The sequence below is a fragment of the Streptomyces sp. NPDC014864 genome (assembly GCF_043081525.1).
Classification (GTDB): domain Bacteria; phylum Actinomycetota; class Actinomycetes; order Streptomycetales; family Streptomycetaceae; genus Streptomyces.
This window is the reverse complement of record NZ_JBIBWT010000004.1, coordinates 286,030-343,700: the sequence shown is the minus strand read 5'-3', so window position 1 is coordinate 343,700 and position 57,671 is coordinate 286,030. Positions and strand designations below refer to the sequence as shown.

The following is a 57,671-nucleotide window of genomic DNA, read 5'->3' as shown; positions in this document are numbered from 1 at the left end:
GCGCCGTACGTGGGCAGGTCGAGCGCGCCGATGCGGCGCAGGGCGAGGGCGGCGTCCCGGTCGGCCTCGCGTTCGGAGGCGGCGAGGGCGTCGTGCGCGACGGCCAGCGAGCGGCGCACGCTCAGATCGTCGTACTCCAGATGGTGCAAGCGCTCTTCCGTTGCGGCCAGTTGCCCGGCGAGCACGTCGGGCGTGAGGGCCCGGCGGGCGGCCAGCCGGGCGGCGACGACGCGCAGGGCGAGCGGGAGGCGGCCGGTGAGTGCGACGAGTGGGTGCCCGGCGTCGAGCCCGTGCCGCCCGGAGACCGCGCGCAGCAGCGCCGCGCTGTCCTCGCCGGACAGCGGCGCGAGCGGGAAGCGGCGGGCGCCGTCGAGGGCGGTCAGCGGCGAACGGCTGGTGACGAGCACCGCGCACCCGGCCCCCGCCGGCAGCAACGGCCGTACCTGAGCGGCGCTCTCGGCGTCGTCCAGCACGAGCAGCGTACGCGTCGGAGCCAGCAGGGAGCGCAGCAACGCGGCGGCCGCGTCGGGGTGTTCGGGAATGTGCCGCGGCTCGGCGCCCAGGTCGCGGAGCAGGGCACGCAGCGCCTGGCGCGGGGTGAGCGGGGTCATACCGGGGGTGGCGCCGTGCAGGCTGACGTAGAGCTGACCGTCAGGGAAACGTTCCAGCAGCGTATGGGCGGCGTACAGCGCGAGGGCGCTCTTGCCGACGCCGGCCATGCCGCTGATGACGGCGACCGGGCTGCCGCCGCCCGAGGGCCCGGTCAGGGCCCGGCGCAGGGCCCGCAGGTCGTCGGCGCGACCGGTGAAGTGCGCGGGCCGCGGCGGGAGTTGCGCGGGCCGGGGCGGCTGGGGGCCGTCGGGGTCCGGTGCGGGATCGGTGGAGCCCGGGACGGATACGGGCGTCCTCGCGGGGCCCCGGAGCACCTCCAGGTGGGCCTCCTGCACGGCCGGGCCCGGCTCGACGCCGAGTTCTCCGACCAGGCGGGCGCGCAGGTCCCGGTGGACGGCCAGGGCCTCGGCCTGACGACCGGTGCGGTGCAGGGCGAGCATCAGCTGACGGTGGTACGCCTCCCGCAGCGGGTGCTCGGCGGCCAGCGCCGCGAGTTCCGGTACGAGACCGGCGAGCCGGGTGCCGCCGAGGGCCAGCTCGGCGTCGTAGCGCCACTCCAGGAGCAGCAGCCGCGCCTCTCCCAGCCGCTGGACGACGGCGTACCCGCCCATGTCGTCGGGCAGCCCGCTCAGCGGCGCGCCCCGCCACAGCGCGAGCGCCGCCGTGCAGGCGCGCACCACCCGCGCCCAGTCCCGGCCGGCGTGCGCGGCGCGCGCCTCGGCGAGCCGCGCCTCGAAGACGTGGAGGTCCAACTCGCCCTGGCCGACCCGGAGCAGGTAGCCGGGCGGCACGGCCCGCAGCCGCTCAGGATCGTCGAGGAGGCGGCGCAGCCGGGCCACGTGGTTGTGCAGCGAGGCCTGCGCCGAGGCCGGCGGTGCGCCGCCCCACAGGACGTCCTTGAGCGCCTCGACGGACACCACCCGGCCGGCCTCCAGCAGCAGGGCGGCGAGCAGGGCACGGACCTTGGGGCTGCCGATGGGACGGACGGCGGGGAGGGGCAGGTCCTTCGGGACGAACTCCCCGGGGCCGATCGGGCGGCACGGGACCGGCTCGTACAGCACGGGCGGCCCCAGCAGTCCGAAACGCAGCTCGCACCGCATCACCCCGTCCACTGCCTTCCCGCGCGCCCCCCGCATCCCCGTCCGGCCGCGACCGGCCGCACCGCGCGGCGGGCGCCCGCCGTCCTGGCGGATTTCCGCCCTCTGCACAGCGGTTTCCCGCCGCCTTTCACCGACCGGCCCGGGCAGTTTTCCGCTACGGTTCAGGCCGTCTGTCGGCGCACCCCGGCGACTTCCAGCCAACTGGCCGACGACCATCGGGGGAACCGATGGCCATATGTTAGCGATCCGTTGGCGCGGCCTGATGTGATCACTGCATCGGATACGGGCCGACGGTGCGGGCGTACGCGCAACTCGGGGGAGTGTCGCCGCCGGCCGCATCCGGGGACGCGAGGGGTCCCGGTCGTCAGAGGTGAACGATCGGGGCCCTCGTCCGCTTTCCCGAGGCGCCGGGTCTTTCGCGAGCGGTTCAGATCTTCTGGGGTACGCCGGATCCTCCGCGACGGGTCAGACGACCGGTGGCCGCCCCAGCCGGGTGAGCCGCCAGACCGTGCGCCAGCGCATGGGACGCCGCTCGCCGGCGGGTTCGCGCAGCCCCTCCAGGAACCCGCCGCACCAGGCCCGCAGCCCCGCGAGCGAACGGGTCCGCAGCAGCGTGAGAAGCGTCCAGACCCCCAGATGCACCGGGACGAGCGCAAGCGGCAGCCGCCTGCGGACCAGCCACACCCGGTTGCGGGCGGTGACCCGGTGGTAGATCGCGTGCCGGGCGGGTGAGGTCTTCGGGTGCCGAAGGAGCAGCTCGGGCGCGTAGAGGATCTTCCATCCGGCGTCGGCGGCCCGCCAGGCCAGGTCGGTCTCCTCGTGCGCGAAGAAGAACTCGGCGGGCCAGTCCCCCGTCTCTTCGAGCATCCTCATGCTCAGGGCGTGCCCGCCGCCGAGGAACCCCGTGACGTATCCGCCGCGCATCGGGTCGGACGCGCCGACGCGAGGCACGTGCCGTCGCTGGGTCTCGCCCTGCTCGTCGGCGATGCGGAACCCCACGATGCCGAGCCGGGGATCGGCGACGTACAGGTCGCGTACGCGGCGCAGCACGTCCGCGTCGACCAGCAGCCCGTCGTCGTCCAGCTCCACGACCACGTCGGTGTCGCCGAACTCCCGGAGCCGGGCGAGGGCGACGTTCCGGCCGCCGGGGCAGCCGAGGTTCTCGTCGACGTCGACGGTGGTGACCTCGCCGGGGAGGGAGAGCCGGTGGGCGAACTCGGGCAGCCGGCAGCCGTTGCCGACGATCACGATGCGGGCGGGGGCGAGGTCCTGCTTGGCCACGGACTCCAGCAGGGCGTTGATCTCCGCGGGCCGGTTGCCCATGGTCACCACGGCGACGGCGATCCTCGGCTCCACCGGTTCCACCACGGCTCCCTCACTCCATCCGGCCGACGACGGCGCCCATGCTCCCACCGCACGGCGCCCCTCGTTCACCAAGATGTCGTCCCGGCTGCCCGGGTTGTCCGCCCACCGGCCTGCTTTGCGCCCTCTTTGCGACGGTTTTCCGCGCACCGGACGACACTGTCCGGTGTGGCCCACGACCGCGTCCTCCTGGGCTTTGTCGGCGACCTGCGTCACGGGGACGGCGGCATCGGCTTGTCCTCCGCAGGTGGAGCCGTCGGGTCAGACAGGGTCGGTGCCGACGGCGCCGGCCGAGCAGAGGGAACGTTGCTCCTCGGCGAGCGCCCCCGGCAGTGGATGGGGGGCGTTCCCAACTGGCTGCCCCCCATCCGTGCCGCGGTGATCGAGGGGAAGACCCCTACGTCCTTGAGTCGGGCGCCAAGCGACAGATCAGTGATCGTTCATGAAGTAGCCCGACCCCGACCAGTCGCCGCCGTCGCCGTCGAAGAGGAGGTCTATGCCGCGCTCGCTCAGGTTGTACGTGGCGCCGTCGCTGGCCCGATGAGTCTTGCAGCTGCCGACGCCACCACTGGCCGTCATCTCGTAGTCGTAGGGCCATACGTCGGTGGCGCGGACCTGGACCATGGCCGAGTGCCCGTTCGACTTTGTGTCGCACACCGAGATGATGTCGCCGTACTCCTTGACGTAGACCCGCACACCCGAGGCTTCGTATGTGTGGTCCCAGGTCATTCCGGGATCCGTCGTGGCGGAGGCGCTGCCTGCACTCACCATCAACGTGGCCGCCGCGGCCAACGCCATCGCCCCTGCGCCGACACGACCGAATCGTAGCTTCATATCATGCTCCCTTTCGTGCAGATGAGGGACAATAGGTCCCCGAAGACCGCCGATTTTGTGCGCGAGCTCGGGGGTTCTCATCTCAGGAGTCCCTCTTGCGTGGGTCAGGGCAAAGGGCGCCCCCTGGGGGCACGGTCGCCTGATCAGCTGGCGTCTGCGCATGCCAGAATCCCCCGTCATTGCGGCCATTGCGCCTGATTGCCCCGGCCGGAATCTGGTCTTCATCGGCTTCGGCACGCCAGCAATGGCCGAGTGACTTCATGCTGCGATCACTCGATCTTGATGACGAGCCTATCAACTCCCCTGAATCCCCGGGCAGTCACACTCACGACCGGTCTACGCCGACCCCGCCCGGCTCGACGACCCCGGACTCGTCCGACGGCGCCGCGGTCCGTGTCGGGGGGCACCAGAACCCGCTACGTCCACCGTCAGCCCGCCCCCGAAAGCTGATCGCGCCCAGCGAGCTGTGGCAGGAGTGCGACGCAGTGTTCACCCGCCCGGACGGGCGCCCCATCCCCCGGCGGGGCCGCCTGGGCGGAGTTCAAGGAGCCGCTGGCGGAAGCGGGCGTCGACGCCCGCCGATGCGCCGCATGGGAGACGCCTTCATGCCGCGCCGGAAGACCCCGACTGAGGCCAGAACTGAGACCGAGGACCGGCGAGCCGAGCGGGCACGACGCCGGCGCCGCGTCCGCTGAACGAGGAAGCCCAGCTCAGACGCTGTCTGAGCTGGGCTTTCGATGGAGCCGCTTTCGGGATTCGAACCCGAGACCTACGCATTACGAGTGCGTTGCTCTGGCCATCTGAGCTAAAGCGGCGCGCTGCCGGCACCATGGTGCGATCGGCAACGTCGGTAAGTCTACACAGTTTCCGGAGGTGCTTCGCACACGCCCCCGGACGCCGGGGACCCGGGGCCGGGGCCCCCGGGCAGGGGGTTACGAGCAGCGCATTCCGGCAGCCGGTGGGGTGCCGCGGAGCAGGTAGGCGTTGATCGCGGAGTCGATGCAGGCGCTGCCGCGACCGTAGGCGGTGTGGCCGTCGCCCTTGTAGGTGAGCAGGCGGGCCGAGGCGAGCTGGCGGGACAGGGACCGGGCCCACACGTAGGGGGTCGCCGGATCGCGAGTGGTGCCGACGACCACGATCGGGGCGGCGCCCCGGGCCTCGATTCGGTGCGGCGCGCCGGTGGGCGCGACCGGCCAGTACGCGCAGTTCAGGGAGGCCCAGGCCAGCCCCTCGCCGAAGACCGGGGACGCCTTCTCGAAGGCGGGCAGCGCCTCCTCGACCTGCGCGGGGGTGGAGAAGGCCGCGGGAAGGTCGAGGCAGTTCACGGCGGCGTTGGCGTACATCAGGTTGGCGTAGTGGCTGTTGGCGTCGCGTTCGTAGTAGCTGTCGGAGAGGATCAGCAGGCCGGCGCCGTCGTTCTGCTCCATCGCCGAGGTGAGGGCCTCCCGGAGCTGCGGCCACTCCGTCTGGTCGTACATCGCCGCGATCACCGCCGTGGTCGCGAGCGCCTCGCCGAGCAGGCGGCCGTTCGCATCGCCGGTGGGGAGGGGGTGGGCGTCCAGCCTGCGGAAGAACGTCTTGAGCTTCGCGCCGACCTGCTCGGGCGTCGCGCCCCGGCCGCCCAGCGGGCAGTCGGTCTGCCGCACGCAGTCCCGCGCGAACGACCGGAACGCCGTCTCGAACCCCGCCGTCTGCTCCAGGTTCAGCCGGCGCGCGGACAACGAGGGGTCCATCGCGCCGTCCAGGACGAGCCGGCCGACCCGGTCCGGGAACAGCCCCGCGTACGTCGCGCCCAGGAAGGTCCCGTACGAGGCCCCGACGTAGTTCAGCTTCCGGTCCCCCAGCACCGACCGCAGGATGTCCATGTCCCGCGCGGTCTCGACGGTGGAGACATGGCGCAGCAGGTTCGGCGCGTGGGCGCCGCAGCCCTCCGCGAACCTCCGGTACGCCCCGACGAGCGCGTCCGTCTCCTTCCGGCTGTCCGGGGTGATGTCGGTCTGGGTGTACGTGTCCATGGCGCGGTCGTCGAGACACGTGACGGGTTCGCTGCGGGCGACGCCGCGCGGGTCGATCGCCACCATGTCGTAGCGCGCGCGGACCGCAGCCGGGTAGCTGACGCCGGCGTACTGCTGCAGGTAGCCGACCGCCGAGCCGCCCGGGCCGCCCGGGTTCACCAGCAGCGAGCCCAGCGGCTTGCCCGGGCCCGTCGCCCTCTTGCGGGCGACCGCCAGCCGGACGTCGCCCGCGTCCGGCCGCGCGTAGTCGAGCGGCGCCTTCATCGTGGCGCACTGGAAGCCCGGCACCCCGCAGTCACGCCAGGTCAGCTTCTGGGCGTAGTACGGCGACAGGGTGGACGGCGTGGAGCGCGGCAGCGCGGCCAGGACCGCCTCCGCGGCGGAGGCGGTGTGCGTGGCCGAGTCCTGGGCGGAGCAGGCCGACGCGAGCAGCGCGGCGGCCGCGAGCAGCGCGCCGCCCGCGCGGACCGTGCGGAGTGCGCCGTCGGTACGCGGCGTGCGGGCAGTGCGCGTCATGCGCCCGGTGCGGGCGCTGCCGGCGGTTCGAGGGGTACGGGTCCGGGGACTCCGGCCGGTCGGACGAAGGGCGCGGCTGAGGTACATCGAACGAGCGTAACCCTCCGCGATCGGGCATGCGCGAACCGTGCGCAGCGTGCCCCGTACGAGTCATGCCGTGCCCCGTGCGAGGTACGGCGTGCCACATACGGGTCGTGCCGTGCCGCCGCGCGAGGTAGGGCGTCGGTGTCGGCCCGGGCCGCGTGAGCGACGGGGGCGCCGTCGTCAGCCGGAACGCAGCGCCATCGTCATCGCCTCCACCGCCAGCAGCGGGGCGACATTGCGGTCCAGGGCGTCGCGGCAGGCGGCGATCGCCTCGATACGGCGCAGGGTGGACTCCGGGGAGCCCCCGCGGGCCAGCCGCTCCAAGGTGTCCTCGACGTCCGCGTTGGCGATCGCGACCCGGGAGCCGAGCTGAAGGGCGAGGACGTCGCGGTAGAGCGCCGTGAGATCGGTCAGGGCGAGGTCCAGGCTGTCGCGCTGCGTACGGGTGCGCCGGCGCTTCTGCTTGTCCTCCAGGTCCTTCATCACTCCCGCCGTGCCCCGCGGCAGCCGGCCGCCCTGGGACGCGCCGAGCGCCGCCTTCAGCTCCTCCGTCTCCTTGACGTCCATCTCCTCGGCGAGCGCCCTGGCGTCCTCCGCCGCCGCGTCGACCAGTTCCTGGGCCGCCTTCAGACAGCCGCCGATGTCGTCCAGGCGGAGCGGGAGCTTGAGCACCGTCGCCCGGCGCTCGCGCGCGGCCGGGTCGGTGGCCAGTCGGCGGGCCCGGTCCACGTGGCCCTGCGTGGCGCGGGCGGCGGCGGCCGCCACGGCGGGTTCGACGCCCTCCCGGCGCACGAGCATGTCGGCCACCGCGTCCACCGACGGTGTGCTCAGGTTCAGATGGCGGCAGCGGGAGCGGATCGTGGGCAGGACGTCCTCGATCGAGGGCGCGCACAGCAGCCAGACCGTGCGCGGGGCGGGCTCCTCGACGGCCTTGAGGACCGCGTTGGCGGACTTCTCGTTCAGCCGCTCGGCGTCCTCGACGAGGATGACCTGCCAGCGGCCGTTCGCCGGTGAGGTGAACGACTTGCGGACGGTGTCCCGCATGTCCTCGGCGAGGATCTGGGTGCCCACGGCGGCGACCGTGGTGACGTCGGCGTGCGTCCCGACCAGTGCCGTGTGGCAGCCGTCGCAGAACCCGCAGCCGGGGGCTCCGCCCAGGGCGCGGTCGGGACTCACGCACTGCAGGGCGGCGGCGAAGGACCGCGCGGTCTGGGTGATCCCCGCGCCCGGCGGCCCCGTGAACAGCCAGGCGTGGGTCATCTTCGACGCCTCGGGCGGCGGGGCGCCGGTGGCGGCGCCGGTGACCAGGGCGTCGGCGTCCCGGGCGGCGGCGGTCAGTTGCTCGCTGACCCGCTCCTGCCCGACGAGGTCGTCCCACACGCTCATGGGTCACGCCGCCCTTTCGTCACGTTCGGTGGTGGCCAGTCCATTGTGCGGGCAGCCACTGACAATGCGGACGGCGCCTGCCGCCCACCCGGACGTGGGCGGGCGACAGGCGCCGTGCGTGTACGGCCCCGTACGGCTTCGAGGGGCGTGCGACCGACGGCCGCGCGCGCCCGGCCGTGGTGGGGGCTCAGCCTCGGCGGCCTCGGCCACGGCCACGCCCTCGGCCGCTGTCACGACCGCCGTCCTGGCCGCCCTCGTGCTCGTCGGCGTCCCCGTCGTTGCCGCGCGGGCCCAGCAGCTCGTCCGCCAGCGTCGGCAGATCGTCGAGCGGCGTCTGCTCGGCCCAGTCCGGCCGCTGCCGGCCCCGGCGCCCGCCGTCCCGCGCCTCGGCATGGGCCTCGGGGTCGAACTGCGGCAGCTCGCGCGTGCGGTCGTCGTCCCGACGCTCGGACCGGTCGGCGGTCTGCCGCTCGTCCCGGAAGAACCCCGGCGGAACCCGATCTTCCGAACCGTCGTCTCCTCCGACCGGAGGAAGGACCGCCGTCTCGTCCGCCGCGCCCTCCGGCGGCACCGGCGGCAGCACCGCGGTCTCGTCGGCGGCCCCGGCCGGATTCTCGGGCCGTACCAGCGGCTGCGGCAGCCTCGCCGTCACCTCGGACGCGGACTCGGGCCTGGACCCGGAGCGCCCGGTCTCCCAGGACGAACCGCCGTCGACCGCGCCTGCGGCCTCGGCCGCGTCGGCCCGCTCGTCGCGCTCCTCGGTCACCCGCGGCAGTACCGCCGTCTCGTCCACCGGTCCGCCCGAGGCGTTCGTCGGGGTCACCATCGGGGTCGACACGGTCGCCGCGTCCGGCGGGGACGCGGGAGCGGAAGCGGAGTCGGAGGGAGCGGTCGGCTTCCGGGGGCCCGCCTGCGCGGCGGCGGCCGCGCGCTCCGCCGCCCGCCGGGCCTCCTCGGCCCGCAACAGGGCCTCCTCGGCCTTGCGCTGCTTGTCCAGGCGGCGCGTCTCGGCCTCGGCCCGCAGCCGGGCCTCCTCCTCGGCCTCCTTGCGCCGGCGCTCCTCCTCGGCCTTGCGCCGCGCCTCCGCCTCGGCCCGTGCCTTCTCCTCCGCGAGGAGGCGGGCGCGCTCCTCCTCGGCACGCCGGCGCGCTTCCTCCGCCCGCTGCCGGGCCTCCTCGGCCTGCCGTTCGGCCTCGCGGCGCTGCGCCTCCTCCAGCTCGCGGCGCTTGCGCTCCTCCTCCTCGGCGCGCAGCCGGGCGAGCTGCTCCTGGCGCTCGCGCTCCAGGCGCTCCTCCTCCGCCTTGCGGGCGGCCTCCTCCTCCGCCTTGCGACGGGCCTCCTCCTCGGCCTTGCGGCGTGCCTCCTCCTGGGCCTTCACCTCGGCCTCGGACAGCGGCAGCATCTGGTCGAGGCGGTGCCGGACGACGGTCGTGACGGCCTCCGGCTCCTGGCCCGCGTCCACGACGAGGTAGCGCCCCGGGTCGGCGGCGGCCAGCGTCAGGAAACCGGCGCGCACGCGCGCGTGGAACTCGGCGGGCTCCGACTCCAGACGGTCGGGAGCCTCCGTGAACCGCTCGCGGGCCGTCTCCGGGGAGACGTCCAGCAGCACCGTCAGATGCGGGACCAGGCCGTTCGTCGCCCAGCGGGAGATGCGGGCGATCTCCGTCGGGGACAGGTCGCGGCCGGCGCCCTGGTAGGCCACGGACGAGTCGATGTACCGGTCCGAGATGACCACCGCGCCCCGCTCCAGCGCGGGACGGACGACCGTGTCGACGTGCTCGGCGCGGTCCGCCGCGTACAGCAGCGCCTCCGCGCGGTGCGACAGGCCCTGCGACGACACGTCCAGCAGGATCGAGCGCAGCCGCTTGCCCACGGGCGTCGCACCCGGCTCGCGGGTGAGGACGACCTCGTGGCCCTTGGACCGGATCCACTCGGCGAGCGCCTCGGCCTGGGTCGACTTGCCGGCCCCGTCGCCGCCCTCCAGGGCGATGAAGAAGCCGGAGGACGCGGGCACCGTCTCCGGTTCGTCGCCGCCGCGCAGCGCGTCCAGGAGGTCGTTGCGCAGCGGCACGCCGGAGCGGTCGTCGACCTTGGCCAGGACCAGCGCGGCCACCGGCAGCAGCAGCGCGCCGACCAGCATCAGCGTGAAGGCGGCGCCGCCGTGCGCGAACACGAACCTGCCGTTCTGCAGCCGGTGCGGTCCGATGGCCGCGGCGACCAGCGGGGCGATCACGGCGCCGAGGGCGACGAAGATCCGTACCACCGCGTGCAGGTGCTCCGTCATGCGCGGGCGGCGGTAGTCCTCGGCCTCCTGGTCGAGCAGCGCGTGCCCGGTGTTGGCGGCGACGCCCGCGCCGACCCCGGCCAGCGCCAGGAGCAGCAGCACGGTGGTCACGTCCGGGACGAGACCGGCGGCGAGCAGCGCGATGCCGGTGAAGGCGATCGCCAGCGACAGCATCCGGCGCCGGGACAGCGACACCAGCATCCTGGGGGCCGTACGGATGCCTACGACGGTCCCGCCGGTCAGGGCGAGCACCGCCAGCCCGTACAGCACCGGGCCGCCGCCGAGGTCCTTGGCGTGCAGCGCGCACACGGCGACCCCGGCGGCGATCGCGCCGGCCACGGCGGCGGACGCGGCCACGAGCAGCGGAACGGCCCCCGTGCGCCCCTTGTCGACGCCCGTGCCCGTCTTCGGGCGGCGCAGTCCCTCGAGCGGCGACCGCGCGCGCGGGGTGCGCGTGCCGGGCAGTTCCAGGGCGGTCAGCACGGAAAGGGACGCGGCGAACAGCCCGGCCGCGACATACGAGCCGAGGGCGGCCTGGTGCTGGTCGAACCAGTCGAGTGCGGTGCCCAGGAGGTTGTTGAGCAGCGCCGCGACGACGAGGGTGGCGGCGGCGAGGGGGATCGCCGCGAATCCGGTCCGCAGCGACAGGCGGCGCAGGGCTTCCATGTGGTCCGGCAGCGGGCGCACCGTGGCACCCTCGGGCGGCGGGACGGGCAGCAGCGCGGGCGCCGCACTCTCGCGGCACACCGTCCAGAAACGCTCGGCGACACCGACGACGAAGGCCGTGGCCAGCAGGAAGATCAGGGCGTCGCCGGGCGTCCAGTCGATCCACAGCGGCGCCACGATCAGCAGCGCGGCCCGCACACCGTCGGCACCGACCATGGTCCAGCGCCGGTCGAGCGGCCCCTCCGGGGCGGTGAGGGAGGTGAGCGGGCCGAGCAGGACGGCGCCGAAGAGCAGGGTGGCCAGGATGCGCACCCCGAAGACGCTCGCCACCGCCAACGCCACACCGCGGTAACCACCGCCGAAGGCGTCCTCGGCGATCGCGGCCTGGAGGGCGAGGAGGACGAGGACCAAAAGGGCGAGGGTGTCTCCGACACCCCCCACCAGCTGCGCGCTCCACAGCCGTTTCAGCTGCGGCTGTCGCAGCAGCGCGCGGACGGCGCGCTCGCGGGAATCCGCTACGAGGGCGGCGTCGGGGGCCGGATCATGGCCGGTTGGCTGCTCGGCTCGCGTCATGCTTTCAGCCTATCGGCACGCAGCGACAGCCCGTGGTGACCGTCCGAACGTGCGCACGCCCCGTCACCAAAGTGATGCCGAGGTGTTGGTTAGGCGAACCCGTTCCGGGGAAGCGAGGTCGCGACCGGCCGCTTCGAGGGCCGCCCGCCGCATCACCACCACCGCGTCATGTGCGCCGCATCACGCGCCACACCACGGGCGCCGCGACCGGGCGACACGCGCCCGGCCGCGGGCCGGCTCAGTCCGCCGTCGTCTTCGAAGCGGCCGCCTTCGAAGCCGCCGTCTTCGCGGCCGTCTTCTTGGTGGTCGTCTTCTTCGCCGTCGTCTTCTTCGCCGCGGTCTTCTTGGCGGCCGTCGCCGTCGTCTTCTTCGCCGCCGTCTTCTTGGCGGGCGCCTTCTTCGCCGGGCCCTTCGCCCGCTTCTCGGCGAGGAGCTCGAAACCGCGCTCGGGCGTGATCGTCTCGACGCTGTCGCCGGAGCGGAGGGTCGCGTTGGTCTCCCCGTCGGTGACGTACGGACCGAAGCGGCCGTCCTTGACGACCACGGGCTTGCCGCTCACCGGGTCCTCGCCCAGCTCCTTGAGCGGCGGCTTGGCGGCCGCGCGACCCCGCTGCTTGGGCTGGGCGTAGATCGCCAGCGCCTCTTCCAGCGTGATCGTGAAGAGCTGGTCCTCGGACTGCAGCGAGCGCGAGTCCGTGCCCTTCTTCAGGTACGGACCGTAGCGGCCGTTCTGCGCGGTGATCTCCTGGCCCTCGGCGTCGGTGCCGACGACGCGCGGCAGCGACATGAGCTTCAGCGCGTCCTCGAGCGTCACCGTGTCCAGGGACATCGACTTGAAGAGGGAGGCGGTGCGCGGCTTGACCGCGTTCTTGCCCGTCTTCGGGGTGCCCTCGGGGAGGACCTCCGTGACGTAGGGGCCGTACCGGCCGGCCTTGGCGACGATCTGGTGGCCGGTCTGCGGGTCCGTGCCCAGCTCGAAGTCGCCGCTCGGCTTGGCGAGCAGCTCCTCCGCGAGCTCGACGGACAGCTCGTCCGGTGCGAGGTCCGTGGGGATGTCCGCACGCTGGTGCTGCTCGGTGTCCTTCTCGCCGCGCTCGATGTAGGGGCCGTAGCGGCCGACCCGCAGCACGATGTCGTTGCCGACCGGGAACGAGGACACCTCGCGCGCGTCGATCGCGCCCAGGTCGGTCACCAGCTCCTTGAGGCCGCCGAGGTGGTCCCCGTCGCCGTTGCCGGCGTCGGCGGCCGCGCCCTCGACCGGGCCCTCGCCGAAGTAGAAACGCTTCAGCCACGGCACGGCCTGCGCCTCGCCGCGGGCGATGCGGTCGAGGTCGTCCTCCATCCTGGCGGTGAAGTCGTAGTCGACGAGCCGCCCGAAGTGCTTCTCCAGGAGGTTGACCACGGCGAAGGACAGGAAGGACGGCACGAGGGCCGTGCCCTTCTTGAAGACGTACCCGCGGTCGAGGATCGTGCCGATGATCGACGCGTACGTCGACGGGCGGCCGATCTCGCGCTCCTCGAGCTCCTTGACCAGGCTGGCCTCGGTGTAGCGGGCCGGGGGCTTGGTGGCGTGCCCGTCGACCGTGATCTCCTCGGCCGTGAGCGCGTCGCCCTCGGCGACCTGGGGCAGCCGGCGCTCGCGGTCGTCGAGCTCGGCGTTCGGGTCGTCGGCGCCCTCGACGTAGGCCTTCAGGAAGCCGTGGAAAGTGATCGTCTTGCCGGACGCGCTGAACTCGACGTCGCGGCCGTCGGCGGCCGTGCCACCGATCTTCACGGTCACGCTGTTGCCGGTCGCGTCCTTCATCTGGGAGGCGACCGTCCGCTTCCAGATCAGCTCGTACAGCTTGAACTGGTCGCCGGTCAGGCCGGTCTCGGCGGGCGTGCGGAAACGATCACCCGAGGGGCGGATCGCCTCGTGCGCCTCCTGCGCGTTCTTGACCTTCCCGGCGTAGGTACGCGGCTGCGCGGGCAGGTAGTCGGCGCCGTACAGCTGCGTGACCTGGGAGCGGGCGGCGGCGACGGCCGTGTCGCTCAGCGTCGTGGAGTCCGTACGCATGTACGTGATGTAGCCGTTCTCGTACAGCTTCTGGGCGACCTGCATGGTCGCCTTCGCGCCGAAGCCCAGCTTGCGGCTGGCCTCCTGCTGAAGCGTCGTCGTACGGAACGGGGCGTACGGCGAGCGGCGGTACGGCTTGGACTCGACCGACCGCACCGAGAACCGCGTGCTCTCCAGGGCGGCGGCCAGGGCGCGGGCATTGACCTCGTCGAGGTGGAGCGTGTTCGCGCTCTTCAGCTGCCCCAGGGAGTCGAAGTCGCGGCCCTGCGCGACACGCCGGCCGTCGACGCTCTGCAGGCGCGCGACCAGGGACGACGGGTCGCTCGGGTCCCCGGCGCGACCGGTCGCGAAGGTGCCCGTCAGGTCCCAGTACTCGGCGGAACGGAACGCGATGCGCTCACGCTCCCGCTCGACGACGAGACGGGTGGCGACGGACTGGACACGGCCGGCCGACAGGCGCGGCATGACCTTCTTCCACAGGACCGGCGAGACCTCGTAGCCGTAGAGGCGGTCGAGGATGCGGCGGGTCTCCTGGGCGTCGACGAGCCGCTGGTTCAGCTCCCGCGGATTGCGCACGGCCTGCTGGATCGCGTCCTTGGTGATCTCGTGGAACACCATGCGCTTGACCGGGACCTTGGGCTTGAGCACCTCCTGCAGGTGCCAGGCGATGGCCTCGCCCTCGCGGTCCTCATCGGTGGCGAGGAAGAGCTCGTCGGAGTCGCGCAGCAGATCCTTGAGCTTCTTGACCTGCGCCCTCTTGTCGGCGTTGACGACGTAGATGGGCTGGAAGTCGTGCTCGACGTCCACGCCGAGGCGGCGGACCTCTCCGGTGTACTTCTCGGGAACCTCCGCGGCGCCGTTGGGAAGATCGCGGATGTGCCCGACGCTCGCCTCGACGATGTAGCCGGGGCCGAGGTAGCCCTTGATCGTCTTCGCCTTGGCAGGCGACTCGACGATGACGAGTCGGCGGCCGCCCTGCGCGGTCTCGCTGGTCGGGGACAACTTCGCTCTTCTCTCCGGTCGACGCTGGGGGCTCCCCAGGCCTTGGTTTCCCGGGGTCGGATCGTGCTGACGCTGCGGAGTGTGACGGTACATCCCGCCCCCGTGTCAAACGGGAAAAGCCCGCAACGGCCACTCGAACGGTAACCCGACTACCGCCCTTCCTGCCGCCCGGAGTGCCGACCAGGCCTTCCCCCGCGATGCGGAGGGTGATCTTTCGGTTACGGAACCGGAGCGTTGCGACCGTGCTCACAGCCGGGTGAAGCACCACGCACCGAGGGCCAGGGCCGCCGCGGCGACCACTCCGGCGACGGTCGCGGAGACGGCTCGATGCGCGCCGAGCGCGACGGGCTCGCGGTGCCGGACCCGGACCACCGTCCACCCCAGCAGTGCCGCTCCGAACAGGGCGAACACCGCGCCGGTGAAGATCGCCGGCTCGCTCTCCATATACGTTCCCCCTCGTCCCGGATGCCCCGGTTGGGGAGGCTGACACGTCCGCGCGACGGCCCGGCCAACCCCCGGTGAACACCGGGCGGCCGCGCCGCGAGCGGGAGAACGGAAGGAGGGGGGATCACGAGGGAGCGGGGCTCCGAAATTTTTTTCCGGGCCGCGTTCGGGACGGCTGCGTGCCCGCGGCGTCCGGGCGGGGAAGAAGTCGACGCGATCTCACCGCCCGGCACCCGGCGCGGACCCCCGGCTCCGGGCGCCGACCCTGCACCCCTGGGCGCGGACCGGCGCGCGTTGCGCGCTCCCTCTCACTCCGGGGCGCCGACCCGGCACCGGCCCGGCACTCCGGGGCACCGCCCACACGCGGGTCACGGCCGCACTCGACGGGTCCCATTCGGCCAATCTCATGTGGCCCGTCTCAGTCGGCCGGTCGGCCGGTCCCGTTCGGTCGCTCTGGTGTGGCCCGTCCCAGTCGGCCGGTCCCGCCCGGCCGATCTCATACGACCGATCTCATACGACCGGTCTCATACGGCCGGATCGAGGAACCCCTGCTCCACCAGCAGCCGGATCTGGGCGGGGGTGCGGTCGCGCAGCAGCACCGGGTCCTCGCCCATCAGCTGGGCGATCGCGTCCAGGATGCGCCCGGCGCTGAGCGAGCCGTCGCAGACCCCGGCGAAGCCCGCGCCGACCGTGTCCACCGTGGTGGCCCGGCGCATCCCGCGGTGCTGGCGCAGCACCACGTGTTCCGGGTCCTCGGCTCCGGGCAGACCGACCTGCTCCTGGACGATCTCGGAGACGAGCCGGAAGTGCCCTTCGAGCAGCGCCGCGTCGTCGTGGTCCCGCAGATAGTCCAGACGCGCGAAGTGCGCCCGGATCGTCTCCCCCAGCGGCTGCTCGACCGGGTGCGGCCACTCCTCGACGGTGATCGAGGGCACGGCGGCGCCCGTCCTGCGCAGGGTGATCCAACCGAAGCCGACGGCCCTCACCTTGCGCGCCTCGAACTCGTCGAGCCAGGCGTCGTAGCGCGCCTGGTACTCCGCCGGGTCGCCGCGGTGGTCCCCCGCGTCCCGGAGCCACAGCTCGGCGTACTGCGTCACGTCCTGCACCTCGCGCTGCACGATCCAGGCGTCGCAGCCGCGGGGCACCCATGACCTGAGCCGGTCCTGCCAGTCCTCCCCCTCCACGTGCTGCCAGTTGGCGAGGAACTGCGCGAACCCGCCCTCCGTCAGCCGCTCCCCCGACTCCTGAACGAGCGTGCGGCACAGATCGTCCCCGCTCATCCCGCCGTCGCGGTAGGTGAGCCGGGCGCCCGGCGAGATGACGAAGGGCGGGTTCGAGACGATCAGGTCGTACGTCTCGTCGGCGCGGATCGGTTCGAACAGCGAGCCCTGGCGCAGATCCGCGGCCGGGGCGCCGGACAGGGCGAGGGTGAGCCCGGTGATGTGCAGCGCGCGCGGGTTGACGTCGGTCGCCGTCACGCGCGTGGCGTGCTGGGCGGCGTGCAGCGCCTGGATCCCGGAGCCGGTGCCGAGGTCGAGCGCGGAACCGACGGGCGTACGGACCGTGATGCCGGCCAGGGTCGTGGAGGCGCCGCCGACTCCCAGGACGACGCCCTCGTCCCGGCTGCCGATGCCTCCGGCGCCGCCGACCGCGCAGCCCAGGTCGGAGACGATGAACCAGTCCTCGCCGTCGAGCCCGCCGTAGGGCCGGATGTCCACGGTCGCGGCGACCTCGTCCGCGCCGACCCGCACCAGCCAGCCGCTCTCCAGGCACTCCTGGACGGGCAGGACGTCGGCCACGCGCGCGGGCGGCACGGGCTGCTGGAGCAGGAACAGCCGGACGAGCGTCTCCAGCGGCGTGTCCCCGCGGGTGGCCCGGAGGGCGGGCACGGTCTCGCTGCGCGCCAGGGCCGCGTAGGCGGGGGCGCCGAGGAGTTCGAGCAGTCCGTCGGCGGTGAAGGAGGCGGCGAGCAGGGCGTCCCGGAGGCGGGCGGCGACGTCCGGTCGGTCGGCGGCGGGCAGGGCGGGCAGGCTGGAGTCACTCACGCACCCCATTGTGTCGGCTCGCACCGACATCGCACGTGCGCGTACGGAACAGGGCGCACCACACGCGCGTGGTGCGCCCTGTTCCGGCCGACCGGACCGCGATCCGGCCGGCCACCGGATCGGCAGTCACCGGATACGGGACCGGAGCGGGTCGGCCCCGCATCACCGGAGCCCGGTCAGCCTGTGTCGGCGGAGCCGGGTCAGCCCTGCGTCGCCGGGGCCGACGCGGGTGCGGAGGCGGACTTGCAGCTCGGCTGCCGGGCCATCGCCCTGCCGACGTCGCCCTCCTCGAGGTTCTTCAGCGCGTCGTTGCCGGTCCTGCTCAGCTTGTCGAGCTGGGTGGCGACGTCCTTGAGGCCGTCCGCGAACTTGCCCTGGTCCTTGGTGTCGAGCCCGTCCACCTTCTTCTTCAGCGAGGCGTACGACGTCGCGAGGCCGTTGAGCTCCTTGACCGCGTCCTGCTGCTTCTTCTTGCCGTTGTCGACGTTGGGCGCGCCCGCTCTGTCGACGGCGCTGCCGATCGCCTTGTAGGCGTCGGACATGTCCTGGAAGGCCTGCGCGTCCGTCTTCTGCACCGCGGACGGTGTGCTGTTGTCCGAGGTCTGCTTCTGGATCGCGGCGTTGGCGGCCTCGATCTTCTTCGCCTGCGGCTGCACCGCGTTGCACACCTGCTTGGCCCAGGTGTCGAGCGCGTCGTTCTTGTCGTCGGCGCTGCTGCTGGAGCAGCCGGACAGTGCCAGTACCAGTACCGCACCGCCGGACAGCGCGGCCCCAAGCTTCTTGTTCACCGGATTGGTCCCTTCCATGGCTCTCGGCCCCGGAACATACACGGCGTACGGGTCACGACCGCAGGTCGGATGTCCTTTACATCACTCCTTGTAGCCATTTGCACCATGCGAGAGAAGGCTCACGGGCGGGAACGCACACAGACACGAAGCGGGTGGGCGGCGCGCAGATGCGCGTCGCCCACCCGCCTCCTGAGCTGGGCCTCGTGTGAGTGCCCGCCTACGAGACCACCGCGGGATCGGCCGGTTTCGACACCCGTTCCGCATTGTTTTCGTCACCCACGGCGATTCCGCGCCGCTTGGAGACGTAGACCGCGCAGACGATGACGAGCAAGGCGAGGACCGCGATCGTGATCCGTACGCCGATGCTCTTGTCCGCGCCGTAGCTGAACTTGATCACCGCGGGCGCGATGAGCAGCGACACCAGATTCATCACCTTCAGCAGCGGGTTGATCGCGGGACCCGCGGTGTCCTTGAAGGGATCGCCGACGGTGTCGCCGATCACGGTGGCGGCGTGGGCCTCGCTGCCCTTGCCGCCGTGGTGGCCGTCCTCGACGAGCTTCTTGGCGTTGTCCCAGGCGCCGCCGGAGTTGGCGAGGAACACGGCCATGAGCGTGCCCGCGCCGATCGCACCCGCGAGGTAGGCGCCGAGCGCGCCGACTCCGAGCGTGAACCCGATGAAGATCGGCGCCATGACGGCGAGCAGTCCGGGTGTGGCCAGCTCGCGCAGGGCGTCCTTGGTGCAGATGTCGACGACCTTGCCGTACTCCGGCTTCTCGCTGAAGTCCATGATTCCGGGCTTCTCGCGGAACTGCCGCCGCACCTCGAACACCACCGCACCCGCCGACCGCGACACCGCGTTGATCGCCAGCCCCGAGAAGAGGAAGACGACCGCCGCACCGGCGATGAGGCCGACGAGGTTGTTGGGCTGGGAGATGTCCATCATCAGGCTCAGCGGGGCGCCCGGGCCGGAGAGCTGCTGGCCCACCTCGCGCGCGCCGGTCGTGATCGCGTCTCGGTACGACCCGAACAGCGCCGACGCCGCCAGTACGGCGGTGGCGATGGCGATGCCCTTGGTGATGGCCTTGGTGGTGTTGCCGACCGCGTCCAGGTTGGTGAGCACCTGCGCTCCGGCGCCCTCGACGTCACCGGACATCTCGGCGATGCCCTGCGCGTTGTCGGAGACCGGACCGAAGGTGTCCATGGCGACGATCACGCCGACCGTGGTGAGCAGGCCGGTGCCAGCCAGCGCCACCGCGAACAGCGCCAGCATGATCGACGTACCGCCGAGCAGGAACGCCCCGTACACGCCGAGGCCGATCAGCAGGGCGGTGTAGACCGCCGACTCCAGACCGACCGAGATACCGGCGAGGACGACGGTGGCCGGCCCGGTGAGGGAGGTCTTGCCGATGTCCCTGACCGGGCGCCGGGTGGTCTCGGTGAAGTAGCCGGTCAGCTGCTGGATCACCGCGGCGAGCAGGATGCCGATCGCCACCGCGACCACGGCCAGGATGCGCGGGTCGCCGTGCTTGACCGAGATCGCCGTGTCGGTGACGCCTTCGAGGTCGGCGTACGACGACGGCAGATAGACGAACACGGCGGCCGCGACCAGGGCTAGCGAGATCACCGCGGAAATGAAGAAGCCCCGGTTGATCGCGCTCATCCCGCTGCGGTCGGCCCGGCGCGGGGCGACCGCGAAGATGCCGATCATCGCGGTGATCACACCGATCGCCGGCACGAGCAGCGGGAAGGCGAGTCCGGCGTTGCCGAAGGCCGCCTTGCCGAGGATCAGCGCGGCGACGAGGGTGACGGCGTACGACTCGAAGAGGTCGGCCGCCATACCGGCGCAGTCGCCGACGTTGTCGCCCACATTGTCGGCGATGGTCGCGGCATTGCGCGGATCGTCCTCCGGAATGCCCTGCTCGACCTTGCCGACCAGGTCGGCGCCGACGTCGGCGGCCTTGGTGAAGATGCCGCCTCCGACACGCATGAACATGGCGATCAGGGCCGCGCCGAGGCCGAAACCTTCCAGCACCTTCGGCGCGTCGGCCGCGTACACGAGCACCACACAGGAGGCGCCCAGCAGGCCGAGCCCCACCGTGAACATGCCGACGACGCCGCCCGTGCGGAAAGCGATCTTCATGGCTTTGTGCGAGACGGCGGTGAGATCCTTTTCCGGCTCTCCCGCCGCCGGGGTCGCTTCTCTGGCGGCCGCGGCGACGCGCACATTGCTGCGCACGGCGAGCCACATGCCGATATAACCGGTGGCCGCCGAGAACGCCGCTCCGATCAGGAAGAACACCGATCGTCCGGCGCGCTGATTCCAGTCGTCCGCGGGCAGCAGCATGAGCAGGAAGAACACGACGACGGCGAAAACGCCGAGCGTGCGCAGCTGCCGGCCCAGATAGGCGTTGGCGCCTTCCTGGACCGCCTCCGCGATCTTCTTCATGCTGTCCGTGCCCTCGCCCGCCGCGAGCACCTGGCGCACCAGGATTCCCGCGACCACGAGCGCGGCCAGCGCGACGGCCCCGATGACCGCCACGATGATCCGGTTGTCATCGGTGAGTACTGCGGCTGCGAAGGTTGTGGGGTGGCCCAACTGATGAGGGGTAGAAAGCCCCGCCATTCGTCCTCCTTGACGCTTGGGCTGAGCTCAAGATGTGGACGGATTGTAGGTACCGGAACCTGATCAAAACAGAGCCCGGTAAATGGAATCAGCCTTCACATGCTCCTCAGCAAATGATCGCCGGGCGTCCACGGGGCCCGAAAGTAGTAATGCCTCAAAAGCATTGACGCTTGATCCATTATCGGGCTATTGATCGTGAATGAATTCACGATATCGCTGCATCCCTACTGTAAGCCCGGGCGACGACATGCCGACACGCCGAAGGGCCCTACCGGAGTAGGGCCCTTCGGGACAGACGCTGTGTGCGGCCGGCTCAGGAAAACACCGCGGCCGGTGGTGTGGACGGCCAGGTCATCTTGATGGACCCGCCGTGCTCCCCGGCCGTGACCTCCACGTCGTCGACAAGGCCGCTGATGACCGCGAGGCCCATCTCGTCCTCCTCGGCCTCGGCCTCCTCCGGAGCGCCGGTGGCGCCCCCGGCGACGTGAGGTGCGTGCGGGGCCTCGTCGCCGACCTCGATGGAGAACTGTTTCTCCTCCTCGATCAGCATCACCTTGACCGGTGCCGAGATCCCGCCGTTCTGATGCAGCCCGACGGCACGGGTGCAGGCCTCGCCGACGGCGAGCCTGACCTCGTCGAGGACGGCCTCGTCCACTCCTGCCCTGCGCGCCACCGCTGCCGCCACCAACCGGGCGGTCCGGACGTGCTCGGGCAGCGCGCTGAAGCGGAGTTCGACGATGGCCATACGTCCCCCTCGGAGCTACGGGCGTGCTGTCGGGGGGCCGGGCCGCCGAAAAGCCCAGTCCCTCGCTGGTACTTCGTCGCCCCGGGCACCGGCCCGGGGCCGGTCGTCAGTCGGTGGCCGCCACCGCTTCCTCGACCGAGGTGTGAATCGGGAACACCTTGGTGAGGCCGGTGATACGGAAGATCTTCAGAATGCGCTCCTGGTTGCAGACCAGGCGCAGCGAGCCCTCATGGGCACGCACTCGCTTCAGGCCGCCGACCAGTACGCCGAGCCCGGTGGAGTCGAGGAAGTCCACGCCCTCCATGTCGACGACGAGGTGGAAATTCCCGTCGTTCACCAGCTCGACCAACTGCTCGCGCAGCTTGGGCGCGGTATATACGTCGATTTCGCCACCGACCTCGACGACCGTACGATCGCCGACGGTACGGGTCGACAGGGACAGGTCCACGGATCCTCCAGCACCTTGCTATCGAGCGGTCGCCCCTTGGGCACCTCGGCTTGAAGCCCCCAGGACGGTTCGCCAGCCGCGATGGCATTCAATCACTTACCGGCAGGCGTGCACGACGCCTTGGCTCCATTGTCCGTCACGCCGGTGACACACTCGGTGCCGATGGCCGAGAATCACCGATCCGATCGATCCCCGACGAACACCGCGTCCCGCCTGGCGCCGGACGCGGTCCTGCACCGGCTCGCCTCGGGGCCGAGCCGGGCTGCGCGCATCACTCATACGGAGCACTTGCCCCCGCGGGCGGGTCGCCATGCCGTTTGGCCTGACCGTATTCGTTCGGAGGTCGTCGCCGCGGTGCAGGCGTGCGGCATCGAGCATCCCTGGGCCCATCAGGCGCGCGCCGCCGAGCACGCCCTCGACGGCGACTCGGTCGTCGTCGCCACGGGCACGGCGTCCGGCAAGTCCCTGGCGTACGTCGTGCCCGTGCTGTCCACCCTGCTGGACGGCTCCGAGGCCGCGAACGGGCGTGGCGCGACCGCCCTCTACCTGGCTCCCACCAAGGCCCTGGCCGCCGACCAGTGCCGCGCGGTCCGGGAACTCGCGCGGCCGCTGGGCAAGGCCGTACGCCCGGCGGTGTACGACGGCGACACCCCGCCCGAGGAGCGCGAGTGGATCCGCCAGTACGGCAACTACGTCCTCACCAACCCCGACATGCTGCACCGCGGGATCCTGCCCTCCCACCCGCGCTGGTCCTCCTTCCTGCGTGCCCTGAAGTACGTCGTCATCGACGAGTGCCACACCTACCGGGGCGTCTTCGGCTCCCACGTCGCCCAGGTGCTGCGCCGTCTGCGCCGCCTGTGCGCGCGCTACGGCGCCTCGCCGGTCTTCCTGCTGGCCTCGGCGACCGCCGCCGAACCCTCGGTGGCCGCCCGCCGGCTGACCGGCGTACCGGTGGTCGAGGTCGCCGACGACGCCTCACCCCGCGGCGAACTCGTGTTCGCCCTCTGGGAGCCCCCGCTCACCGAACTCCAGGGCGAGAAGGGCGCACCCGTCCGACGCACCGCCACCGCGGAGACCGCCGACCTGCTCACCGACCTGACCCTCCAGGGCGTCCGCTCGGTCGCCTTCGTACGCTCCCGGCGCGGCGCCGAACTGATCTCGGTGATCGCCCAGGAACGGCTCGCTGAGATCGACCGGTCGCTGGCCCGGCGTGTCGCGGCGTACCGCGGCGGCTACCTCCCCGAGGAACGCCGCGCCCTGGAACGCGCCCTGCACTCCGGCGAACTCCTCGGACTCGCGGCGACGACCGCCCTGGAGCTGGGCGTCGACGTGTCCGGCCTGGACGCGGTGGTGATCGCCGGCTACCCGGGGACCCGCGCGTCCCTGTGGCAGCAGGCCGGCCGGGCGGGCCGCGCCGGACAGGGAGCCCTGGCGGTGCTGGTCGCTCGCGACGACCCGCTGGACACCTTCCTCGTCCACCACCCCGAGGCCCTGTTCGACCAACCGGTCGAATCCACCGTCCTCGACCCGGACAACCCGTACGTCCTCGCCCCCCACCTGTGCGCGGCCGCCGCCGAGCTGCCGCTCACCGACGAGGACGTCGAGCTGTTCGGCCCCGCCTGCGCGGAGCTGCTGCCGCAGCTGGAGGCCGCGAAGCTGCTGCGCCGCCGGGCCAGGGCCTGGCACTGGACCCGCCGGGAGCGGGCCGCCGACCTGACCGACATCCGCGGCGAGGGCGGACGCCCGGTGCAGATCGTCGAGGCGGGCACCGGACGGCTGCTCGGCACGGTGGACGCGGGCGCCGCCCACACGGCGGTCCACGAGGGCGCGGTACATCTGCACCAGGGCCGCACCTATCTGGTGCGCTCCCTCGACCTGGAGGACTCGGTCGCCCTGGTCGAGGAGGCGAACCCGCCCTACACGACGGTCGCCCGCGACACCACGTCCATCTCCGTCCTGGAGACGGACGTCGAGGTCCCGTGGGGCGACGGCCGCCTGTGCTACGGCTCCGTCGAGGTCACCAACCAGGTGGTCTCCTTCCTGCGCCGCCGGGTCATCACCGGTGAAGTGCTGGGCGAGACGAAACTCGATCTCCCTCCTCGTACGCTGCGCACGCGCGCGGTGTGGTGGACGGTCACCGAGGACCAGCTCGACGAGGCCCGGATCAACCCGGAGATCCTCGGCGGCGCCCTGCACGCCGCCGAGCACGCGTCGATCGGCATGCTGCCCCTGTTCGCGACCTGCGACCGCTGGGACATCGGCGGCGTCTCCGTCCCGCTGCACCCGGACACGCTCCTGCCGACGGTCTTCGTCTACGACGGCCACCCGGGCGGCGCGGGCTTCGCGGAGCGCGCCTTCCACACCGCCCGCGCCTGGCTCACCGCCACCCTCGAAGCCATCGCCTCCTGCGAGTGCGAGGCGGGCTGTCCCTCCTGCATCCAGTCCCCCAAGTGCGGCAACGGCAACGAACCACTGCACAAGAGGGGCGCGGTACGCCTGCTGACGGTGCTGCTCAAGGGGGCGCCCGACGCGGCGGAGGGGGAACGGGGCCCGGAGGTGGAGGGGGAGGCCTAGCACCCTCGGGTGCGGAGAGCCGGAACCGGCTCCCCGCAGGAGGCGTTCCCGCTTCCTGCGGAACGGGGCCCGCCGGTCCCGCCCGTGCTCTCACCTCCGCGGTGAACGGTCCCCGCTCCGAGACCGCGGTCACGTCCGAGGTGTCGCCGACGATCGCGCACCGGACCAGCCGGGTGCCCTGGGCGCCTGCCACCTGCTCGGCCCGGGCACAGGCGGCCGCGGTGCCCTCCGCCCAGTGGTCGGCGGCGGCCAGCGCCGCGAGGTCGGCCGCCCCCGCGGCACGATGCCGGGTCACCACGGCCTGCCCCAGGGCCAGTGCGACGCCGAACACCGCACAGAGCACGGCGATCGCCCCGACGCTCCAGACGGTGGCCGAGCCACGATCCGAGTTCGGGTCCGAGCCACGGTCCGTGAGTGGGTTCGAGAGGCGTCTCGAGAGGCGTTTCCAGAGGTCGCTCCTCATGGAGCGGTACCCGCTCGAACGACGCATCACGACGTGGCTCCTCTCGTCGCTCGCGCCCCCTGCGCCGGCTCCGCTCCCACGGTCTCCTCGGACTCCGCCACTGCCTCCTCCCTCAGGCGGAACGGCAGCACGCCCATCCCGGGCGGATCCGCCACGACCACCACACGGACCTCTCCTCCCTTCCGGGCCACCGAGACGCTCGCGCCGTGCGGCGCCACCTCGCGGGCCACCTCGGTGACCGCGCCGTCCGGGTCCTGGCGGGCGGCGGCGCGGGCGCCCGCCCGAGCCGCGTCCACGCACTGGATCTGCGCGAGCACCACCAGCAGCCCCCACACCAGCGCCGTCACGACCAGCACCAGCACGGGCAGCGCCATGGCCGCCTCCGCCGTCACGAACCCCCGGTCGCGGTCCCTTTCACATCCGCGCACTGAGGGCCCGCTTCACGATGGCCTGCAGTTCCGACTTGACCTGCCCGCTCGTGACCACCTCGTACAGCAGGACGGCGAACGCCACCGCCGCGATGATCCCCATCGCGTACTCGGACGTGACCATCCCGGCATCCACGCGCACCAGGGCACGCGCCCGCACCACCAGGGCACGCATCCGCGCCCGTACCTTCCCGTCCATCTCAACCCCCGTGAGGTCTCGCACTGTTGCTTGTTCGTCGTTCGAAAACCGCTCCTGTGCGGTGCCGTTCGGCTCCCGCTCCTCACTCGGTCAGCCACCACCTCCTCGCAGCACCCCGCCCGCGAGACCGATCACCACGGGCAGCACCCCGACCGAGACGAAGGCGGGCAGGAAGCACAGCCCCACCGGCGCGGTGACCAGGACGGCGGCCCGGCGGGCCCGGGCCGTGGCGGCGCGCCCCCGGTCGGCGCGGGTGTCGGCCGCCAGCCGTGCGGCCGGTGCCGCCGCGGGGAGGCCGGACTCGCCGGCCCGCTCCAGCAGGCGGGCCAGGGCCGCGGCGCCCGGTATCGCGGCGAGCCCGCGCCACGCGCCGGCCGGTTCCCCGCCGAGCCGGACCTCGGCAGCTCCTCGCGCCAGCGCTGCCCCGACGGGGCCCGCCAGTGCCTCGCCCACCGCCTGGGCGGCGACCACCGGGCCGGCACCGGCCGCGATACAGGCCGCCAGCAGGTCTGCGGCCAGGGGGAGTTGGCGCGCCGCCTCGAACGCATCGAACGCCTCAGGATCGGCGTCCCCAGGACCCGCCGGCGCCCGTCGCCGATGCCACTGCCGGAGCCCGACCGCGGCCACCACCCCGACCACGACACCGGGGAGCCCGCCGACGAGCACCCACCCGGCGCCCACGACGCCCACCGCGGGCAGCAGCCATCCCGGCACGGCGTCCCGGCCCCGCCACCACCGTCCGGCACGTAGGCCCTGCGGCGCCGCTCCCGCCTCCGGCTCCGCCTCCAGCAGTGAGGCCAGGCGTCGCCGCACCCTCCGTCCGCGGCGGACCGCCTCCGGCCACCGGACCAGCTGCCACAGGAGCAGCGCCACCCCGACGGCCGCCCCCAGCCTGTGGACGGCTTCCACATTCGTGTTCATGCCGCCTCCGCCCGGCGCACGATGCGCAGCGCCCACCACAGCCCCACGGCCTCGAAGGCCCCGCCCACGACCAGACAGCCCAGGCCCGCTCCGGTGTGCAGCAGCACCCGCAGGGGGTCGGCCCCCATGGCCGTACCGAGAAGGAGACCCAGGGCCGGCAGGCCGGCCAGCATGAGCGCCGTCGCCCGGGCTCCCGCCAACTGCGCTCGCAGGTCGGCCCGTTGGTCCCGCTCCGCCCGTAGCGCCTCCTCGAGCCGGCCCAGACCGGCCGCCAGGCCCGCGCCCCGGTCCACCGCCACCCGCCAGCAGGCCGCCAGACCCCGCAGCCCCTCGGCGCCCGGCTGCCGTGCGGCCACGGCGAGCGCGCCCGGCACGTCACCGCCGAACCGCGCCGCCGCCAGCACCGCCGCCTGGCCCTCCCCGAGCCCGCCCGAGTCCCGGGCGGCGCACAACAGCGCCTCGCTCGGCTGCCGTCCGGCCCGCACCTCCCCGGCGAGCGTCCCGCACAGCGCGATCACCGCGTCCGCCCGTCGCTCCCGTGCCCGGTGGGCGGCCCGGGCGAGCCGGGTCCGGCGCAGCAGCGGAACCCCGGCCGCCCCCGCGGCGACCGGCAGCACCGAGGCGCCCATGACCGCCAGCACCAGCCCGGCGGCCAGCGCCCACCACTCACCCCGTAACCGGCCGCGGATCCGTCGGAGTTCGCCGAGGACCCGGTCCCAGGACGGCGGACCCGTGGCCACCGCCCCGCCACCGGACAGCAGCAGCCGCGCCCGTCGTGCCCCGGAGTGCCGCCCAACCGTCAGCCACAAGGCGGCCCCGGCGCACGCCGTCGCCGCGCCCAGACACACCTGGCCCAAGGGCGTCCCACCCATGCCGCTCACCACTCCCTCTCCGGGTGGAGCAGTTGTCGCAGCCGCTCCCACCCCCGTTCCTCCACGAAGGACTCCGCGCCCCAGCGCAGCGCCGGAACTGTGCGGACCAGCCCCGACACATCCCGCTCCAGCACCCGCACCTCGGCGATCCGCCGCCGCCCGGAGCGGTCGCGGGCGAGGTGCAGCACCACGGCCAGCGCGGCCGCCAACTGGCTGTGCAAGGCGGCCCGGTCCAGCCCGGCCGCCGTACCCAGCGCCTCCAGGCGGGCCGGGACGTCCGCGGCCGCGTTGGCGTGCACCGTGCCGCAGCCGCCTTCGTGGCCGGTGTTCAGCGCGGCCAGCAGGTGAACGACCTCGGCCCCGCGCACCTCGCCCACGACCAGCCGGTCCGGCCGCATCCGCAGCGCCTGCCGCACCAGGTCCTCGAGCGTGACGAGGCCCGCTCCCTCCTGGTTGGCGGGTCTGCTCTCCAGCCGGACCACGTGCGGATGGTCGGGCCGCAGCTCCGCCGAGTCCTCGGCGAGCACGATCCGCTCGCCCGGTCCGACCAGACCCAGCAGGGCGCTCAGCAACGTGGTCTTCCCGCTGCCCGTCCCCCCGCTGATGAGGAAGGACAGGCGCGCCTCCACCAGGGCCCGCAGCACCCTGTCCCCGCCCGGCGGCACCGTGCCGGCAGTCACCAGTTCGTCGAGCGTGAACGCGCGCGGCCGGACGACGCGCAGCGACAGGCAGGTGCAGCCGACGGCGACCGGGGGCAGCACCGCGTGCAGGCGTGTGCCGTCGGGCAGGCGGGCGTCGACCCACGGACGGGCGTCGTCCAGCCGCCGTCCCGCCACGGCGGCCAGGCGCTGCGCCAGGCGTCGTACGGCCGGGGCGTCGGGGAAGGCGACTGCGGCCCGCTCCAGGCCGCCACCGCGGTCCACCCACACCCGGTCCGGGGCCGACACCAGGACGTCGGTCACGGTCGGGTCGGCGAGCAGCGGCTCCAGCGGACCGCTTCCGATGAGCTCGGAGCGCAGCTGCTCGGCCGCCCCGAGCACCTCCGCGTCCCCGAGTACCCGCCCCTGCTCCCGCAGCGCCTGCGCCACCCGCGCGGGCGTCGGCTCGGCCCCGCTCTCGGCGAGCCACTGCCGTACGCCGTCCAGCAACTCCGCGGAGGACCCCGGGCCGGCGCCCCACCCCGTGGCGCCTCTCCCGGGCCCCCTCATGGCCCACCCGCTCACAGGCGCCGCGCTTACAGCGACACCGCTCATGGCCGCCCCGCTCCCAGCCGTACGGCTCATGGCCATCCCCTTCTCGGCCGACCCGCTTACGGCCGACCCGCTCACGGCCGCCGCGTTCATCGCCGCCCTGCTCACGCCCGGCGCGTTCTCCGCCGACTTGCCCGCGGCCGACGCACTCGCGGCCGACGCAAACGCAGCCGTCGTATCCATGGCCGACGTAGGCGTGGACACCCGTCTCATGGCCGCCTCCCGCGTCAGCCCTCGCTCAGTCACCACCCTCATGGCTCCTCCCGCATGCGCCGCCGCTCGGTCGTCGCCCTCATACCGCCTCCCACACCCGCCACCGCCCGGCCACCGCCCTCATGCCGCCTCCCACGCCCGCCGTCGCCCGCTCGCCGTCCTCATGCGGCACCCGCTTCGATCAGGGCCCGCTCCCAGAAAGCCGTGCAGAAGCGGGCCAGGGGTCCGCGCGCGGTCGCGCCCGGTGGTGTCCTGCGCTCTCCGGGCCGCAGCAGCGCGGACTCCACCGGGACCTCGCCGGCCAGCGGCAGCCCGAGCAGCCGGGCCACCTCACGGTCGTCCAGCCCCGGTGCGTAAGGGCCCCGGACTGCCACGCGCACGTCCCGCAGGACCATGCCGACCGCGGAGGCCACCCGCGCGGCGGCCGCCACGGCACGCAGTTCGGCGGGGACCACGAGCAGGCCCACATCGAGCTGGGCAAGGGCCTCGGCGACGCCTTCGTCGACGCGGCGGGGCAGGTCGACCACCACGGCGCCGCCGCGCCGCCGGGCGGCGGCCAGCACCGCCCGGACGGCCTGGGGCGGGATGGCGACGCAGTCGCCGCGGTCCCAGCTGAGCACGCGCAGCGCGTGCAGTTCGGGCAGTGACTCCTCCAGGGCGCCGCCGCCGACCCTGCCGCGCGAGGCGGCGAACGCCGGCCAGCGCAGCCCCTCGGCCGTCTCCCCTCCCAGGAGCACGTCGAGACCGCCGCCCAGCGGATCGGCGTCCACGAGCAGGGTGCGCAGGCCCTCCCGTGCGGAGGTGACGGCGAGCGCGCAGGCCAGCGTGGACGCCCCGGCTCCGCCGCGGCCGCCGACGACGCCGACGGTGAGCGCGGGCCGGCCGACTCCCTCGGCGACGTCGGCGATGCGGTCGACGAGCCACTGCTCGCCGTCGGGCAGCACCAGCACGTGGTCGGCGCCGATCTCGACGGCGCGCCGCCAGACCCCGGAGTCGTCCTGGTCGCGGCCGACCAGCACCACTCCGCTTCTGCGGGCAGCCCCGCGCACCCGCCGCGCGGCGTCGTCTCCGACCAGCACCAGCGGCGCGGCCTCCCAGACGCCCCCGCGCGCGGGCACCCCGTGGTGGACCTCGGGCGTGGCGCCCGCCGCCGCGCACAGGCGCAGCAGGTCGTCCAGGAGCTCGGCGTCCTCAGTGACGATCAGCGGTCTGCCCTGCCGCCCTCCGGCGGCGGACGGCGGATCGTGTGTGACGGTTCCGGTCACCGGTTCTTCCCCCTTCGCTGCGTCTGTCGCACGGCCCCCGTGGCCCCGCGAATCCCCACCATGTGAAGAACCGGCAACCGGCCTTCATATGGACGGCCGATACGAACCGGCCAAACGCGCCCGACTAACCGGAACCGGCCATGAACTCGCCGCGAGCGGTACGCGCCGGAATCACGATGCAGCGATCCGGGAAATCATGTGGATCTTGGTCGATAACTGTGGACAACTCGGCTGTTGTGAATATTGCCGTCACCCAAACCGGTGAGGCGCGCGCCGGTTCCCGCACGACTTCCGCAGCGCATCGCACCGACTACGCACAGTCACGGATCGCCGATGTGTTGACGCGGGCCCGGCGTCCCGGCACGGGCCGTACGGCGACCGTGCGGAGAAGGCGGGAAAGGGAAGAAAAGTGCCCGGACATGCGACGACCCCCGCCGGGGGGGAGAGCGGGGGTCGTCTCCACGGCCGACTCGGGGGGGAGGAGTCGGACCGGGTTAGCACGGTCGCGAACGATCCGTGACTTCCATGGTGTACCCGAGAGCCCTCTCAGGCAAACCCACGCGCCCACCTTACGCCGAATGGGCTGCCCCTATGCTCAGGGTCGTGGAAAACCACTCCTTGCCTCGCGCAGCGGCCTTCTTCGATCTGGACAAGACGGTCATTGCCAAGTCGAGCGCGCTCACGTTCAGCAAGTCGTTCTACCAAGGCGGCCTGATCAACCGCAGGGCCGTCTTGCGCACCGCCTATGCCCAGTTCGTCTTCCTCGCCGGCGGCGCCGACCACGACCAGATGGAGCGGATGCGCGCGTACCTGTCCGCGCTGTGCCGCGGCTGGAACGTGCAGCAGGTCAAGGACCTCGTCGCCGAGACGCTGCACGAGCTGATCGACCCGATCATCTACGACGAGGCCGCGTCCCTCGTCGAGAAGCACCACACCGCCGGACGTGACGTCGTCATCGTGTCCACGTCGGGTGCCGAGGTGGTCGAGCCGATCGGCGAACTGCTCGGCGCGGACCGGGTGGTGGCCACCCGGATGGTGGTGGGCGAGGACGGCTGCTTCACCGGCGAGGTGGAGTACTACGCGTACGGCCCGACGAAGGCGGAGGCGATCCGGGAACTGGCCGAGTCGGAGGGCTACGACCTCTCCCGCTGCTACGCCTACAGCGACTCGGTGACCGACCTGCCGATGCTGGAGGCGGTCGGCCATCCGCACGCGGTCAACCCGGACCGCGCGCTGCGCCGGGAGGCACTCGCACGCGAGTGGGCGATTCTGGACTTCAACCGACCTGTCCGGCTCAAGCAGCGGGTGCCCACGTTCTCCGTACCCCCGCGTCCGGCCCTGGTCGCGGCGGCCGCGATAGGGGCGGCGGCGGCCACCGCGGGGCTCGTCTGGTACGCGAGCCGGCGGCGGGCCTTGCCGGCCTGACGACCTGACGGGCCGACATGTGCGCCGGGGCCGCCCCTGTTCGGTGCCCCGGCGCCCGTTTCCGGCGCTTTTGCGGTCGAAAGTAAAGAAGTGCAGGTAGGGGTTCCGCTTACTCCCCGCCTGCAGTACAAAGGACACAACGGCCCGCGAGACCGAAGGACATCCGCGAGGATCACCTTTTCAACGCATTTGGCCCCACGGACCGAGCATGGCCACGGAGCACCCACGCGACGTCGACCCGTCGATTACGGGCCAGCCGCACCAGGTGACGGGCAAAGATCCCGACCTGATGGGCGATATATCGAGGACGCTTGGTAACTCGGTGGACATGCCAGCGGCGGTACGAGTCCTCGTACCGCCGCAACCCTTGTCAGGGCCTCGTACCGCCACAACCCTTGTCAGGCCGCCCCGCGCTGCAGCGCCTCGCACACCGCCGTCGACTCGCGCGCTCCCAGCCCGACCGACCTGCCGCAGTGGGCGATCCAGGCGGCCATGCCCTCCGGAGTGCCGGAGACGTAGCCGTCGAGGGCCGCCAGGTAGGCCGCGCGGCCCTGCTCGGCGTGGCCCACCTCGGCCGGACAGACCGACTTGGGGTCCAGACCGCTGCCGATCAGGACGATGCGCTCGGCCGCCCGCGCGACCAGGCCGTTGTGGGAGACGAAGGGGCGCAGCGCGAGGATCTCGCCGTGCACGACGGCCGCCGTGACCAGCGCGGGAGCGGAGCCACCCGCGATGATCAGCTCCGACAGCCCCTCCAGACGGCCGGAGACCTCGGCCGCGCTCGGCAGCGGCAGCTCGATCAGCGGCTCGTCGACGCCTTCGCCCTCCTGGCGCGGCCGCCCGACCGTGCCGTCGTCGCTCGCGGCGGCCACCAGGTGGAGCCGGGCCAGCACGCGGAGCGGGGACTGCCGCCAGATGGACAGCAGTTGGCCCGCCTCCGCCGTGAGCCGCAGCGCCGCACCCATCACACGGGCCTCGCCGTCGCCACTGAAGTCGGTGCGTCGGCGCACCTCCTCCAGGGCCCAGTCGGCACCGGACAGCGCCGCGGAGCCCCGGGCGCCGCGGAGCGCCGCCTCGGAGGTGATCTCATTGCTCCGGCGCCGCATGATCCGGTGTCCGTAGACCCGGTCCACGGCCTTGCGCACGGACTCCACGGACTCGGCCACGCCGGGCAGCGAGCCCAGGGCCGCAAGAGGATCCTCCCGGCCCGAGCCCGTGCGAGAGCTTGGGGGCGGATCGGCGTTCGCGCCTGTCGTACTCATGAGTACGACCCTACGCACCCCGGCGCCCCACCCCACGAAGGAGTGGTCTTCTTCACGCACACCTGCCACTCAAAGTGACCGGCGACTACGCTTCGTGAACATGAAAATTGCTTTCGTCGGGAAGGGCGGCAGCGGCAAGACCACGCTGTCCTCCTTGTTCATCCGCCATCTGGCAGCCGCCGGCGCGCCCGTCGTCGCGGTCGACGCCGACATCAACCAGCACCTCGGGGCCGCACTCGGTCTGGAGGAGGCCGAGTCGGCCGCGCTGCCCGCGATGGGCGACCGGCTGCCGCTGATCAAGGACTACCTGCGCGGCACCAACCCGCGCATCGCCTCCGCCGACACGATGATCAAGACCACGCCGCCCGGCGAGGGGTCGCGGCTGCTCCGCGTGCGCGAGGACAACCCCCTCTACGACGCCTGTGCTCGGCCGGTGGAACTCGACGGCGGGGCCGTCCGTTTGATGGTCACGGGCCCCTTCACGGACGCCGACCTGGGGGTCGCCTGCTACCACTCCAAGACCGGAGCGGTGGAGCTGTTCCTGAATCACCTGGTGGACAGCCGCGACGAGTACGTCGTGGTCGACATGACGGCGGGTTCGGACAGCTTCGCCTCCGGCATGTTCACCCGCTTCGACATCACGTTCCTCGTCGCGGAGCCGACCCGGAAGGGGGTCTCCGTCTACCGCCAGTACAAGGAGTACGCCCGCGACTTCGGCGTCGTCCTGCAGGTCGTCGGCAACAAGGTGCAGGGCCGGGACGACCTCGACTTCCTCCGATCCGAGGTCGGTGACGACCTGCTGGTGACCGTCGGGCACTCGAACTGGGTGCGCGCCATGGAGAAGGGCCGGCCGCCCCGGTTCCCCTTCCTGGAGGACACCAACCGCCGGGCCCTGCGCACGCTCCAGGTCGCCGCGGACGCCACCTACGAGCTGCGCGACTGGGAGCGCTACACCCGCCAGATGGCGCACTTCCACCTGAAGAACGCCCACTCGTGGGGCAACGAGCGCACCGGGACCGACCTGGCCGCGCAGATCGACCCCGGATTCGTCCTCGGCGAAGGCGTCACCGCCCCCGCGTGACGGGCTACGGCCTCGGCGCCCCGGGCACGCCCCTGGGTGCCGGGGCGGGGTGGCCGGACAGGAAGGACGCCCAGCCCTGCTGCGGGGCCTCGCCGACCCCCAGGCCGCGCAGTTTGGCGAGGGTCTGCGGGTCCTGGGCGTCCAGCCAGTCGGCCAGTTGCCGGAAGGAGACACAGCGCACGTCGGGCTTGTTGCACACCTGCTCCACCACCTCGTCGATGGCGCGCATGTAGGTGCCACCGTTCCAGGACTCGAAGTGGTTGCCGATGACGAGGGGCGCGCGGTTGCCGTCGTAGGCCCGGTAGAAGCCCTTGAGCAGGCCGTCGCGCATCTGGTCGCCCCAGTAGTCGAACTTGTCCGGGTCGCCCTGCGTCAGGGTGCCGGACTGGTTGACCATGAAGTTGTAGTCCATGGTGAGCTGCTCGTAGGTGTGGCCGGGGAAGGGCACGAGCTGCATCGACAGGTCCCACAGACCGTACTTCTTCCTCGGCCACACCTGGTTGTTGACGCCGCTGGTGTCGTAGCGGAAGCCCAGGTCCCGGGCCGCCTTCATGAAGTTCTTCTGGCCCTCGAGGCAAGGGGTGCGGGCGCCGACGAGTTCCTTGTCGTAGTCGAACGGCAGCGGCGCGGCGTCCCGCAGGCCGGTGTTGGTCTTCCAGGTCTTCACGAACTCCTTCGCCTGGGCGATCTCGCTCTTCCACTCCTCGACCGACCACTGGCCGACGCCACCGTTCTCACCGCAGAAGTGGCCGTTGAAGTGGGTGCCGATCTCGTTGCCCTCCAGCCACGCCAGGCGGAGTTGCTTGACGGTGTCGGTGATGCCCTTCTCGTCGTTGAAGCCGATCTCCGAGCTGCCGGGCTCGTGCTGCGGGGGGCGGTACAGATCCCGCCTGTCCTTCGGGAGCAGGTACACCCCGCTGAGGAAGTACGTCATCGTCGCGTTGTTGGCCTTGGCCACCTTGCGGAAGTGGGAGAACAGCTTCTGGCGGTCCTCCCCCGCGCCGTCCCAGGAGAAAACGACGAACTGCGGTGGCTTCCGACCGGGTTCGAGCCGCTCCGGTCTGGGCAGGTGCGGCTGGGCACCGGTGTACGCGGTGGAGCCGTCGCCGATGAGACGGACGACGCTTCCGGGCGCGGGCGCACCCAGCGGGCCGTGCGCCCCCTGTCCGGAGACATCGGTGTCGCCCGCACAACCCGCGAGCGAAGAGGCACAGGCCGCGGCGACCACGGCGCCCGCGGCGATCCTCTGGGTGGCGGCCATGTTCCGCCCACCTTCTTCCTTCTCTCGTCCAACGCCGAGACGGCGTGTGCTGGTCCTGTGCCGGACGCGCCGGACGCGCCGGCAGCGCCGTCAAGGTCGCACGAGGGCGAGGAGGAATTAGTACGACAAGCCGATAAAAAGACCGCTTCACTCATCGGAGTGAAGTGGTGCACCATTTGCACCGAATGTTCATGCATGACCTTTACGTTGAATTACGATTGCTTTACCGATCGTTGATTCAGTTGCTCCAGTTGATCCATCCCGCCGCTGCACGCCGTGACCCACGGCCGCGACCCGACCCCCGCCCCGTGCGGGGACCACCAGTTCCGCGACCGCGCCGCCCGGAGGAGACGGGAACATGTCAGCCTGCGCCCCCACCCACGCCGCCGACCCTGCTCGGCCCCAGCGCACCCACCAACCCCACAGCCCGCCACCGCGCCCGCGCCGCTTCCGCATCGCGGGCGCCGACATCTCCGCCTCGATCGCGGTCTTCCTGATCGCCCTGCCCCTGTCCCTCGGCATCGCCCTCGCCACCGGCGCCCCGCTCCAGGCCGGCCTCGTCGCCGCGGCCGTGGGCGGCCTCGTCACCGGACGCCTGGGCGGCTCCCCCCTCCAGGTCAGCGGCCCCGCGGCCGGACTCACGGTCGTCACCGCCGACCTGATCCACCACTACGGATGGCGCGCGACCTGCGGGATCACCGTGCTCGCCGGCCTCGCCCAACTCGGCCTGGGCTGCCTGCGGGTGGCCCGCGGCGCGCTCGCCGTCAGCCCCGCCGTCGTGCACGGAATGCTCGCCGGCATCGGCGTGACCATCGCCGTCGCGCAGCTGCACATCGTCCTCGGCGGCAGCCCCCAGAGCTCCGTGATCGACAACCTCCGTGCGCTGCCCGCCCAGTTGGCCGGACTGCAACCGGCCGCGGTGTCGGTGAGCGTGCTGACGCTGACCCTCCTGCTGCTCTGGCCGAGACTTCCCGGGCGGGCCGGTGACCTCCTGCGCAAGGTGCCGGCCGCACTCGTCGCGGTCGCCGGGGCCACGGCGGCCGCCTCCCTCGCCGGGCTCAGCCTGGCCCGGGTGGACCTGCCCTCGTGGAGCAGTCACGCCCTGGCCGGCCTGCCCGAGGGGCCGGTGGCCGGCGTCGTCGCCGCCGTGCTCGCCACCACGCTGGTGTGCAGCGTGCAGTCGCTGCTCGGTGCCGTGGCCGTGGACAAGCTGGCCGCCGGCCGCCCCGCGCCCACCGTCCGGGTCCCGCGGTCAGACCTGGACCGGGAGCTGCTCGGACAGGGCGCGGCCAACGTCGTCTCCGGCGCGCTCGGCGGGCTTCCGGTCGCCGGGGTGGCGGTGCGCAGTTCGGCCAATGTGCGCGCGGGCGCCGTCAGCCGGAACTCCACGATGCTGCACGGCGTTCTCGTAGTGGTCGCCGCGCTGCTGATGGTCCCGATCCTGGAGCTCATCCCGCTCGCCTCGCTCGCCGCCCTGGTGATGGCCGTCGGCATCCAGATGGTGTCCCTGCACCACATCCGCACGGTGACCCGCCACCGGGAGGTGCTGGTGTACGCCGTCACCACCCTCGGCGTGGTGGCCTTCGGTGTTCTGGAGGGCGTGGTCCTCGGGGTCGCCGTGGCCGTCGCCGTCGCCCTGCACCGCCTCACCCGCACCCGTATCACGCACGACGAGAAGGAGGGAGTCCATCGCGTCCACGTACGAGGGCAGTTGACGTTCCTCGCGGTGCCGCGGCTCAGCCGCGCCCTGCACCTCGTACCCCATGGGGCCGACGCGGTCGTCGAACTGGACGGCTCGTTCATGGACCACGCGGCGTACGAGTCACTGCAGGACTGGCAGCGGACGCACACCGCGCAGGGCGGCTCCGTGGACATCACCGGACGCCGGGCCGGAATCGGCCTCGCCGAGCCCGCCGACACCACCGGATGCCGTTGCCGGCCCTGGACGCCCTGGCGCAACCACCAGTGCCGGGAGACACCCCGGGCATCGGCGGCGGACACCCGCGCGCAGACCGGCCACCGGGCCGTCGGGCCCGCTCCGAGCAGACAGCAACTGGCGCGTGGCATCAGCGCGTTCCACACCAACACCGCACCGCTCGTGCGGGGGGAGCTGGCGCGGCTGGCGCGGGAGGGGCAGCAGCCGTCCCATCTGTTCCTCACCTGCGCCGACTCGCGGCTGGTCACCTCGATGATCACCTCCAGTGGTCCGGGCGACCTCTTCGTCGTGCGCAACGTGGGCAATCTCGTCCCACCGCCCGGCGAGGACGGCGGGGACGATTCGGTGGCCGCCGCCATCGAGTACGCGGTGGACGTGCTCGGGGTCCGTTCCATCACGGTGTGCGGGCACTCCGGGTGCGGTGCGATGCAGGCCCTGCTCAACTCCGCTCCCGGCCCGGCGATGGAGCCCCGTGACACACAGGCACAGGGCAATCGCGCACGAGAGGCCGGGGTGCACGGCGCCCCCGCGCGGGACGCCGGCCCCCCGGCCCCTGACGCACGGGAGTCCGGGACGCCCCTGGAGCGGTGGCTGCGGCACGGGCTGCCCAGCCTGGAGCGCATGGCCGACGCCGGACTCGCCCGGCCGCGGCTGTCGGGGCGGGGGCCCGCCGACGCGGTGGAGGAGCTGTGCCTGACGAACGTCGTGCAGCAGTTGGAGCACCTGCGCCACCACGACTCGGTGGGCCGGGCCCTGCGGGAGGGCGCCCTGGAGCTGCACGGCATGTACTTCCACGTGGGTGAGGCCCAGGCCTACCTGCTGGCGGGGGAGGCGGGGGACGAGGTGTTCACCGGCGTGGAGGCGCCCGAGGACCTGCCCAGTCCGGCGTGAGCCGTCACCCGGCGGCGGGCGCCCGCGCGCGAGGCCCGGCGAAGGCCGCCGGAGCGCGGCGCGGGCCCGCCGTGGGTGACCCGCCCGTCGAGCGCCGCGCCGAACTGGATCATTGTGGATCGTGCTGAACTTGTGCGGCCTCCGATCCGTGGGAACGGATGAAACCGGCCGTCCAGGACGACGCGCGCGCCGCTCGGGGCCACTCTCGTGCCCCCGAGCGGCCGTGCAAATCTTCCGCAAAGAGGTCTAAACCAATGTTCAGGCGACCCTTGTCATCGGACCCCCTGGTCTGATGAGCTGTGGCCTGGGACACAACGGACACCCTGGGAAAGGGAGATGTCGTGAGCAACGAAAGCCTGGCCAACCTTCTGAAGGAGGAGCGACGCTTCGCGCCGCCGGCTGACCTGGCCGCGGGCGCCAACGTCACGGCGGAGGCGTACGAACAGGCCAAGGCTGACAGGCTCGGCTTCTGGGCCGAGCAGGCCCGGCGGCTGACCTGGGCCGAGGAGCCGACCGAGACGCTCGACTGGTCGAACCCGCCGTTCGCCAAGTGGTTCAAGGACGGCACGCTCAACGTGGCGTACAACTGCGTGGACCGGCACGTGGAGGCCGGGCACGGCGACCGGGTCGCGATCCACTTCGAGGGCGAGCCCGGCGACAGCCGCGCGATCACCTACGCCGAGCTCAAGGACGAGGTCTCCCGGGCCGCGAACGCGCTGCTGGAGCTGGGTGTCCGCAAGGGCGACCGGGTCGCGATCTACATGCCGATGATCGCGGAGACGGCCATCGCCATGCTGGCCTGCGCCCGGATCGGCGCCGCGCACTCCGTCGTCTTCGGCGGCTTCTCCGCGGACGCGCTGGCCACCCGCATCCAGGACGCCGACGCCCGCGTCGTGATCACGTCCGACGGCGGCTACCGGCGCGGCAAGCCGTCCGCGCTCAAGCCGGCCGTCGACGAGGCGGTCGAGCGCGTGGACAACGTGGAGCACGTGCTCGTGGTCCGCCGCACCGGCCAGGAGGTCGCCTGGACCGAGGGCCGGGACGTGTGGTGGCACGAGCTGGTGGGCCGGCAGTCGGCCGAGCACACCCCGGAGGCGTTCGAGGCGGAGCACCCGCTGTTCATCCTGTACACCTCGGGCACGACCGGGAAGCCGAAGGGCATCCTGCACACCTCCGGCGGCTACCTGACCCAGACGGCGTACACGCACTGGGCCGTCTTCGACCTCAAGCCGGAGACCGACGTCTACTGGTGCACCGCCGACGTCGGCTGGGTCACCGGCCACTCCTACATCGTCTACGGACCGCTGGCGAACGGCGCGACGCAGGTGATGTACGAGGGCACCCCCGACACCCCGCACCAGGGCCGCTTCTGGGAGATCGTGCAGAAGTACGGGGTGACGGTCCTGTACACGGCGCCGACCGCCATCCGCACGTTCATGAAGTGGGGCGACGACATCCCCGCGAAGTTCGACCTGTCCTCCCTGCGCGTGCTGGGCTCGGTCGGCGAGCCGATCAACCCCGAGGCGTGGATCTGGTACCGGAAGAACATCGGCGCGGAGCGCACCCCGGTCGTCGACACCTGGTGGCAGACGGAGACCGGCGCGATGATGATCTCGCCGCTGCCAGGCGTGACGGAGGCCAAGCCCGGCTCCGCACAGCGCCCGCTGCCCGGCATCTCCGCCACGGTCGTGGACGACGAGGCGAACGAGGTCCCGAAGGGCGGCGGTGGCTACCTCGTGCTCACCGAGCCGTGGCCGGCGATGCTGCGCACCATCTGGGGCGACGACCAGCGGTTCATCGACACCTACTGGTCGCGTTTCGAGGGCAAGTACTTCGCCGGTGACGGCGCCAAGAAGGACGACGACGGCGACATCTGGCTGCTCGGCCGCGTCGACGACGTGATGCTCGTGTCCGGGCACAACATCTCCACCACGGAGGTCGAGTCGGCCCTGGTGTCGCACCCCTCGGTCGCCGAGGCGGCCGTGGTGGGCGCCGTGGACGAGACGACCGGGCAGGCGATCGTCGCCTTCGTGATCCTGCGCGGCGCGGCCGCGGAGACGGAGGACCTGGTCGCCGAGCTGCGCAACCACGTCGGCAGCACGCTCGGCCCGATCGCCAAGCCGAAGCGGATCCTGCCGGTGGCGGAGCTGCCCAAGACGCGCTCCGGGAAGATCATGCGGCGACTGCTGCGCGACGTGGCGGAGAACCGGCAGCTCGGGGACGTCACGACGCTGACGGACTCGACGGTGATGGACCTCATCCAGACGAAGCTCCCGGCATCGCCGAGCGAGGACTGAGGACCGACGGCCTCACCCAGGGTGCCCCGGATCCGGGCCACCCTGGGCCCGCGGCCGGCCCGTGACTTCGTAAGGGGCCGGTAAACTGGTGACCTCAGGGTGTGCCGGGAAGTCTGGTCGGCGACGCCGTCGGTGATCCCGCACGACGGCGGCAAGCCGCATCGACCCGGAGGTCCCACCGTGGCCGCGCCCCGCACCACCAACACCGCCCGCAAGGTCCTCGGACGGCTCTCCTTGCCCGAGCGGACCTTCGTCGTGGACGCGCTGCGCACCGAGACCGTCGGTGGCGTGCTGCTCCTCCTCGCCGCGCTGGCCGCCCTGGCCTGGGCGAACATCCCCGCACTGCGCGCGAGCTACGAGAGCGTCGGCGACTTCCACTTCGGCCCCTCGGCCCTCGGCCTGCACCTCTCCGTCGCCCACTGGGCCGCCGACGGGCTGCTCGCGATCTTCTTCTTCGTCGCCGGCATCGAACTGAAACGCGAGCTCGTCGCGGGCGACCTGCGCGACCCCCGGGCCGCCGTCCTGCCGGTGGTCGCCGCGCTGTGCGGCATGGCCGTACCCGCCGTCGTGTACACCCTCACCAATGCCGCCGGGGGCGGATCGCTCGCGGGCTGGGCGGTGCCGACGGCGACCGACATCGCGTTCGCGCTCGCCGTCCTCGCGGTCATCGGCACCTCGCTGCCGAGCGCCCTGCGCGCGTTCCTGCTCACACTCGCCGTCGTCGACGACCTGTTCGCCATCCTGATCATCGCCGTCTTCTTCACCGACCACCTGAACTTCGCCGCGCTCGGCGGCGCGGCGGCCGGTCTGGCGGTCTTCTGGCTGCTGCTGCGGGCGGGCGTGCGCGGGTGGTACGTGTACGTCCCGCTCGCAATGGTCGTCTGGGCCCTGATGTACAACAGCGGCGTGCACGCCACCATCGCGGGCGTGGCGATGGGCCTGATGCTGCGCTGCACCACCCGCGACGGCGAGGAGCGCTCCCCCGGCGAGCGCATCGAGCACCTCGTCCGGCCCCTGTCCGCGGGCCTTGCCGTGCCGCTGTTCGCCCTGTTCAGCGCCGGTGTCTCGCTCTCCGGGAATGCGCTGTCGGACGTGTTCACCCGGCCCGAGACCCTCGGCGTGGTCCTCGGTCTCGTGGTCGGCAAGGCGGTCGGCATCTTCGGCGGCACCTGGTTCACCGCCCGCTTCACCCGGGCCTCGCTCAGCGACGACCTGGCCTGGGCGGACGTGTTCGCCGTCGCCGCCCTCGCCGGGATCGGCTTCACCGTCTCCCTGCTCATCGGCGAGCTGGCCTTCGAGGGCGACGCGGCGATGACCGAAGAGGTCAAGGCCGCCGTCCTGTGCGGCTCCCTCGTCGCGGCGACGCTGGCGACCGTCCTGCTGAAGGTGCGCAACGCCAAGTACCGCAGGCTGTGCGAGGCCGAGGAGCGCGACGACGACCTCGACGGCATCCCCGACGTCTACGAGGAGGACGACCCGGCGTACCACCTGCGCATGGCCGCCATCCACGAGCGGAAGGCCGCCGAGCACCGCCGGATCGCCGAGGAGAAGGCCGCCGAACGGGCACGGCGGCTTGCCGAAGTGCCGGGCGGGGCAGGCGAGGAGAACGACAGTCCGGCATGATCTGACGGGACGGTACAAAAGACGGGACCGTTCCCAGTCGGGCAGAAGTCAGGCAGCAGTCGAGCCGGACCGGACCCGGACGGAATTCCACCCAGTCACGAGAGGGAGACCGCGATGAGCGCACCCGACGGCAGCCCGGTCGGCGCCGAACGCAGCATCGGCCAGCTGTTCGCCTCGGCGACGACCGAATTGTCCGCGCTGGTGCACGACGAGATCGCGCTGGCCAAGGCCCAGCTGAAGCGGGACGTCAAGCGCGGCGCCACGAGCGGCGGCGCGTTCAGCGCGGCCGGCGTGCTGCTGCTGTTCTCCCTGCCGATGCTCAACTTCGCCCTCGCGTACGGCATTCGGACCTGGAGCGGCTGGAACCTCGCGGTCTGCTTCCTGCTGTCCTTCGCGGCCAACGTCCTCGTCGCCGGCGTCCTCGCGCTGATCGGCGTGGCCTTCGCCAAGAAGGCGAAGAGGAGCCAGGGCCCGCAGAAGGTCGCCACGTCGATGAAGGAGACGGCGCACGTCCTGCAGAAGGCCAAGCCGCACCCCCGCCCGGAGACCCCGGCCCTGGAGGACCGGGCGCCCCAGGCCATCGAGGCTGTGGCACGCTCGTCGTCATGACGGATCCCGCCACCCCTCCGGCGCAGCCCACCTCGGTCGTACGGCTCGACCTGCCCGGCGGCCGAAAGGTGACCCACCGGGACGTGGCCGCCAACGGCGCCCGCTTCCACATCGCCGAGCTCGGCGACGGCCCGCTGGTGCTGCTGCTGCACGGCTTCCCGCAGTTCTGGTGGACCTGGCGGCACCAGCTCGCCGCGCTGGCCGACGCGGGGTTCCGGGCCGTCGCCATGGACCTGCGGGGCGTGGGCGGCAGCGACCGCACGCCCCGCGGATACGATCCCGCCAACCTGGCGCTGGACATCACCGGCGTGATCCGCTCGCTCGGGGAGCCGGACGCCGCCCTGGTCGGCCACGACCTCGGCGGCTATCTGGCGTGGACGGCGGCCGCGATGCGCCCGAAGCTCGTACGGCGGCTCGCGGTCTCCTCGATGCCTCACCCCCGGCGCTGGCGCTCGGCGATGGTCTCTGACCCGCGGCAGAGCGCCGCGAGCTCCTACATCTGGGGCTTCCAGCGGCCGTGGATCCCCGAGCGGCAGCTGACCGCCGACGACGGGGCGCTCGTGGCCCGGCTCGTACGGGACTGGTCGGGGCCGCGACTGCCGGACGACGAGGCGGTGGAGACGTACCGCCGCGCCATCTGCATCCCCTCCACGGCGCACTGCTCGATAGAGCCCTACCGCTGGATGGTGCGCTCCCTGGCCCGCCCCGACGGCATCCAGTTCTACCGCCGGATGAAGCGGCCCCTGCGGGTGCCGACGCTGCATCTGCACGGCTCCCTCGACCCGGTGCAGCGCATCCGCAGCGCGGCCGGTTCGGGAGAGTACGTCGAGGCGCCGTACCGCTGGCGGCTCTTCGACGGGCTGGGGCACTTCCCGCACGAGGAGGATCCGGTCGCTTTCTCCACCGAACTGGTCAATTGGCTGAAGGACCCCGAACCCGATCGGTGACCGAGCCGCTGCGCCCGGTATCCGGACGTGAACGCCTGTCCTACGAACGGCCAATTGCCTGGCGCATAGGCCAATTGGGGTGCCCGCGCGCGGTTATGGACCTTGGGCCAGGGGCAGACGTCGGGGTATGGGCTGGACGCACGACTACAGTGACGCAGCACGCAGCCGCCGTTCCACGGCAGGGCTCAACTCCCACCAGCGGGGCACCCCGCAACTGACGGGCGCCGACCCGCGGGTGGGCATCTCGCGCATCCTGCGCCGCCGGGCCCGCTGGGTCTCCGTACGCCTGCGTCACACCCGCGACTGAGCCGCGAGCCCGGCCCCACGGCCGGGCTCAGAGCGCACAGCTGTCGCTGTCCACCTGCTGGTTCGCGGTACGCCCCTTGGCGATGTCCTGCTGGATCTCGTCCGCCGAGAGCGCGTAGCCGGTCTGGGCGTCGTCGAGGGACTTGGCGAACACCACGCCGTAGACCCTGCCGTCGGTGGTGAGCAGCGGGCCGCCGGAGTTGCCCTGGCGGACGGTCGCGTAGAGCGAGTAGACGTCGCGGCGGACCGTGCCGCGGTGGTAGATGTCCGGGCCGTTGGCCGTGATGCGCCCGCGCACCCGCGCCGAGCGCACGTCGTACGACCCGTTCTCCGGGAAGCCGGCGACGATCGCGCTGTCACCGCTGCGGGCGTCCGTGCGCGTGAACTTCAGCGCCGGGGCCTTCAGGTCCGGTACGTCCAGTACGGCGATGTCGCGCTGCCAGTCGTAGAGGACGACCTTCGCGTCGTACCTGCGGCCCACGCCGCCGATCTGGACGGTGGGCTCGTCGACGCCGCCGACGACGTGCGCGTTGGTCATCACGCGGCGGTCGCCGAAGACGAAGCCGCTGCCCTCCAGCACCTTGCCGCAGCTGCGCGCGGTGCCGACCACCTTGACGACGGACTGCCTGGCGCGGGTGGCCACGGCGCTGCCCGCCAGGGCCGGGTCCGGGGGCCGTACGTCGGTGATCGGTTCATTGGCGAACGGGCTGAAGACCTGCGGGAAGCCGTTCTGCGCCAGGACCGAGGAGAAGTGCGTGAACCAGGTGTCGGCCTGGGCGGGCAGAACGCCGGAGACTCCGATCAGCACTCTGGAGTTGCGCACCTCCTTGCCGACGGTCGGAATCGTCGTGGAACCGAGGAGCGAGCCGATCAGCCACGCGACGAAGAGCAGCGCCGCGACGTTGACCAGGGCGCCGCCGGTCGCGTCCAGGGTGCGCGCCGGGGACCAGGTGATGTACACGCGCAGCTTGTTGCCGAGGTGGGTGGTCAGAGCCTGGCCGACCGAGGCGCAGACGATGACGACGACCACCGCGACGACGGCCGCGGTGGTGCTGACCGGCGAGCCGTCCGTCAGCGCGTCCCAGACGACCGGCAGCGTGTACACGGCGACGACGCCGCCGCCCAGGAAACCGATCACCGACAGGATGCCGACGACGAAGCCCTGGCGGTAGCCCACGACCGCGAACCACACGGCGGCGACCAGCAGCAGGATGTCCAGCACGTTCACCGCTTCGAGCCTCGCCTCATCGTTTCGCGGTCACCACGGATCGGCCGGGGGGCCGGTACGCCGCACAGCGCGGTACGGGCTTGGCGTCCCCCGGGAAAACACAGCACGGCGCCCACCCTGTCATGACCGCCAGTCGAGTGGGACCTGCTTGGTCCGGTCCCAGGGCTCCTCCCAGCCCGCGAAGTGCAGCAGGCGGTCGATGATGCCGGCGGTGAAGCCCCAGACGAGGGCCGATTCGACCAGGAATGCCGGACCGCGGTGGCCGCTGGGGTGCACGGTGGTGGCGCGGTTGCGCGGGTTCGTGAGATCCGCCACGGGGACCGTGAAGACGCGGGCGGTCTCGGCGGGGTCGACGACGCCGACCGGGCTGGGCTCGCGCCACCAGCCGAGCACCGGCGTGACGACGAAGCCGCTGACCGGGATGTACAGCCGGGGCAGCACGCCGAACAGCTGGACGCCGGCCGGAACCAGCCCGGTCTCCTCCTCCGCCTCCCGCAGCGCCGCCCGCAGCGGCCCCTCGGCCGTCGGGTCGCCGTCCACGGGGTCGAGCGCGCCGCCGGGGAAGGACGGCTGCCCGGCGTGCGAGCGCAGCGAGCTGGCCCGCTCCATCAGCAGCAGCTCCGGGCCGCGCTCGCCCTCGCCGAACAGGATCAGTACGGCGGACTGGCGCCCCGCGCCGTCCTCCGGCGGCAGGAAACGGCTCAGCTCGACCGGCCGGACGGTCTCCACGACGCGCACGACGGGCTCCAGCCATCCCGGCAGACCCTCCGTGCTGAGCGCGGCCCGGCCGCCCTGGGTGTCACTCGCGCGCGTCATCGCCCTCCCCGTCGTCCTGCTGCTTCCAACGCCTGCCGGCCCCGGGATCGTTCCGCGCCGGCGGCCCCGGCCCCCGTCCCGACCGACCCGGCTGCCACAGCCGACCCAGCCGTCCCGGGCGTCTCAGGTCCCGGCGGTCCCGGTCGTCCCGTCATCCGGCCCCCAGCGGCGGGGCCGGCTTGCCGCCCGCGTCCAGGTAGGCCTGCGGGGGCTTCAGCCGCTGGCCGGGGAAGCCGCCCTTCTCGTACTTCAGCAGCTTCCGCGCCTTCTCGGGGTCGGTCTCGCCCTCGCCGTACGCGGGGCAGAGGGGGGCGATCGGGCAGGCGCCGCAGGCGGGCTTGCGGGCGTGGCAGATACGGCGACCGTGGAAGATCACATGGTGCGAGAGCATCGTCCAGTCGCTCCGGGGGAAGAGCGCGCCGACGGCGGCCTCGATCTTGTCGGGGTCGGTCTCGTCGGTCCACTGCCAGCGCCGCACCAGCCGCTGGAAGTGCGTGTCCACGGTGATGCCGGGGTGGCCGAAGGCGTTGCCGAGGACCACGAAGGCGGTCTTGCGGCCGACGCCGGGCAGCTTGACGAGGTCCTGGAGGCGGCCGGGGACCTGTCCGCCGAACTCCGCCACCAGCGCCTTGGACAGGCCCATGACCGACTTGGTCTTGGCCCGGAAGAAGCCGGTGGGACGGAGGATCTCCTCGACCTCCTCCGGGTTGGCGGCGGCGAGGTCCTCGGGGGTCGGGTAGCGGTCGAACAGCGCGGGCGTCGTCTGGTTCACCCTCAGGTCCGTGGTCTGCGCGGACAGCACCGTGGCGACCAGCAGCTGGAAGGGGTTCTCGAAGTCCAGCTCGGGGTGGGCGTACGGGTACACCTCGGCGAGCTCGCGGTTGATGCGCCGGGCACGGCGGACGAGCGCGGTGCGCGACTCGTTCCGCGGCGGTTTCGGGGCGACGGTCTTCTCGGCGGAGGCCTGCCGCACGGCGACCGTGCCGTCCTCGGGCGCGACGGTCACCTTCTTCGGCGGCTTGGCCTTCCGCACGGCGGCGGCCGACTTCACCGCGGCTCTCGCGGTGGTCCTCGCGGTGGTCCTCGCGGTGGCCTTCTTCGTGGCGAGGGCCTTTTCGGCCGGAGCTTTCTTCGCGGTGGCCTTCTTCGCAGCCGTCTTCTCCGCGGTGGCCTTCTTGGCGGCCGCCACCTTCTTCACCGGAGCCGTCTTCTTCGCGGGTGCCTTTTTGACTGTTTTTTCCGTTTTGTTTCCATCGTCGGGGCTTTGTTCGCCCACAGCGGAATCCTTACGTACAACCACCCGCGCAGCCCCCTAGGCCTGTGCTCTCACCGGCGTTTTGGACACCCGGCCAGCCTAAAGGCAGGCACGGACATCCGCCCCGGGCCCCGGGGATCAGCCCCCGATTGGACCCCTGCCGCTTACCCCGGGACTCCGGTGCGGCATCCTTGTGACAGATCACACTGTTTGGATCGTCCGGCAAAATGGGGAACACGGTCCCCTGGCACACCGGGGAGCAAGATCCCCTGAGCAGGTCGACAAGGAGAGAACTCGTGGACGACGTTCTGCGGCGCAATCCGCTCTTCGCGGCGCTCGACGACGAGCAGGCCGCGGAGCTCCGCGCCTCCATGACGGAGGTGACGCTCGCACGCGGCGACTCGCTCTTCCACGAAGGCGACCCTGGTGACCGCCTGTACGTGGTCACCGAGGGCAAGGTCAAGCTGCACCGCACGTCCCCCGACGGCCGGGAGAACATGCTGGCGGTGGTCGGCCCCGGCGAGCTCATCGGCGAGCTGTCGCTCTTCGACCCCGGCCCGCGCACCGCGACGGCGACCGCGCTGACCGAGGTCAAGCTGCTGGCCCTGGGCCACGGCGACCTCCAGCCCTGGCTGAACGCGCGGCCCGAGGTGGCCGGCGCCCTGCTGCGCGCCGTCGCCCGGCGCCTGCGCAAGACCAACGACCAGATGTCCGACCTGGTCTTCTCCGATGTGCCGGGCCGTGTCGCCCGCGCCCTGCTGGACCTCTCGCGCCGCTTCGGCGTGCAGTCCGAGGAGGGCATCCACGTCGTGCACGACCTGACGCAGGAGGAGCTGGCCCAGCTGGTCGGCGCGTCCCGCGAGACCGTGAACAAGGCCCTGGCGGACTTCGCCGGGCGCGGCTGGCTCCGCCTGGAGGCGCGCGCGGTCATCCTGCTGGACGTGGAGCGCCTCGCCAAGCGCTCGCGCTGACCGCGGGCACGGCTCAACGCGACGCGCGGAGAGGGGCCCGTCTCCTGGGAGACGGGACCCTCTCCGCGCGTCCACGCCCGGCCACTGCCCTCGCCGCGCGTCCGAAAGCGGCACCCTGCGTGCAGACGGGTCCGTGTCCGGACGGGTTCATGGCCCGGACGAGCCCGTGGTTCAGATGAGCCCGTGCTCGCGCAGGTATTCCATCTGGGCCCGGACCGACAGCTCCGCCGCGGGCCACAGGGAGCGGTCGACGTCGGCGTACACATGGGCGACGACCTGGGCCGGGGTGCGGTGGCCGTCCTCGACCGCCGTCTCGACCTGGGCGAGCCGGTGGGCGCGGTGCGCGAGGTAGAACTCGACGGCACCCTGGGCGTCCTCCAGCACGGGACCATGACCCGGCAGGACCGTGTGCACGCCGTCGTCGACCGTGAGGGACCTCAGCCGCCGCAGGGAGTCCAGGTAGTCGCCGAGACGGCCGTCGGGATGCGCCACGACCGTGGTGCCGCGGCCCAGGATGGTGTCGCCGGTCAGCACCGCCCGGTCGGCCGGGAGGTGGAAGCACAGGGAGTCCGCGGTGTGGCCGGGGGTCGGTACGACCCTCAGCTCCAGGCCGCCCACCGTGATCAGGTCCCCGGCGGCCAGGCCCTCGTCGCCCAGCCTCAGCGCCGGGTCCAGCGCCCGCACCTTGGTACCGGTCAGCTCGGCGAAGCGGGCGGCACCGGCCGCGTGGTCGGGATGGCCGTGGGTGAGCAGGGTCAGGGCTATGCGCTTGCCCGCCCGCTCGGCCGTGTCGACGACCGCCCGCAGATGGCCCTCGTCCTGCGGGCCCGGGTCGATCACCACGGCCAGGTCGGAGCCGGGTTCGGAGACGAGCCAGGTGTTGGTGCCGTCCAGGGTCATGGCGGAGGGGTTGGGCGCGAGGACGTTGACGGCCCGCGCGGTCGCGGGGCCGGTGTGGACGCCGCCCCGGGGCTGACCGGGGAGCGTTGCTGCGTCCGTCATGCGAGGGGACCTTCCTGGACGTCGGTCGTGCGGGCGGTACGGGATCCCCGGGAACCCTGCCCGGCCGTACGGGGGCCCCGCCAGGTCATGCCGGGGCCCCGCCGGCCGGAATGTGCTTGGTGAACTCGTCGTGGCCCGGCCAGGACAGCACGACCTCGCCGTCCACGAGGCGGGCCCGGGCCAGCACGGGCGCCAGGTCGCGCTCGCGCGCCCCCGTGAGTGCCTCGGCGGCGGTGTCGTACGCGGTCAGCCCGCGCAGCGTGGCGATGGTGGGCGGCATCATCAGCAGCTCGCCCCGGTCGTACGAGGCCGCCGCGTCGGCGGGGCGGATCCACACCGTGCGGTCGGCCTCGGTGGAGGCGTTCCGGGTGCGCTGCCCCTCCGGGAGCGCGGCCACGAAGAACCAGGTGTCGTAGCGGCGGGACTCGAACTCGGGGGTGATCCAGCGGGCCCAGGCGCCCAGCAGGTCCGAGCGCAGGGTCAGGCCGCGGCGGTCGAGGAACTCCGCGAAGGACAGCTCACGGGCGACCAGCGCGGCCCGGTCGGCCTCCCACTGCGGGGCCGTGGTGTCGCCGACGACGGAGTCCGGGTCGGGACCGGCTAGCAGCACGCCCGCCTCCTCGTACGTCTCGCGCACGGCCGCGCAGACGATCGCCTGGGCCGCCGCGTCGTCGACGCCGAGCCGGTCCGCCCACCACGCGCGCGTGGGACCCGCCCAGCGGACCTGGTGGTCGTCGTCGCGGGGGTCCACGCCGCCGCCGGGATAGGCGTACGCGCCCCCGGCGAAGGCCATGGAGGCGCGTCTGCGCAGCATGTGGACGACGGGCCCGGAGCCGGCGTCCTTCAGGAGCATCACCGTCGCCGCGCGCCTGGGAGCGACCGGCGTGAGGGTGCCGTCCGCGAGCGCGCGGATACGGGCCGGCCAGTCCGGGGGAAACCACTGCCCATTCGCCATGGGCGGAGGCTATCCCGTGGTGCGCGAATGTTCGAGAGGTGCCCGAGGCGCATGTCCGCAGGTGACCGAGGTCCCTGCCGGCAGGCACCCGAGGCTCGTGTCCGTGGGCACCCGAGGCCCATGCCCGCGATCCGAGCCCGCGGGCAGCCCCGAGGCCAGGACCAGGACGGGTCGGGACCCTGTCCCGGGAACCTCCCGAGCCCGCCCGGGACCCTCCCGGGCCCCCCTGAAGCTCCTGGGTCCCTCCCGGGCCCTCCTGAGCCCGCCCCGGGACCCTCGGCCTTCCGGAATCTCCCGGGTCCCTCCGGGGACCCTCCCGAAGCTTTGCTACGGCAGCAGCTCGACCTGGATCTCGACCTCCACCGGCGCGTCCAGCGGCAGCACCGCCACGCCGACCGCGCTGCGCGCGTGCACGCCCCGCTCGCCGAGGACCTCGCCGAGCAGCTCGCTGGCGCCGTTGACGACACCCGGCTGGCCCGTGAAGTCTGCCGCCGAGGCGACGAAGCCGACGACCTTCACCACGCGCGCGACGCGGTCCAGGTCGCCCACGACGGACTTGACGGCGGCCAGCGCGTTCAGCGCGCAGGTGCGGGCCAGCTCCTTGGCCTCCTCCGCCGTGACCTCCAGGCCCACCTTGCCGGTGACCGGGAGCTTGCCCTCGACCATCGGCAGCTGGCCCGCGGTGTAGACGTAGGAGCCGGACCGCACGGCCGGCTGGTAGGAGGCCAGCGGGGGCACGACCTCCGGCAGGGTCAGGCCCAGCTCGGCCAGCTTCGCCTCGACCGCGCTCATCCCTGCTTCTCCCGCTTGAGGTAGGCCACCAGCTGCTCCGGGTTCGGGCCGGGCACGACCTGGACGAGCTCCCAGCCGTCCTCGCCCCAGGTGTCCAGAATCTGCTTCGTGGCATGGACGAGCAGCGGCACGGTTGCGTATTCCCAAGAACGATGGCTTACTTCAGCCATGACGACACCCCAGGTGGTTAGCGGTATGAACCTTCACGTTGCAGGCTATACGCGCCAGTCCTACGGCCGGGTCAACGGCAGTGAGGCCAGCCCCGCGAGCCAGCGTGACGCTAACCAGGGGCGGTTCGAGTTGTTCGCCGCTGAGATGGCACGGCAGGGGCGTGAGGCTTCGTGGCACGGCCATTACGAGGATGTAGGCGTTTCCGCATTCAGCGGCACTGAGCGGCCGGATTTTGAACGTCTGCTGCGTGACTGCCGCACGGGCCGAATCAACGTCGTCATCGTCTACAACATCAGCCGCTTTTCTCGGCTTGAACCGCTCGACGCCATGCCGATTGTGAGTGAGCTGCAAGCGCTGGGTGTGACGATCGTCTCTGTCGCTGAGGGTGTGTTCCGTCCTGGCGACACCATGGACTTGATTCACCTGATCTTCCGGCTTGACGCAGCGCACCAGGAGTCCAAGAACAAGAGCACTGCCGTCCGTGATGCTGCTGCGCTGGCTCGCTCGCTGGGTGGCTATGTGGGCGGTAAGGCGCCTTACGGTCGCCGACTCAAGCAGGAGACCCGAACTGCCCCGAACGGCAAGCCTGTTGCGATTCAGACGCTCACGACGCAGCCGGATGAGGCCGAGGTTATCCGGCGCATTACTAAGGGGCTGCTCGCTGGCACGGACTCTGTCCATTCGATGTGCACGACGCTGAACGCTGAGGGTGTGGGCACTCTGGGTGCCTCGCGCGGGAAGAAGACTGCGGGTAGCGCTTGGCACCCCAAGACTGTGATTCGGATGCTGCGTCACCCGCACCTCGCTGGGTTCGACGCTGAGGCCATCTACAACGCTGCGGGCAGGGTTACGGGTCATCGTGTCCGGCGTGACGCTGAGGGTAAGCCTGTGCGCGTTTGGGAGCCCATTCTCAGCGAGGCTGATTGGTTCGCCGTTCAGGATTGGCTCGACGCTCGGCCGGTCCGTATGAACGAGCACAGGACTACGGCGCTGCTCTCGTCTCAGGGCATCCTCACATGTGCGTGTGGCTGCTCGATGAGTGCCAACAACGCTGACCGCCCTAGCTACTTCTGCAACCGTCCGTCGGGTAAGCCGCTGACGGACGCACCAGGCGACCATGAGGGCCGTAGCTACATCAGCCGCACGGCCCTTGATGACCACGTGGCCCGGAGCATCTTTTCTCTGATCGATGCTGCCGAGTGGGACGAGAAGTCGCGCGAGATTCTCGAACGGGTCTCTGTCCACTACGCCGAGGTCAATGAGACGCCCGAGGCAGCGCAGGAACGACAGACCGTCATGCATGAGCGGGCAGACGCTACGCGCGCGCTGACACAGCTTTATGACGACCGTGAGCTTTACGCCGGTGACCCTGTCGGCCGGGTGCGCTGGCAGGAGGACGTAAAGGCTCAGCAGGACCGGCTACGCGCTGCGGACGCACGGCTAGAGGTGTTGGGCCAGCCTGGCTCGCTGGTGCTGCCTATCAGCGCGTGGACCGAGTCGGACAGTGGCGACCCGATGGGCCCGGGGTCCTGGTGGGAGTCGGCATCGCTCGCGGACCGTCGAGAGTTCGTGGCGCTGTTCTGTAAGCGCATCGTCGTCCGTAAGGCACTCGCCAGCGAGAAAAGCCGAGGCAACAAAGCGCGGGCTGTCATTGACGGTCGCGTGACTGTCGAGTGGGTCTGAGCGCCTCTCTCGCAGCCTTTCAGCCCCGTTCGGCCCTGGTGGTCGGGCGGGGTTCTTTCATGCCCACAGACGGCCGCTCAGTGAGACGGTGTGCCACCACCGACTTGATAACGAGAAGGTAACGGTTATTCGGTCTAGTGCCCCCTGCGGGCTGCTATGCGCGTTCGACGCACTCAGAACTAGACGTAACCATCTGGTGAGGAGAGACACCGTGGCAGCAGTCGAACTGATCACGCTCATCATGTCGTGGGCTAACGAGGATTCACACCGTGGCAATCTGGCCCGCGCGTTTCAGGCGGACATAGGCCACAACCCCGTGCTACAGGCTCAGCGTCTCGCAATGCTTGGCCTAGCCGCTGAGCGTCACGTCACGTCCGCCTGAAACCGAAACCGTCCGGCAGTGCGCTGGGCGGTTTTTCTTTACTCGAATTACGTTGCATTTCGTTTCGAAGGGACATCATGACCAGGCAAGAACTCATCGCCCTGCTACGCGTGGCCGAGTCTGCGCTTCACGATGCTGCGCGAATCTCCCCTACGGCGCTGGCTGCTCACTCACAGGTCGTTAGGGGCCTGCGCGCGCTGGCTGACTCGGATAGGTGCGCTCAGTGCGGTAAGGCCCTGCCGCAGGCCACTGTGGGACACCCCAAGACTTACTGCGGGCCAACGTGCCGGTCGGCTGCTTTTAGGGCCCGTAAGGGCCGGTAGCGGTTTTTTCGGGGGATGTCGAAGTGCAGATTTGGCCTGCACTCCGCAAGGGGTTGATGTAACGCCGTGCGGGGGTTCGAGCAAGGTCCCTTTTCCCTTGGCGTTACTGGGCAAGAGCCCCCTTCACCTACCCCACCATGATCAACTGTCTTTGCTTCCCTTTTACCTTTGGAGTGACGAACCATGCCCGCTTCTACACGGCGCACTTGCGTTGTGTGTGACCGCCCGAACCCGGACCCGGGGCGTGAGCTATGCGGCGCTGAGCTTTGTGCTGAGGCTGCCCTGTTGCGTGTCAGGTACGAGCGTGCCCTATCGGCTGCTCGCGCTGCTGTGTCCGCTCCTCGCTGTGTTCGCTGTGACCAACCGACTAACCGGCCTGCTCGCGTTTCGCACTGTGCCCAATGCGTTGAGGACATGGCGGAGTTGCGGCGTGAGGATGAGCGCAGGGACCGTGAGCGCAAGGCTGCGATAGCCGCTGAGGCGCCGTGTCAGGGTCCCGGCTGCTCTAACCCTGTAGGCCACCCGGATCGGCCCACACAGGCCAAGCTGTACTGCTCCTCGCGCTGCTCTAAGGCTGCTGAGTATCTGCGCCGTCGTGCCCGTATGCGCCCTGAGCCAATCGCGTGTCGTCGTTGTGGGACGCGTCATGTTCCGAGGTTCCGCGATGGAGTCTGTAAGTCGTGCGTGGCAACTCAGCGCACTGTTGCTCGCCGTAAGAGTCTGCGTGATGCGGTTACGGCCAAGCATGGCGATTCGCGCTGCTGGCATTGCGCTACCTCGCTGGCCGATGGCGCTGTGTTTGATCACTTGGTTCCCGTTGAACGGGGCGGGTTGTCGACGGTGGCTAACTGTCGTTGGGTCTGTCGTCCTTGTAACCGGTCTAAGAGCAATCTGCTCGCTGATGAATGGATGCGCGCATGACTCGCTATCCCGCTGTGTATCTCCGTGCGTTTGATGCTGCGTTTACTCGCGAGCCTGGCGCGCTGACTGATGCTTTCGACGCGTACTCAGCTATGCGCGCTGCGTTGCATGACATTGATGGCAGCAGCATTGCCCTGGGGGACTTTGCGCGTCTCGCCCGTTCGCTGGGTTTCAGTCGTCGTACGGATCATTCCGCTGGTCCGCGTAGAGACCAGTGGCGGGGCTTGGCCGTTCGCCCGCTCTACGAGCCTTGAGCGCCTGTCTGAGCGCCTCTCACAACTGCATAGCACCGTTTCCCCGTTGGGCGCCTGGCGAGCTGTCAGAGCGCCTTTTCTATTGGAGTGCGTATGGACGTCTCTACTCGCCCTACTCGCCGACCGGATACGCCCGAGTCGTTCGCGGAAGCCTGCCTGTACGCCGATGACCACATTGGCGGGTTCAGCGTGACTGCTGCTCGCTTGGCTGCTCGGCCTACTGCGCTGGATTCTCGGTATGGCCTTGACCCGCTGGTGGACCGTGAGCGTTTCGGGCGTCTGCCTGGCTACCGGCTGCGCGGAACGACGCTTGACCCGCTGGACTTTGGGGCTGCTCCTGGCCGTGGCTCTGACATCCTGTTTGAGGGTCGCGTGTTCCCTGTGGTGTCCAGTTTCACGCTGGAGGAGTCGCAGGCCGCTACAGGGGCGATGGTGGCCCGTTATAAGGCTCTTCCGGGCCGAGTGCTGAGCGAGACTCCGTCCGGTCGGCTGGTGCAGCACGGGCCGGTGAAGCTCATGCATCGTGTCTGTCGGCATTGCGCTGAGCCGTTTGAACAGTGGCGCTTTGCGAGTCAGCGCCGCAGGTGGGCAACGTTCTGTTCTACCGAACATCGAGCGGCTTATAAGCGGGTCGCGGACCGTCAGAGGTTGCGGGATAGGCGGGCAGCCGGCTGACCTCCCATTTGTAGCCGTTACATAGATAGGTGAAGGGTCCGGGGCACTAACGGCCAGCCTCGGGCCCTTTCGTTTGCTCCCTTCCGCTGTTGTGGTGTCAGCGGTAGGTCGAGGCTGCCCCCGCTTCTGGTGCCCGAGGCGGGGGTTCATGCTCTTCCGGCGCCCTGCAACAAACTCACAATGTCGTGATGGCAGTGAGCGCCGGATTTTCTTCTCACTCCCCGAAGGGGTTCCCGTGTCTAAGTACCTGCCCGAGATCTCGCCTGAGCTAGAGACTGCGTTCATGGTCTTCCGCGCTGAGTGCACTGAGCGCGCTGCTATGACCTATGTAACGCCAGTGTTCGGCATTCGCGCTGCTTTCCGTGCATGGATCAGGGACAACGATCTGCCGATTGGTAAGCCTAGCGATTTGCAGGTGAATTGGCTGCTCGACGACGCCAATGTGCCGCTTGAGACTCTGCCTTCTCGGCAGGGGCCTCGGATGCTGCACGCGTGTGGTATTCGGCTGACTGCGGGGGTCACGAAGTGAGCGAGACTACGGCCAATCCAGCCGAACAGCTTTCCGGGGTTACGGCCGACGGGTCGTCTGCTTCGGAATCTCCGGCTGCTGAGGCTGCCGACGGGCAGCTTGGTGAGGCTGGTGCGCGCACGCTGAAGAAGCTGCGCGAAGAGATCAAGGCATTGAAGGCTGAGTTGGCCGCTAAGCGCGACGCTGGCGACAACTCGGCCCTTCCGTCAGATGGTACGAGCGATTCGGCCTCTGACGCTGACGCCGGTCAAGTCGCGACGACTGGTGACGACGTCAAGCCAATTCCGCCGAGGTTCGAGGGTACTGCCGACCAGGGCGCCCGGACTGCGGCATCTGCACCCCGTCAGCTATCCCGCAGTGACCTAAGTGGCATGTCGCCTAAGGCGATTGATGCTGCTCGTCGTGCTGGCCAGTTGAAGGATCTGCTTAGCGGACGGAACTAATTCCGCCGTTTCCATCTGACGAAAGAGAGTTGCCACCATGGCGCTAACCAACTTTGTTCCTGAGGTCTACGCGGCTTCGACGCTGGCTGCCCTTGATGAGGCGCTGGCTTACGGCTCTGACGGTGTTACCAACCGTGATTTCGAGGGTGAGGTTTCGGAGTTCGGTGGCTCGGTTGTCATCAACACTGTTGCCGACCCGACCATTGAGGGTTACACCCCGTACACCGACATGACTGGCGGGAATGCTGCGACTTCCCCGCAGACGATGAACATTGACCAGCGTAAGGCTTGGTCGCTGAACATCGATGATGTCGACCGGGCGCAGGCTCGCGACGATGCGGACTTTGTCGCCAAGGTTTCTGCACGCGCTGCTCACCTGCTGGCCAAGACTGCGGATGCGTACATTGCGGCACAGATGGCCAGTGCGGTTACTCCGGGTTCCGAGGTGACCGTTGACGCTGCTGCGGACGCGTACGACCTACTGGTCGACCTGCGCACTGAGCTTTCCGAGAATGAGACTCCCATTGAGGGTCGCTGGGTCGTTGTGACCCCGGCTTTCCATGGCTTCCTGCTGAAGGACCCGCGTTTTGTCTCTTCGGGTGATGCGCTGGGCGGTGTGACTCGCTCCAATGGCGTTGTGGGTAACGCTGCTGGCTTCACCGTGCTGGAGTCCAACCAGGTTCCGAACGGCCCTGGTGCGGGCGCTGGTCGCCTTCTGATCGCTGGTCATGGTGTCGCCACCACGTACGCCGACCAGATCACGAAGGTTGAGGGTCTGCGCCACCCGAAGCAGTTTGTTGACATCCTGCGCGGTCTGCACGTTTACGGGGCGAAGGTTGTCCGCCCTGAGGCGCTGGTTGCCCGAGACGTCATCGGCGCCTGATTCACTCGCGATTGGGGCCGGACCACCTACCAATTTTCGTAGGTGCTCTGGCCCCTTTCGTGTACCTACTCACTTCCTGGAGAGCACTTGCGTCCCGAAGATCTGGTTTCCACCACGCTGAAGCACGACCCGGGTTACGACTCCACGCTAGCTAAGGCGTATCGCGCTGCGCATTGTGTGGCTGCGGACAACGGCGCCGACTTCCCGCTGACAATGACGCAGTATGGGCGCCTGCTATCTGATAGCGGGTTCACGGTGTACGACGACGCTAACGGCTACACAAAGCTGCGTGATACGGGCTTGCAGTACGACGTGTACCGTCGGTATTTCCGTGGCGCTCGATAGGCGCACCATGCTAGGGAGACTGGCAGGGCGCAGCCTGGTGGGTGGAACGATCGAGGATGATAGCGCTGAGTAATCGCGCTGAACTTCACATTGAGTGAACGTCCTTGATGTCCGTTTCACCCCATAGGGTGGGGGATGACCCCTTTGACCCATGGGGACGTTGAACGCGGGGGAGCGCGCTGCCAGGTGCGCCCGGTAAGAGACCCTGTTCTACACCCTATGTCCGATTCAGCGCCAAGCCCCCCTTCTTCACTGAGAGTGACCCGTGACTGACTACCTAGCCCACTGCTCGCGCTGCACCAAGGACAAACCCCAGTCGGCATTCGCCTGGTGCGGCGCCTATGGGCTCCAGCGCTGGTGCCGACAGTGTAAGACGGAATACCAGCGTGAACGACGTCAGCGATTGAGAGATGAGGCGAGATGATCCGCCGTATTCGTGTGCGCCTGCATGAGGACGAGCACGCGCTACTAGTCCGCCTTTCTACCAAGAGCGGCCGAAGCTACAACGACCTAATGCGTGAGGCATTGCGCCGACTGGCAGATGACAGCGAGTGAGACAGCCCCGACCTTGGGACACCCCAGGGCCGGGGCTTTCTTGCGTTCGCGAGTGGAACGGGGTCAAAATGCCGGCGGTTGC

Annotated in this window: 44 protein-coding genes and 1 tRNA gene (1 of these 45 running past the window's edge); 15 read left to right on the top strand and 30 right to left on the bottom strand. The window is 71.2% G+C overall.

The window, feature by feature from the left end; genetic code table 11:
- From ACF1A5_RS10110 to bldG, 14 genes are all read right to left on the bottom strand, one after another.
- Positions 1-1,712, bottom strand: partial view of a BTAD domain-containing putative transcriptional regulator gene (locus tag ACF1A5_RS10110; RefSeq protein ID WP_392192361.1) — the 5' portion only. 1,531 nt of this gene lie to the left of the window's left edge; the window shows 1,712 of its 3,243 coding nt (coding positions 1-1,712); its start codon is at positions 1,710-1,712; its stop codon lies off the left edge, out of view.
- 465 nt (positions 1,713-2,177) lie between these two features.
- The gene (locus ACF1A5_RS10105) at positions 2,178-3,080 is read right to left on the bottom strand and encodes a glycosyltransferase family 2 protein (RefSeq protein WP_392192360.1); all 903 of its coding nucleotides are present in this window, start codon (positions 3,078-3,080) and stop codon (positions 2,178-2,180) included.
- A 423-nt stretch (positions 3,081-3,503) separates the two neighbouring features.
- Positions 3,504-3,803, bottom strand: coding sequence for a hypothetical protein (locus ACF1A5_RS10100; protein WP_392192359.1), 300 nt, complete (start codon positions 3,801-3,803; stop codon positions 3,504-3,506).
- Positions 3,804-4,646: 843 nt separating this feature from the next.
- Positions 4,647-4,723 (bottom strand) — tRNA-Thr (locus ACF1A5_RS10095).
- A gap of 117 nt (positions 4,724-4,840) precedes the next feature.
- A complete protein-coding gene (locus ACF1A5_RS10090) occupies positions 4,841-6,439 on the bottom strand; it encodes an alpha/beta hydrolase (protein WP_392192358.1) in 1,599 nt (532 codons plus the stop codon).
- Positions 6,440-6,703: 264 nt separating this feature from the next.
- Complete coding sequence (locus tag ACF1A5_RS10085; RefSeq protein WP_392192357.1) at positions 6,704-7,909, bottom strand: DNA polymerase III subunit delta'; 1,206 nt, start codon at positions 7,907-7,909, stop codon at positions 6,704-6,706.
- Positions 7,910-8,096: 187 nt separating this feature from the next.
- Entirely contained in the window at positions 8,097-11,432 is a 3,336-nt protein-coding gene (tmk, locus tag ACF1A5_RS10080) for a dTMP kinase (RefSeq protein WP_392192356.1), read from the bottom strand.
- Positions 11,433-11,670: 238 nt separating this feature from the next.
- Positions 11,671-14,490, bottom strand: coding sequence for a type I DNA topoisomerase (gene topA / locus ACF1A5_RS10075; protein ID WP_392192355.1), 2,820 nt, complete (start codon positions 14,488-14,490; stop codon positions 11,671-11,673).
- Between the two features lie 246 nt (positions 14,491-14,736).
- Positions 14,737-14,934 (bottom strand): hypothetical protein, encoded by a 198-nt coding sequence (locus ACF1A5_RS10070; protein WP_392192354.1) that lies wholly within the window; start codon positions 14,932-14,934, stop codon positions 14,737-14,739.
- Between the two features lie 524 nt (positions 14,935-15,458).
- Positions 15,459-16,979: a methyltransferase gene (locus ACF1A5_RS10065; RefSeq protein WP_392192353.1), complete on the bottom strand. Its 1,521-nt coding sequence runs from the start codon at positions 16,977-16,979 to the stop codon at positions 15,459-15,461.
- Between the two features lie 200 nt (positions 16,980-17,179).
- The gene (locus ACF1A5_RS10060) at positions 17,180-17,785 is read right to left on the bottom strand and encodes a small secreted protein (protein WP_392192352.1); all 606 of its coding nucleotides are present in this window, start codon (positions 17,783-17,785) and stop codon (positions 17,180-17,182) included.
- A gap of 199 nt (positions 17,786-17,984) precedes the next feature.
- Positions 17,985-20,390: a sodium-translocating pyrophosphatase gene (locus ACF1A5_RS10055; protein ID WP_392192351.1), complete on the bottom strand. Its 2,406-nt coding sequence runs from the start codon at positions 20,388-20,390 to the stop codon at positions 17,985-17,987.
- A 313-nt stretch (positions 20,391-20,703) separates the two neighbouring features.
- Entirely contained in the window at positions 20,704-21,135 is a 432-nt protein-coding gene (locus tag ACF1A5_RS10050; protein ID WP_392192350.1) for an ATP-binding protein, read from the bottom strand.
- Positions 21,136-21,241: 106 nt separating this feature from the next.
- The gene (gene bldG / locus ACF1A5_RS10045; RefSeq protein ID WP_010986038.1) at positions 21,242-21,583 is read right to left on the bottom strand and encodes an anti-sigma factor antagonist BldG; all 342 of its coding nucleotides are present in this window, start codon (positions 21,581-21,583) and stop codon (positions 21,242-21,244) included.
- Positions 21,584-21,664: 81 nt separating this feature from the next.
- On the opposite strand from bldG, the gene ACF1A5_RS10040 reads away from it, so the two are divergent.
- A complete protein-coding gene (locus tag ACF1A5_RS10040; RefSeq protein ID WP_392192349.1) occupies positions 21,665-24,157 on the top strand; it encodes a DEAD/DEAH box helicase in 2,493 nt (830 codons plus the stop codon).
- Here the strand turns inward: ACF1A5_RS10040 and ACF1A5_RS10035 are convergent.
- From ACF1A5_RS10035 to ssd, 7 genes are all read right to left on the bottom strand, one after another.
- The gene (locus ACF1A5_RS10035) at positions 24,096-24,620 is read right to left on the bottom strand and encodes an Rv3654c family TadE-like protein (RefSeq protein WP_392192348.1); all 525 of its coding nucleotides are present in this window, start codon (positions 24,618-24,620) and stop codon (positions 24,096-24,098) included. The two genes, ACF1A5_RS10040 and ACF1A5_RS10035, sit on opposite strands and share 62 nt — an antisense overlap.
- A 26-nt stretch (positions 24,621-24,646) precedes the next feature.
- Entirely contained in the window at positions 24,647-25,048 is a 402-nt protein-coding gene (locus tag ACF1A5_RS10030; protein ID WP_392192347.1) for a TadE family type IV pilus minor pilin, read from the bottom strand.
- A complete protein-coding gene (locus ACF1A5_RS10025) occupies positions 25,035-25,247 on the bottom strand; it encodes a DUF4244 domain-containing protein (RefSeq protein WP_392192346.1) in 213 nt (70 codons plus the stop codon). The genes ACF1A5_RS10030 and ACF1A5_RS10025 overlap by 14 nt, the downstream gene beginning before the upstream one ends.
- A gap of 90 nt (positions 25,248-25,337) precedes the next feature.
- Positions 25,338-26,168 (bottom strand): type II secretion system F family protein, encoded by an 831-nt coding sequence (locus tag ACF1A5_RS10020; RefSeq protein ID WP_392192345.1) that lies wholly within the window; start codon positions 26,166-26,168, stop codon positions 25,338-25,340.
- Positions 26,165-27,040, bottom strand: a complete 876-nt coding sequence (locus ACF1A5_RS10015; RefSeq protein ID WP_392192344.1) for a type II secretion system F family protein — start codon at positions 27,038-27,040, stop codon at positions 26,165-26,167. The genes ACF1A5_RS10020 and ACF1A5_RS10015 overlap by 4 nt, the downstream gene beginning before the upstream one ends.
- A gap of 5 nt (positions 27,041-27,045) precedes the next feature.
- Positions 27,046-28,248 (bottom strand): TadA family conjugal transfer-associated ATPase, encoded by a 1,203-nt coding sequence (locus ACF1A5_RS10010; RefSeq protein WP_392192343.1) that lies wholly within the window; start codon positions 28,246-28,248, stop codon positions 27,046-27,048.
- Between the two features lie 416 nt (positions 28,249-28,664).
- Positions 28,665-29,768 (bottom strand): septum site-determining protein Ssd, encoded by a 1,104-nt coding sequence (gene ssd / locus ACF1A5_RS10005; protein ID WP_392192342.1) that lies wholly within the window; start codon positions 29,766-29,768, stop codon positions 28,665-28,667.
- 591 nt (positions 29,769-30,359) lie between these two features.
- On the opposite strand from ssd, the gene ACF1A5_RS10000 reads away from it, so the two are divergent.
- Positions 30,360-31,193, top strand: coding sequence for an HAD family hydrolase (locus ACF1A5_RS10000; protein ID WP_392192341.1), 834 nt, complete (start codon positions 30,360-30,362; stop codon positions 31,191-31,193).
- Between the two features lie 398 nt (positions 31,194-31,591).
- On the opposite strand, the gene ACF1A5_RS09995 is transcribed toward ACF1A5_RS10000, so the two are convergent.
- Positions 31,592-32,455 carry an oxidoreductase gene (locus ACF1A5_RS09995; protein ID WP_392192340.1) on the bottom strand — a complete coding sequence of 288 codons (864 nt, stop codon included), beginning with the start codon at positions 32,453-32,455 and terminating at the stop codon, positions 31,592-31,594.
- 100 nt (positions 32,456-32,555) lie between these two features.
- On the opposite strand from ACF1A5_RS09995, the gene ACF1A5_RS09990 reads away from it, so the two are divergent.
- The gene (locus tag ACF1A5_RS09990; RefSeq protein WP_392192339.1) at positions 32,556-33,536 is read left to right on the top strand and encodes an ATP-binding protein; all 981 of its coding nucleotides are present in this window, start codon (positions 32,556-32,558) and stop codon (positions 33,534-33,536) included.
- A 4-nt stretch (positions 33,537-33,540) separates the two neighbouring features.
- Here ACF1A5_RS09990 and ACF1A5_RS09985 read toward each other — a convergent pair whose 3' ends face one another.
- Positions 33,541-34,797, bottom strand: coding sequence for a hypothetical protein (locus ACF1A5_RS09985; protein WP_392192338.1), 1,257 nt, complete (start codon positions 34,795-34,797; stop codon positions 33,541-33,543).
- 358 nt (positions 34,798-35,155) lie between these two features.
- Between ACF1A5_RS09985 and ACF1A5_RS09980 the strand changes: the two genes are divergently transcribed.
- From ACF1A5_RS09980 to ACF1A5_RS09955, 6 genes are all read left to right on the top strand, one after another.
- Positions 35,156-37,624 (top strand): SulP family inorganic anion transporter, encoded by a 2,469-nt coding sequence (locus tag ACF1A5_RS09980; RefSeq protein ID WP_392192337.1) that lies wholly within the window; start codon positions 35,156-35,158, stop codon positions 37,622-37,624.
- Positions 37,625-37,965: 341 nt separating this feature from the next.
- The gene (gene acs, locus ACF1A5_RS09975; protein WP_392192336.1) at positions 37,966-39,921 is read left to right on the top strand and encodes an acetate--CoA ligase; all 1,956 of its coding nucleotides are present in this window, start codon (positions 37,966-37,968) and stop codon (positions 39,919-39,921) included.
- 180 nt (positions 39,922-40,101) lie between these two features.
- A complete protein-coding gene (gene nhaA, locus ACF1A5_RS09970; protein WP_392192335.1) occupies positions 40,102-41,544 on the top strand; it encodes a Na+/H+ antiporter NhaA in 1,443 nt (480 codons plus the stop codon).
- Positions 41,545-41,658: 114 nt separating this feature from the next.
- Entirely contained in the window at positions 41,659-42,153 is a 495-nt protein-coding gene (locus ACF1A5_RS09965) for a phage holin family protein (protein ID WP_392192334.1), read from the top strand.
- On the top strand, positions 42,150-43,100 hold the full coding sequence (locus ACF1A5_RS09960; protein WP_356184601.1) for an alpha/beta hydrolase: 951 nt from the start codon (positions 42,150-42,152) through the stop codon (positions 43,098-43,100). The genes ACF1A5_RS09965 and ACF1A5_RS09960 overlap by 4 nt, the downstream gene beginning before the upstream one ends.
- Positions 43,101-43,227: 127 nt before the next feature.
- Complete coding sequence (locus ACF1A5_RS09955; protein WP_392192333.1) at positions 43,228-43,407, top strand: hypothetical protein; 180 nt, start codon at positions 43,228-43,230, stop codon at positions 43,405-43,407.
- 27 nt (positions 43,408-43,434) lie between these two features.
- Here the strand turns inward: ACF1A5_RS09955 and ACF1A5_RS09950 are convergent, their stop codons facing one another.
- The 3 genes from ACF1A5_RS09950 to nth form a co-directional block, all read right to left on the bottom strand.
- The gene (locus ACF1A5_RS09950; protein WP_392192332.1) at positions 43,435-44,634 is read right to left on the bottom strand and encodes a MarP family serine protease; all 1,200 of its coding nucleotides are present in this window, start codon (positions 44,632-44,634) and stop codon (positions 43,435-43,437) included.
- A 120-nt stretch (positions 44,635-44,754) separates the two neighbouring features.
- Positions 44,755-45,450, bottom strand: a complete 696-nt coding sequence (locus ACF1A5_RS09945) for an NUDIX hydrolase (protein WP_392192331.1) — start codon at positions 45,448-45,450, stop codon at positions 44,755-44,757.
- 151 nt (positions 45,451-45,601) lie between these two features.
- On the bottom strand, positions 45,602-46,648 hold the full coding sequence (nth, locus tag ACF1A5_RS09940; RefSeq protein WP_392192330.1) for an endonuclease III: 1,047 nt from the start codon (positions 46,646-46,648) through the stop codon (positions 45,602-45,604).
- Positions 46,649-47,001: 353 nt separating this feature from the next.
- Here nth and ACF1A5_RS09935 point away from each other — a divergent pair, with 353 nt between their 5' ends.
- Complete coding sequence (locus ACF1A5_RS09935) at positions 47,002-47,676, top strand: Crp/Fnr family transcriptional regulator (protein WP_356184612.1); 675 nt, start codon at positions 47,002-47,004, stop codon at positions 47,674-47,676.
- Between the two features lie 171 nt (positions 47,677-47,847).
- Here ACF1A5_RS09935 and ACF1A5_RS09930 read toward each other — a convergent pair whose 3' ends face one another.
- The 4 genes from ACF1A5_RS09930 to ACF1A5_RS09915 form a co-directional block, all read right to left on the bottom strand.
- Positions 47,848-48,678, bottom strand: coding sequence for an MBL fold metallo-hydrolase (locus tag ACF1A5_RS09930; protein ID WP_392192329.1), 831 nt, complete (start codon positions 48,676-48,678; stop codon positions 47,848-47,850).
- An 85-nt stretch (positions 48,679-48,763) separates the two neighbouring features.
- The gene (locus ACF1A5_RS09925) at positions 48,764-49,633 is read right to left on the bottom strand and encodes an NUDIX hydrolase (RefSeq protein WP_392192328.1); all 870 of its coding nucleotides are present in this window, start codon (positions 49,631-49,633) and stop codon (positions 48,764-48,766) included.
- Between the two features lie 327 nt (positions 49,634-49,960).
- Positions 49,961-50,425, bottom strand: coding sequence for a RidA family protein (locus ACF1A5_RS09920; RefSeq protein ID WP_392192327.1), 465 nt, complete (start codon positions 50,423-50,425; stop codon positions 49,961-49,963).
- A complete protein-coding gene (locus ACF1A5_RS09915; RefSeq protein WP_392192326.1) occupies positions 50,422-50,595 on the bottom strand; it encodes a hypothetical protein in 174 nt (57 codons plus the stop codon). Before ACF1A5_RS09915 ends, ACF1A5_RS09920 begins: the two co-directional genes overlap by 4 nt.
- On the opposite strand from ACF1A5_RS09915, the gene ACF1A5_RS09910 reads away from it, so the two are divergent.
- The 5 genes from ACF1A5_RS09910 (at position 50,594) to ACF1A5_RS09890 (ending at position 57,589) form a co-directional block, all read left to right on the top strand.
- A complete protein-coding gene (locus ACF1A5_RS09910) occupies positions 50,594-52,279 on the top strand; it encodes a recombinase family protein (RefSeq protein ID WP_392192325.1) in 1,686 nt (561 codons plus the stop codon). The two genes, ACF1A5_RS09915 and ACF1A5_RS09910, sit on opposite strands and share 2 nt — an antisense overlap.
- 888 nt (positions 52,280-53,167) lie before the next feature.
- Positions 53,168-53,905: an HNH endonuclease gene (locus ACF1A5_RS09905; RefSeq protein WP_392192324.1), complete on the top strand. Its 738-nt coding sequence runs from the start codon at positions 53,168-53,170 to the stop codon at positions 53,903-53,905.
- A gap of 1,164 nt (positions 53,906-55,069) precedes the next feature.
- Positions 55,070-55,363, top strand: coding sequence for a hypothetical protein (locus ACF1A5_RS09900; RefSeq protein WP_392192323.1), 294 nt, complete (start codon positions 55,070-55,072; stop codon positions 55,361-55,363).
- A 480-nt stretch (positions 55,364-55,843) separates the two neighbouring features.
- Complete coding sequence (locus tag ACF1A5_RS09895; protein ID WP_392192322.1) at positions 55,844-56,689, top strand: P22 coat protein - protein 5 domain protein; 846 nt, start codon at positions 55,844-55,846, stop codon at positions 56,687-56,689.
- Positions 56,690-57,454: 765 nt separating this feature from the next.
- Positions 57,455-57,589: a ribbon-helix-helix protein, CopG family gene (locus tag ACF1A5_RS09890; protein ID WP_392192321.1), complete on the top strand. Its 135-nt coding sequence runs from the start codon at positions 57,455-57,457 to the stop codon at positions 57,587-57,589.
- Positions 57,590-57,671 lie beyond the last annotated feature (82 nt).

What these genes read in the sequence shown, in the direction of transcription:
- ACF1A5_RS10050 (WP_392192350.1), bottom strand. Translation starts at nt 21,135, where the DNA reads ATGGCCATCGTCGAACTCCGCTTCAGCGCGCTGCCCGAGCACGTCCGG.
- ACF1A5_RS09895 (WP_392192322.1), top strand. Translation starts at nt 55,844, where the DNA reads ATGGCGCTAACCAACTTTGTTCCTGAGGTCTACGCGGCTTCGACGCTG.
- ACF1A5_RS09990 (WP_392192339.1), top strand. Translation starts at nt 32,556, where the DNA reads ATGAAAATTGCTTTCGTCGGGAAGGGCGGCAGCGGCAAGACCACGCTG.
- ACF1A5_RS09930 (WP_392192329.1), bottom strand. Translation starts at nt 48,678, where the DNA reads ATGACGGACGCAGCAACGCTCCCCGGTCAGCCCCGGGGCGGCGTCCAC.
- ACF1A5_RS09890 (WP_392192321.1), top strand. Translation starts at nt 57,455, where the DNA reads ATGATCCGCCGTATTCGTGTGCGCCTGCATGAGGACGAGCACGCGCTA.
- ACF1A5_RS09955 (WP_392192333.1), top strand. Translation starts at nt 43,228, where the DNA reads ATGGGCTGGACGCACGACTACAGTGACGCAGCACGCAGCCGCCGTTCC.
- ACF1A5_RS10000 (WP_392192341.1), top strand. Translation starts at nt 30,360, where the DNA reads ATGCTCAGGGTCGTGGAAAACCACTCCTTGCCTCGCGCAGCGGCCTTC.
- ACF1A5_RS10100 (WP_392192359.1), bottom strand. Translation starts at nt 3,803, where the DNA reads ATGACCTGGGACCACACATACGAAGCCTCGGGTGTGCGGGTCTACGTC.
- ACF1A5_RS10085 (WP_392192357.1), bottom strand. Translation starts at nt 7,909, where the DNA reads ATGAGCGTGTGGGACGACCTCGTCGGGCAGGAGCGGGTCAGCGAGCAA.
- ACF1A5_RS09905 (WP_392192324.1), top strand. Translation starts at nt 53,168, where the DNA reads ATGCCCGCTTCTACACGGCGCACTTGCGTTGTGTGTGACCGCCCGAAC.
- ACF1A5_RS09945 (WP_392192331.1), bottom strand. Translation starts at nt 45,450, where the DNA reads ATGACGCGCGCGAGTGACACCCAGGGCGGCCGGGCCGCGCTCAGCACG.
- ACF1A5_RS09995 (WP_392192340.1), bottom strand. Translation starts at nt 32,455, where the DNA reads ATGAGTACGACAGGCGCGAACGCCGATCCGCCCCCAAGCTCTCGCACG.
- ACF1A5_RS09985 (WP_392192338.1), bottom strand. Translation starts at nt 34,797, where the DNA reads ATGGCCGCCACCCAGAGGATCGCCGCGGGCGCCGTGGTCGCCGCGGCC.
- ACF1A5_RS10040 (WP_392192349.1), top strand. Translation starts at nt 21,665, where the DNA reads ATGGCATTCAATCACTTACCGGCAGGCGTGCACGACGCCTTGGCTCCA.
- ACF1A5_RS10025 (WP_392192346.1), bottom strand. Translation starts at nt 25,247, where the DNA reads ATGGACGGGAAGGTACGGGCGCGGATGCGTGCCCTGGTGGTGCGGGCG.
- ACF1A5_RS09915 (WP_392192326.1), bottom strand. Translation starts at nt 50,595, where the DNA reads ATGGCTGAAGTAAGCCATCGTTCTTGGGAATACGCAACCGTGCCGCTG.
- ACF1A5_RS10090 (WP_392192358.1), bottom strand. Translation starts at nt 6,439, where the DNA reads ATGACGCGCACTGCCCGCACGCCGCGTACCGACGGCGCACTCCGCACG.
- ACF1A5_RS09925 (WP_392192328.1), bottom strand. Translation starts at nt 49,633, where the DNA reads ATGGCGAATGGGCAGTGGTTTCCCCCGGACTGGCCGGCCCGTATCCGC.
- tmk (WP_392192356.1), bottom strand. Translation starts at nt 11,432, where the DNA reads ATGACGCGAGCCGAGCAGCCAACCGGCCATGATCCGGCCCCCGACGCC.
- ACF1A5_RS09910 (WP_392192325.1), top strand. Translation starts at nt 50,594, where the DNA reads ATGACGACACCCCAGGTGGTTAGCGGTATGAACCTTCACGTTGCAGGC.
- ACF1A5_RS10015 (WP_392192344.1), bottom strand. Translation starts at nt 27,040, where the DNA reads ATGGGTGGGACGCCCTTGGGCCAGGTGTGTCTGGGCGCGGCGACGGCG.
- ACF1A5_RS09920 (WP_392192327.1), bottom strand. Translation starts at nt 50,425, where the DNA reads ATGAGCGCGGTCGAGGCGAAGCTGGCCGAGCTGGGCCTGACCCTGCCG.
- ACF1A5_RS09960 (WP_356184601.1), top strand. Translation starts at nt 42,150, where the DNA reads ATGACGGATCCCGCCACCCCTCCGGCGCAGCCCACCTCGGTCGTACGG.
- ACF1A5_RS10020 (WP_392192345.1), bottom strand. Translation starts at nt 26,168, where the DNA reads ATGAACACGAATGTGGAAGCCGTCCACAGGCTGGGGGCGGCCGTCGGG.
- ACF1A5_RS10035 (WP_392192348.1), bottom strand. Translation starts at nt 24,620, where the DNA reads ATGAGGAGCGACCTCTGGAAACGCCTCTCGAGACGCCTCTCGAACCCA.
- ACF1A5_RS09980 (WP_392192337.1), top strand. Translation starts at nt 35,156, where the DNA reads ATGTCAGCCTGCGCCCCCACCCACGCCGCCGACCCTGCTCGGCCCCAG.
- ACF1A5_RS09965 (WP_392192334.1), top strand. Translation starts at nt 41,659, where the DNA reads ATGAGCGCACCCGACGGCAGCCCGGTCGGCGCCGAACGCAGCATCGGC.
- ACF1A5_RS10070 (WP_392192354.1), bottom strand. Translation starts at nt 14,934, where the DNA reads ATGGAGAGCGAGCCGGCGATCTTCACCGGCGCGGTGTTCGCCCTGTTC.
- ACF1A5_RS10010 (WP_392192343.1), bottom strand. Translation starts at nt 28,248, where the DNA reads ATGAGGGGGCCCGGGAGAGGCGCCACGGGGTGGGGCGCCGGCCCGGGG.
- ACF1A5_RS10060 (WP_392192352.1), bottom strand. Translation starts at nt 17,785, where the DNA reads ATGGAAGGGACCAATCCGGTGAACAAGAAGCTTGGGGCCGCGCTGTCC.
- ACF1A5_RS10055 (WP_392192351.1), bottom strand. Translation starts at nt 20,390, where the DNA reads ATGGCGGGGCTTTCTACCCCTCATCAGTTGGGCCACCCCACAACCTTC.